Raw genomic sequence first — 56,010 nt, 5'->3', positions numbered from 1 at the left:
GGCCCGGCAAACTGTCCGTCGGCGACGATGTACGCGTCGAGGCGTGGGGCCCGTCCGAGCTCTGAGCGGCGACCGGGCCCGGTCGGTCACCCGTAACCCGGGCTAACCCCACCCTGGCGGACCCGACCCGACTAGGAACCGTCCGCCCGCACCGCGTACACGTAGCGTCGGCCGGTGTACTCGCTGACGTTCCAGATCACGGACTCGCGGTACGCCCAGCCGGACGCGTCCTTGCTGTGGAAACTGAGATCCTCGCAGCCCACGGCCAGAGCGCAGACGGTGCTCGCGGTCGAGCCGCCGGAGGTGGAAGTGCGCAGCGCGCCCTTGCCGGAAGGCCCGTCGCTCACCGAGAGGTAGTGCCTGCTCTTGCGGGAGACGACCCCCTGGATCTTCTTCTGCTTGACCGTGACGGCCTCGGTCGCGGTGAGCGAGGCCGGATGCCGGTCGCTCTGGTCGAGGGACCAGCGCACCACCTTCGGTGTCTTGACGAGACCCGCGGTCGTGCCGTTGAAGTCGCCGTCCGAGTAGTCGACGGTGCCGGCCGTCGAGTACTCGCCGATCACCAGGCTGTCGGGGTTGGTGGCGCGGTCGAGGCCGATCGTCGAGTAGCGCAGACGGGTTCCCGCGTTGTCGTAGGCGTGGCTCTGCGGGAGGACGTACTGGTACCCGTAGCCGTGGTACTTCCCGTCGCTGTGCAGACCGCACACGTCGTCCTCGGTGGTGGCGACCTTGAAGAGGGTGCGCAGGTCGAAGACCCGGATCCCCTTGTAGGTGTCGACGACATAGAGCAGATCGCCGTACCACATGATGCCGCCGGCGTGCTTGCGCACGGGCCTGAAGGAGTATGCCCCCGAGCCGGTTCTGACCGGCTCGACCAGCAGGACGTGCCGATACGTCGGCGCGGCCGCGGAGTTGTAGTTGACGAAGGTCAGCCGCATGCCCTTGTCGAGCGGGTGGTCGACGACCTTGTCGCCGTCGGGATCGGTCGAGAAGAACCAGGACACCAGGACGACCTTGTTGCGGCCGCCCGCGGGATAGAAGCCGTCGCTGTACGCGTCGGCGCTGGTGGTGACGCCCTGCGGTATCCAGAAGTCGACCTTCTGATCGGCGCCGTCCCAGGCGAAACCGGCCTGGAAGGCCTTGGCCGTACTGGGCGCGGCGGTCAGACTCTTGGCCTTCCGGTTGGTGTCGGCCACGACGGCCGCCGCGTTCACCTTCGTCAACCTGCTCGCCAGCCCGGCCGTGAGACCGGCGAACGTGCCATGGCTGTTGGAGGCCCGGCTGCTGAGTCGGAACCGGTCCGCGCCGATGGCGGCCGCGTGCGCGGTGGCCGGGACGAGCACGTCGGCGGCGACTCCGGCGAACGGGGCGGCGGCCAGGCTCTTGATGATCGATCTTCTTGCCATGGTCATGGCGCGAAAACCTAGGCGCATTCGAACGCATGACACAACTACGTATGTTCGCCTGACCTGTTCGGCAACCTGGCCGCCAGGAAGTCCCGACTAGCCTTGTCACAGCGGCGAGTTGGGGGGCGGTCGGATGGAACGGATCTTCGTCAGCTATCGCAGGGAGGACGGCCAGGCCGAGGCCTGGTTGCTGCAGGAGAGGCTCACCGCCCGGCTGGGCGGTGCGGCGGTCTTCCTGGACACGTCCGCCATCCCGCCGGGTTCCGTCTGGCCCGACCGGCTGCGCCAGGCGCTGGACAACGCGTCGGCCGTGCTCGTGCTGATCGGCCCGAACTGGATCAGGGCGGCCGACGAGTGGTCCCGGCGGCGTATCGACCAGGAAGGCGACTGGGTTCGTCTGGAGGTGGCGCAGTCGTTGGAGTCGGGCAAACTCGTGCTTCCGATCCTGGTCAGCGGCGCCGCGATGCCTCCTGCGGAATCCCTGCCGGCATCGATCGCGGCCCTCGCGCAGCGCCAGGCCTTCGAACTGCGTCACGCCACCGACATCGACCGGATCGTGAACCATCTCGTCCGGCGGCTGGCAGATCCGGCGCCGGACGGCTCGCCGGGCCTCTACCCACGCCCCGCCCCGGAGCTGCCCGACCCCCTGAACCAGGAGAAGATCGAGGTCGCGCTGCGGGGGTCCCTGCGTCACTGGCGCCTACAGCGCCGCCGGCTGGACCCCTGCCCACCCGACACCGAGGTCTCCGCACAGGAACAGACCGGCCTCTACCGCGAGTACCGCTTCCGGACCTTCCAGGACGCGGTCTCCTTCATGCACGCGACCGCGCCCGGCTGTGACATCGCCATCCACCACCCGGTCTGGGAGAACATCTGGCGCACCGTCCGCATCTTCCTCACCACCTGGGACATCGGCCACCGAATCTCCGACCGCGACGTCCAGTTGGCCAAGTACTTCGAGCGCGCCTACGCCGACTTCCCCACAGCGGACCCCGACCCGAACGACTGACCACGGGCGGTGGCAGGCAGCCCACAACGCAAGAGGCCCCGGATCTCTCCGGGGCCTCTCACCTATGTGCACTCGGCAGGATTCGAACCTGCAACCTTCTGATCCGTAGCTCTATCTGGAGCGGTCAGTGCTGGTCATTCTGGGCACTGTGCGGTCCTCCGGGGACTCTACGGTCCGCGGACAGATGGCACGGTTGCTGTACTTCCCTGCTGTACGCCGGGCGTTGACCGGTGTCGTACGCCCACTTCGCGAAGTGAGGTACGGCCCAGCGCCTAGCGGCGCCAGCGCTCGCGGTGGCTGCGGATGCATTCGAGGCTGAGGGTGTGCCGCGAGTGAGTTCTCAGGCGCCCCCAAGGAACACCGTTCTCCACGACGGTCAGGTCGTCCTCGATGACGATGGCCCCGGCGTCCAGCTTGACGTGACAGTTCGGGCAGAGGCAGAGGACGTTGTCCGTTCGATCGGGGCCGTTGTGGGGGCGCCCAAGGGCCTGGATGTGGGCACCCTCACTGTAGGTGCCGCCGGGCGTCTCGATGACGACCCCGCAGACCTGACACTGATCTTCGTGCCAGCGTTTTACGGCGTTCTTGACCTGACTGCTGCGGACGATGCGCTGAACGTTCGAGCTGACACGTTCAGGTTCGTCGTTGCCGACGGGCGCCTCCAAGTCGCCCTGCGGCGCATCGACGGGAAGTTGTTCGTTTTCGATGGCCGGCATGGGGGTGTCAAGGGCAGCCTCCATGCGGAACTGCCAGATCAGATGCCCGTCGATGCCCAGCTTGCTTCCGTAGCTCGCGACTCTGTAAAGGCCGTCATAGCGGTATCCGGACCGCGGCGCGTAGACCGACTCGCTCTTGCTTCCGCGAATGACTCGTACCGGAAGCCCCTGGAGGTGGCTGGTGACCAGCGCAGCGTTTCCCGAGTCGTCCAGCGACTGGTCACTGATCTGGTTGCCGGCTCCGTCCTGCCCTCCGTGTCCGGTGTAAATGATCACGTCGCCAAGATCTTCATCATCCTTGTACCCGCCCGACAGAACAATGGACTCAGCGCCGGTGGCCTTCGTTCCGCAGATGCCCGCGATGCGGGGACGATGGACTCCCGCCACACTGGCGAGAACTCGACTTTCGTACGCCTGGCCTACCGACACACCCGGAACTTCACCAATCATGTGCACAGCTTGGCAGGCCCCACTGACAGTCAGTGCACCCCTGAGTTACTGGCCTCATCCCCACCAGGTCGATCCTTGCAGTCCTGTGCACCTGTAAGGCCCCAGCCGGGCCGCGTCGGACTAGTTGCCGGAGCCCGCCTTGGTGCGCACCCGTCCGCCGCTGTTGGTGTCAGCCGCTGGTGTCAGACACCCTTGAGCCGCTTGACGGTTCGCGACGACTGTGTGCATCGAGCACGTCGCGTACCTCTTCGACTGGGTGCTGCACGAGATCGAGGCGATCATTGGCCGTCACATCTCCGAGTCGTGTTTCACGTGAACCGTCCGTGTGATTGCGCCTAGTCAAGACCTCCAGGTCTTCGCTGCGCGTATTGCTCGAAGGAACTGACCAATGAGGGCGACGACGACTCTGTCCTGCCGCACTGCCTGTGGGAGATCATCGACAACTCCGACGACGAGACCCTCGGGTCAAGGGTCTCGGTCATCGTCGAGCCCAATGCGAGCTCCGAGGAGTTCACCAACTCCATCCGCGACATCAAGGGCGACATCTTCCGCGAGCGTTACCGCAAGATGCGCATCCTGCTCGTCAACGACATCCAGGTCCTCGCGGACAAGGAGTCGACGGCCTGGCCTGTACTGAAGTCGCCATGGCCGGACTGCACACTAACGGCAGGTTCAAGGCAGGAGTTGCTGCGCTTCGACTAGTGCAAAGGCTCTCCCTGACGCGGTCGTATCCGTCGTGGTGGGCCTGGGAGGGAAGGCCAAGAGGATCGACGTCAAGGGCAGAGGTGCAGTGCCCGAAGTCCAAGTCGCCTGTCACGTACGGCAGTTCCTCCCGCACACGCGGCAACTGTCCCGTTGGTGCACGAACGGGTGTCGCTGCCCCTTGCTTGAAGGGGAGGCGTGACCTGGCTTGACCCCGAGAGGCACCTACTGTCAGTGCCGTGCGTCAGACTGGTCTAGCGCGGTCACAGGCCTCCGCCAGAAATGGCGGCGGCCCCCTGGTCCTACGCAGGAGGCCGCCATCACCACCTGGGACGTCAACCAAAGGAGGCCAAGATTCCCAGCTATAGGAAGTGTAGGTGCTGGGTCCGACAATGCCCCACTGCGAAGGCTCTTCAGCCTGCGCGCTCGCGGAGGCGCATACGCGCTGAACTGGAGCAACGGTCGGCACAACATCATTTCCGCCGTCTCATGAACTCCGCCACGGATGAGCTCATGCGAGTGGGTGTGAAGGCCAGTCTGAGTGGGATCGGAGCACTGGCGCTCTATTGGTGGAATCACCACCACTGAGAACCGTGGCCCTGTGCCGCGACTCCACGCCCGTTGCACAGGCCACCCAGACAAACCACCACTCACCCCAGCTCCCATCCCGTCCGCCGTCGACCCACACACCGTGGAGCGGGCGTGGTTCATGGCGTCCAGGTGGAGCGCGCCACTGTACGAACGACCTGGACGCCATGGGCCGCGTCTGCTCGGCTCTGCCTGGGTCGATGGTGGACGGGATGGGAGCCCTCTGCGCACGCCACCCATGTGCCCGCGGTCGGGAACGGCGCCCCCTCCATCCCGGTGCCGGCCGATCCCCCGCCGGAGGCTCGTTCTGACCGGGCTGACGTTCCTTCTCCGCTGCTCCTACTTGCTGGCGGGGTGGGAATCAGGATCGTTCCGGCGCATCGGCCCGTAGGCGTGGCCAAGCGTCAACGTGGATCATCCCGGGGCAACGATGGTGGCGCGGGGCCGGGGCCGGGGCGGCGCGGGCCGAAGGCAGGAGCGGAGCCCCGAGTCCCGAGCCCGCGCCGGTCCGCTGTGCGGGCCGGTGGGTGTGATCCCTCGTAGCGGCGGCCGATACATCTTGGGGACAGCGTGCCGGATGGCCGAAGGCCAAGAGCCCCCTCCCCGCCCGGAAGGGCGGGGCTTGATGAGGTAGAGAAACCTGTAACAACTGGCGCCGGGCTAGCTGAGTGCGTGGGCGATTGCTCTCATGCGTTCGATAATGGCTTCGGCGTCAGCTTCGACGAATACGCGGCGCTTACGTGCCTTGTTGGCGTAGCCGATGGCTGTTCCTCCTGCGGCATGGGCAGCCTGGATGTCCGTCCGAGAGTCGCCGATGAGGACACACTCCTTGGGCGATACGTCGAGGCGTTCGGCTGCCTGGAGCAGCGCGTGAGGATGGGGCTTCATCAGATCTGGACGGTTCAAGGTTCGTCCGACTACAGCGTCTACATGGTCAGACAGGTCATGCCGGGCAAGGAACCTGCGGACGCACTCCGTCGAATTGTTCGTGACAACCGCAATGCGTCGGCCGGACTCCCTGATCGCCGTCAATGCCTCGATCGAGCCGGCGATCGGATCCCCTGCCACCTGCACCGCCTCAACCTCCGCCGAGATCAAGGCTTCCTCGACCCTGCCGCTCACTGAGCGGTCGAAGTCGTAGGTAAGGGCCAGTACCTCTAGCGGGTTGGTGATCTCCGCTAGCTTGCCCCAAAGCTCTGGGTCGTGGTCCGCTGCGATTTGGGACAGCTTCCTGGCGACCTCTTGTGCCGGCAATCCCGCGAACACGTTGCACAACGGTCCATCAAAGTCGACCAGCACGGCTTGGGCGGCGGTGAGTGTCCTGGTCAGATTGTCACTGAGCGTCAAGATTGCAGTCCCTTGCGATGGTGTTCCACCAGCTCTCGAACCACGCCTGCGCCTGCTGAACCTGCATGGCACCGTGCGAAGATTCGCCCTCGTTCACGGAGTGGTGGAACAGGACGGTGTCCTTGCCCAACACGTCATAGATGTCGATCGGCTGCCCCTGCGCAACGACCTTGTTGGGTTGGACTTGGTAGTACCCGGTGAAGGCATCAGCGCCATTGATCACGTACAGCTTGAACGGCGGCGTGCTCCTGTAGGAGCGAACCTTGACCTCTGTTTCTGGCACAAGCCCGAGGTGTTCAAGCTCCTTGATCGAGTCTCGGATGCTTCGCGCGTAACCCAACATCATGTGGTTCACGCGATTACGAAGCCGCTCGTCGTCCGCGCCATCGGCCTGGCGAACGGGCAGAGCCTGCGGCACTGACATATCCGGGACGAGTATCCGGACCTGGATGCTTGCCGGTGTCAGGCGGCCGACTCTGATCTTGTCCAGCGGCTCCTGAAGGGCGCCGTGCAGGGTCTCGCCAGAGAAACCGGCGAAGTCGATCGTCACGTGCTGAGCGGTAAACGCCTGCTCCACGTACGGCCGCAGTCCGGCCGGCCTTTCGGTCCTGTTGCGGACATAGACCCCACTGCCCTTTCGGGACACCACCAGCCCTTGGTCCTCCAGCTCACGCAGTGCGCGCTGAATGGTCGCGCGGGCGAAGCCGTACAGCTCCGTCAGCTTCTGATGGGAGGGCAGCTTCTCGCCTGGAGGCAGCCTCCTCGTGCGAATCGCAGCTCCAAGGCTGCTCGCGACCTGCTCATAAGGCGGTCGGTCGTCGTCCGGATCGAGTGGGTCTGGGGAAAACGGGGCCATAGCGGCGATCGTACGCGGCGAAACCCAACCTTGGACAGCCATGACAGTCAGGTGTTGACATGGCTAGCCATGTTGCTTACGTTGGTCATGTAGCCAACTCGGCTAGCCATGTCAGTCACATAGCTGGAGGCAGCATGCCGACCTTCAAGATCGACCTTTCGTCCGCTGTGGTGTTCGTGGCGACCGCGCCCGAGCCGAAGATGGTCAACAAGAAGACGGGTGAGCGGGCCGTGGACCGGGAGACCAACGCGGGGCTGTCGACCGTGGGCCTGCTGGTCTCGGACGAGGGGGAGGGCAACCTCTACCAGGTGACCGTGCCGGAGACCGGTCTTCCCGAGGGGCTGATGCCGGGTATGCCGGTGCGGGTGGTCGGGCTCAAGGCGCGTGACTGGGAGAACGAGTTCAACGGCCAGAAGCGGCACGGGATCTCGTTCCGTGCGGTCGCGGTCACGGCGGCGGCCTGACCATGAACGACATCGCTACCTGGGTCGAGGTGGGCGGCGTCGCCGCTGGTGCTGGTGGGCTCGGTTACGCGAAGGTCCGCGCCCCGCGCGTGTACTGGTCGCTGGTCGGTCTGCCGGTCACCTGGGGCCGGTTCACCTGGACCTACCGGGACACGATGGAGGTGTGCGGGCTGACGGTTCAGCCGTCCGGCTTCCGCGCCTTCATGACCCGCAACCTGGCTCGCCGGGACGTGCGGCCGATAGCGCCGAAGGTCCGCCGAGTGTCCCCGACTTCAACCGGGCTGCGGGTGGTTCTGCGCCTTCCGGCCGGTCTGGAGCCTGCCGACCTCGCCGCTTCGTCCGAACGTCTTCGCCATGCCTGGGGAGTGCGCTCGGTGACGGTGGCGGAGACCAAGCCCGGTTACGTCGAGTTGCGGATGACCGGCTATGACGTCCTCCAGCGGGTCAGGATGCCGCGCACGGCGAAGCCGCGTGACCTGGTCGTCCCGGTCGCGTTGCGTGAGGACGGGTCGGTGTTCGAGCGGGACTACCGCAAGGTCCCGATGGCGCTGACGCTGGGTGCCAACCAATCGGGCAAGTCGATGTATCAGCGCAACCTGATCAAGGGGCTGGCTAGGCTGCCGGTCGGGCTGGTCGGGATCGACTGCAAGCGCGGTGTCGAGCATGGCCGCTACGCGCCCCGGCTGTCGGCGCTGGCGACCACGGCGGATATCGCCGGGCAGTTGATCGATGCGCTGGTCACGGAGATGGAGGACCGCTTCGACCTACTCTCCCTGTACGGGGTCTCGGACCTGTGGGAGCTACCTGCGGAGGTCCGGCCGGTGCCGCTGGTCGTCCTGATTGACGAGGTGGCGGAACTGTTCCTGGTGACCTCCAAGAAGGATGAGCCGGCCCGCGACCGTACCGTCATGCAACTGGTGCGCCTGGGGCAGATGGCCCGTGCGATCGGTATCTATCTGGAGGTGTGCGGCCAGCGCTTCGGCTCGGATCTCGGCAGGGGTGCCACCGCTCTGCGGGCTCAGCTCACCGGCCGTGTGGTGCACCGCGTCAACGACAAGCAGACCGCTGAAATGGGCCTGGGCGACATCGCTCCGGACGCCGTGATGGCGGTGACCGCGATCGCTCCGGACCGCCCGGGCGTCGCGGTGGCCGGTGACACCTCTGGCGGCTGGTCCCGGATCCGTACTCCTGAGACCACCCCGGACGAAGCGGCGGCCGTCTGCCGCGACTTCGCCCACCTGACCCCGGACCCGGCGTTCCTGGCCCCGTTCCGCCCGGTCGCCCGGGCCGTGCCGCCGATGCCCGCCGCACCACCTCTGATGCAGCCCCGGCCCGTCACGGACTAACACCCCCGCTTCCCGGTCGGCGTGACCGCCTCGCGCCAGGTCCCTACCCGAGCCATGCCGAAAACCAGTCAGGAGATCGCTCATGGCACGCAAGACCGCCAAGCCCACCACCGTGCAGTGCCCGCCCTGCAAAGGCACCGGTGAGGTCTCCCGCACCGTCCTCGTCGGCCGCAAACGCCGGGCTGTCGGCCAGCAGACCGGCCTGTGCCTGAACTGCCTGGGCGCCGGCGAGATCCCCGCCGACGACTGAAGCCCACCCGGGGCCGGGCGGCCGGACACCGTTCCCCGCCCCGCCCCCGATCCCCGCGAAGGAGGTGAAGACCCGTGATCCGCTCGATCCGCCTCGACGCCGTACTCGTCCAGGCCGTGATCGCCGGTGCGTTGTCCTTCGCCCACCTGCACGACCTCGCCGAAGCGGCCGGCCAATCGGGCTGGAAAGCCTGGGCCTACCCGATCTCCGTCGACCTGCTCCTGGTCGCCGTGTGGCGGAGGCTGCGCACCGACCGGTCCAAGCTGGCCTGGTTCTGGTTCCTGGTCGCCCTGGTCGCCTCGCTCGGCGCCAACATCGCCACCGCCGGACTCCTCGACCTCGACCACGTGCCCGCTTGGCTGCGGATCCTCGTGGCCGGCTGGCCCGCCCTCGCCTTCCTCGGCGGCACCCTGCTCGCCCACTCGCCCACCGACCACGCGCCGGCCGCTGATCCGGTGCCCCGTCCCGCACCCGTGGTCGACCGCCCCGAGATGCCCGAACCGGCACCGGAGATCACTACGCCGGACCCCGCCCCGGCCCTGCCCGAAGCGGCCCGTCCGCCGGTTCCTCCCGCGCTGGTCGATCACGCACGCAAGGTCGCCACCGAACACCGCGCACGCACCGGCACGGACATCGACACCGCCACCCTGCGCGCCCGCCTCGGCATCCCGGAAGACCTCGCCGGAGCGATCGTCGCCCAACTCGCCTGACAGACAAGGAGGTTCACCCATGCGCCCGAACCGCTTCTACGACGTGATCCGCATCGGCCCGGTCAAGGTCGCCACGTTCCACAACGGCCGTGGCCAGACCCGCCACACCGCCGCGTGCACCGCCCCGAACTGCGGGTTCTCCACCGAGCACCGCGACCGCTCGGCCGCCGAACTCGCCGCCCGCACCCACCGCTGCCCCTGAACCGGAGGGCTGAACCGTGCAGTTGCCCGAAGACCAGCTCCGCGCCGGTCACATCCCCGCTGAGACCTACCGACGGCTCCCGCCCGGCACCGACGTCCACAAGGTCGTGATCGTGCAGGAAGCCCCACGCTCCTACACCGGCCCGATCGTCCTCGCCCTGGTCATCGCCGCCGGATCGGTCGCGGTCCTGCTGGTGATCGCCTTCGTGGCCCAGGTCATCGCCGCCTCGGCCGTCGCGGTCCTCTCCGCCACGGGCGGGCTCGGCTACACGATCAACCGCACGTCGAAGAAGAAGCGGGAGTTATCCCGCGCGGGCACCCGCCGGCGCTCCCGCTCGCCGCGCAAGCACCACGTTCGCTCTCGGCCCGTCCGGTCCAAGAGCCGCTACCGCAAGTAGCACCCTCCGGGGCGGCCTCTCTCGCCAAAGATCCGCCGCCCCGGACGGCTCCACCACTTCCAGATCCATCGGACCCGAAAGGGAAGCCCCATCATGCCCCAGCACGCCCAGAGCACGCCCGTCTGTCGCGACTGCGACGGCTTCGCCACCGCCGCCATCACCACCGGCGCTCGCCACCAGGACGGCACCCGCGGCACCCTCCGCGTGACCTGCCCGACCTGCAAGGGCACCGGCCACGCCACGCCCGCCGCCTCCTTCATTCGAGTGGGGAGGTGACCGCCGTGGCGCTCCTGAACTGGCGTTCACCCGAGCACTACGACCACACCGGCGATCAGCCCTGCGTGATCTGCACCAAGCCCACCCCTCTGCGTTCCGACCGCGGCAAGCCCGTCCACGAGGTCTGCGCCGAGGACTGGATCGACCGTCACCCGCCGAAGGAGGACAACGCGTGACGGACACCGCCACCATGGCGGGCCTGGACCCGGCCACCCTCGCCGATGTGCTGAGGGTGGCAGGGTCCCCCGGCTTCGACCGCCTCAACGAACAACTCCGCCGCACCGGTGGCTGCACCGACCCCATCCACCTGCGCGGCGCCACCGTGACTCGCGACCGGGCCACCGGGCAGGTGCTGCACTCCTACGACACCGACCATGAGCCCGGCGGCCTGCTCCGGGTGGCTTGCGGCAACCGCCGTGCCTCGCGTTGCCCGGCCTGCGCCTGGACCTACGCGGGGGACACCTACCACCTCATCCGCGCGGGTCTGGTCGGCGATCCTGCCAAGGGGACCCCCGAGACCATCCGCGACCACCCCCGCGTGTTCGCCACCCTCACCGCCCCCTCGTTCGGCCCGGTCCACAACCGCCCCGGCAACCGGGCCTGCCGCTGCGGCACCCGCCACGGCGAAGACGCACCCGAACTCGGCACTCCCCTCGATCCCGAGTCCTACGACTACGCGGGCGCGGTGCTGTGGAACAACCACGCCTCCGAGCTGTGGCGCTACTTCACGATCTACCTCCGCCGCGAAATCGCGCGCCGCGCCGGCCTCACCCAAAAGGCTGCCCGGGAACAGTCCCGCGTCTCCTTCGGCAAGGTCGCCGAATACCAAAAGCGCGGGGCCGTGCACTTCCATGCCGTGATCCGCTTCGACGGCCCCGCGGGGCCCGACGACCCGCCCCCGGCCTGGAAAGCGCGGGGCCGTGCACTTCCATGCCGTGATCCGCTTCGACGGCCCCGCGGGGCCCGACGACCCGCCCCCGGCCTGGGCAACCCTCGACCTGCTCACCGACGCCATCGGTGCTGCCGCCGCTCGAGTCACGGTCGAAGTGGCACCGGCCGGAGACCAACCGGCCCGCACCCTTCGGTGGGGCACACAGCTCGACGTCCAGCCGATCGGCGCCTTCGGCCACGGCGAAGAGATCACCGAAGCGGCCGTGGCCTCCTACGTCGCCAAGTACGCCACCAAAGCAGCCGAGACCACCGGCACCGTCGACCGCCGCGTCGGCAACAAGGAAGCCCTCGTCCTGCTCGGCGTGCCCGACCACCCCCGCCGGCTCATCGAAGCGTGCCTGGACCTGCACCCGCTCTACCCGGAACGCAAGCTCCTGGACTGGGCCCACATGCTCGGCTTCCGAGGCCACTTCTCCACCAAGTCCCGCCGCTACTCCACCACCCTCGGCGCCCTGCGACAGGTCCGCGCCGACTACCGCGCCACCCAACAACGCCAAGCCCTCGGCCTGCCCGACCCCGACGACGAGGAGACCACCACGCTCACCCTCGCCCACTGGACCTACGCCGGCCACGGCCACACCCCCGGCGAATCCTGGCTCGCCGCCAACATCCGCCGAGACATCCAGCACAACCGCGAAACCGCACGCGAAGCCTTGCAAGACCAACTCGACTTGGAGGCAGCAGCATGACCACCACAGTGATCCAACGGAAGTGGTACACCACACGCGAGGTCGCTGAGATGCTCGGCTACGGCCTCTCCAAGACCAAGATGCTCGTTCTGACCGGTGAGATCCGGTCCATCAAGGACGGCCGTAACCGCCGCATCCTGCCTCGCTACGTGGACGAGTACGTCGAACGCCGTGCCCAGGAAGCCGAACAGGGGTGGTCGGCATGAGCGGCAAGCGCGGCAACGGCGAAGGCTCGATCTACCCGTACAAGAACGGCTACGCCGCCTATGTCTGGGTGACCAAGCCAGACGGCAAGCGGGCCCGGAAGTACGCCTACGGCAAGACGCGTGAAGAGGTCCACGAGAAGTGGCTCAACCTCCATGCCGAGGCGAAGAAGGGGCCGGTCGCCACTCGGCACCGGACGGTGGCCGCGTTCCTCACGTACTGGCTCGACTCGGTCGTGAAACCGAACCTGGCGCCTCTGACGTACGTCTCGTACGAAGGCTGCGTACGGCTCTACATCGCGCCTCACCTCGGCGCCAAGCGGCTGGATCGGCTCACGGTCCGGGACGTCCGTGAATGGCTGACCAAGCTGGCGACCATCTGCCAGTGCTGCGCTCAGGGCAAGGACGCCAAGCGGGCACCCGCTCGCCGGAAGTGCTGCGCCATCGGGGAGTGCTGCGAGACGTACCCGTCCCGCCGCGTGATCCAAGCCGCACGCGATGCTCTCCGAGCAGCTCTGACCCACGCGGTCACTGAGGAGGAGATCAGCAAGAACGTGGCCTCCCTCGTGAAGGTGCCGAAGCCTCGTCGCCGTCGGATCAAGCCGTGGTCCGTCGCCGAGGCCAGTCAGTTCCTCACCGATGCCGCCGCCAGGGATGACCACCTCGTCGCCGCCTGGGTCCTGGTGCTCTGCCTCGGCCTGCGCCGTGGTGAGGTCTTGGGCCTCACGTGGAAGTCCGTCGACTTCGAACGGGGAGAGCTGTACGTAGACCACCAGATCCAGCGCGCGGGGCGGGAGATCCTTCATCGTGAGACCAAGACCGAGGACTCCGACGACTTCCTTCCTCTGCCGGCACTCTGCCTCAAGGCGCTACGGATGCGCCGTGCTCAGCAGATCGGCGACCGGAAAGCCGCCGGGGAGCTCTGGCAGGGGAGCCATGATCTGATCTTCACGACGAAGTACGGCACGCCCATCGAACCGGGCAACATGACCCGCATGTTCGCCCTCCGGACTCGTCGCGCCGGACTCCGGGTCATCCCGCTTCGGAACACCCGGCACACATGCAGTTCGCTGTTGGTGGCGTTGAAGGTGCACCCGAAGGTGGCCCAGCGCATCCTCCGCCATTCGCAGATCGCCATGACGATGGAGGTCTACGCCGAAGCGAGCGAAGAAGAAGTGCGCGCCGCGATCGGCAAGCTGTCCGACGTCATGGGCGGTACCGGCTGACACGGTTGCTGTACTTCACTGCTGTACGGCACGACAAAGCCCCCTCCGGGATGATCCCGAGGGGGCTTTGACCTGTGTGCACTCGGCAGGATTCGAACCTGCAACCTTCTGATCCGTAGTCAGATGCTCTATCCGTTAAGCTACGAGTGCTTGTTCTGTTTTCTCGCCGCTCCCGGCCCTTTCGGCCCGCTCGCGGCGACAGGAAGAACATTACATGACTGCCGCCGCCATGTGAAATCCGTTAGCCGCACCCCTTGTGGCCTGGGAAAACGGCTCTTCGGGCCGGTTCTGCACGACTCCGAACGACTGTGCGCGGACGCTGAACGACGAAACCCCGGTCCTGGGGACCGGGGCTTCGTGATCAGGCGCGGAGGCGGAGGGATTTGAACCCTCGATGGGATGTAAGTCCCAAACCGCATTAGCAGTGCGGCGCCATAGACCGGACTAGGCGACGCCTCCAGCACAGCCGCCCGCGCGAGCGCGAGTGGTGCGTGCAGATGATGACACAGTCGAGCGCGGTGTCACCAATCGCCTCCCACGGTACTAGGCGGGCGGGCCGCAGGGCAAAGCGCATAAACGGAGGTGGCGGGGTGGCGCGCAACGTCCCGGGAGCCGGGGCGTTAGTCAGGACATGTCACAGGTCACCCGGCTCGGCCGACTCGCTCGGTTCGCCCCCCTCGTCATCGGCGTCGGCTCCGTCGTCTCCACCGTCTCCCTGTCCGCGGTGCCCGCCGCCGCCGCGCCCCTCCCCCTCCCCTCCCTCGCGCCACCACCCGTCCGTGACGAGGACCGGGTGACGGACGGCGACCACCTCACGGTCACCGTGCGGAACGCGGGCGGCGGTGCGGACGGCACGTACGAGGTGGACTGTCATCCCAGCGGGGGGAGTCATCCCGACGCCGACGGGGCGTGTGCCGTCGTCGACCGGAACACGCAGTGGGGGAAGGACGCCTTCGCTCCCGTGGCCGGGGACGGTGTCTGCACCATGCAGTACGGCGGGCCGGCCACCGCGCACGTCACCGGGACCTGGGCCGGGCGGCCCGTCGACGCACGCTTCGACCGGAGCAACGGCTGTGAGATCGGACGGTGGGACCGGCTCGTGCCGCTGCTGCCGGACGTGGGCGGAGCGCGGGCGTAGGGACTGCGGGGCCGCGCGAGCACGGGGCGGCGTCGGGCGCGGGCGGGGCTACGTCGTGCGCGGGACGGCACGATGCGTGCCGGGTGGGGCGGTCACCGTCGGTTCATGCCGGATGCCCTGACTCCGGAAACCGGGACCGCACGTCGACGCCTGGTCGCACGTGCGCTCACACGTTCTACGTCACTTCGTCGTGCGACCTCCCTCTCATCCGGCGTCGCGAGCGCAACCGCTGCCCTTAGACTCCCTCGCGTGACACGTCGCGGGGCGGTTGGCAAGATGGCCCGAGCGGTCGGCAAGGTGCGGTAACAGGGAGGAAGCGTCTCGTGAGCAGCAGGCCATCCCGAGGCGCTGCTCGCCTCGCAGCCATACTCGACGCGCTTCCCGACGCGTTGGTGCTGGTCAACGCCAATGGGACCGTCGTCAACGCCAACACGATCGCGCTCGAGGCCTTCGAGGCGCCCGGGACCGCTCTGGTGGGGCGCGGGCTGCTCGATCTGCTGCCGCAGTTCGACTCCAAACTGATCCCCGGGTCCATGCGCAGGCCCGACCACATGGACCCGCGCGGGCGGACCAAGCCGACCCGGATGGTCGCCCGGCGGACCGACGGGAGCGAGTTCCCGGTCGAGGTCAGCAGCGCGAATCTGGAGAACGGCCAGCAGGCCTACGACAGCTACAGCTACGGCGGCGACGAGCTGCTGATGCTCGTCGTACGGGACTTGACCGGGACCGTGGACACCGAGGCCGAGCTGGCCCGGTCGCAGCGGCAGACGGAGATGATCCTGCGGGCCGCGGCCGAGGGCGTCGTGGGGACGGACACCGACGGGCGGATCGTCCTCGTCAATCCGGCCGCCGCCCAGATACTGGGTTACCGGGCCAGCGACCTCGGCGGCCGCGAGCTGCACGACCTCATCCTGCACTCCCGTGCCGACGCCACGCCGTTCCCGTACGAGGAGTCCCCGCTCGCCGACACCCTGCGCTCCGGGCGCAAGCACCGGGTGCGCGGGCAGGTGCTGTGGTCGAAGAAGGGCGACAAGGTTCCGGTCGACCTGACCACCGCGCCCGTCCGGGACGGCGACCAGCTCGTCGGCGCCGTACTGACCTTCACCGACCGGCGGCCGTACGACGCGCTCGCCGAGGAGAAGGCCGCCGCCGACCAGCGGCACGAGGAGGAGCTCGAGCGGCTCGCCGAGGAGCACGCCTCGGAGCTGACCGCGCTGCGCCAGAAGCACGTGACGGAACTGGAGGAACTCCGGGAACAGCACGAGGAGGAGCTCGCCGCCGGCGAGGAGCGGTACGCCGCGCTCGGCGAGCGCGAGAAGGACCGCTACGAGGCCCTGGCCGGACGCCATGAGCAGCTCCTCACCCTCCTCGGCCGCTCGCTGCGCGGGCCCCTGGACGAACTGCGCCGCGAGCTGGCCGCGCTGGCCGCCGATGACGCCGGGCAGCTGTGGCCCGAGGCCAACCAGGTGCTGCATCACCTGTCGGCGGGCTACTCGCGGATCACGACCCTCATCGACAACGTCCTCGGGTACCAGCGGATCGACGCCGGCACCGAGGGCATCACGCGGACGAAGGTGATGCTCGACGCCGTCGTCGCGGCCGGCGTCGAAGGGGCCGTGGAGCTCATCGGGCCCGGCCGTGTGCAGTTCGCCGTGCACGCCCCGCCCATCGAGGCCGAGGTCGACCCGCAGCTGCTCGCCCGGGCTCTCGCCCACCTCGTCGCGGACGTCGCCGGCGTCGACGCCACCGGCAACTCACCCGTCTCCGCGGGCGGTTACATGGACAACACCGTCGTCGTCGCGGCGGCACAGCGCGGCGAGGGTGTACGGATCGAGGTGCGCGGGCCGTACGCCGGCGGTGATCCGGTGCACGAACCGATCGTGCGCGGGATCGTGCGCGCCCACGGTGGCGTGCTGCAGACGCACGAGGTGCCGGGCATGAGCGGCAGCGCGTACGTCCTCGAAGTGCCGCTCGGCGGTGGGGCGGGGGCCGTCGAGGCCCCGGGGCCGGCCGCGTTGGAGGCGGCTCCCCAGGAGGCCGCGCTGCCCGAGCAGTCCAACGCCGGCGGGCGTCGGCGCGCCCGGCGGGGCACCACGGACGCCTTCCTCGACGCCGAGGTGCCGGGCGACGCCGACGGCACCTCTCCCGAGGCGGAGGGGTCCGCTCCGACCGGCCGGCGCAGGCGCCGGGCCGCGGGTACTCCCGCGGCGGAGATCGCACCGGTTCCGGCCCAGGCCACGGGCGACGCCGGGAGTGTCTCCGGTGGCGGTACCGGGCGGCGGCGGGGACGGCCTGCCGAGGTCGCGGCCCCGGAGGGTGCGGCCGGCGACGGCGCGGCTGACGGGTCGGGGGCGCTCGGGAGCTCGGTCGAGGGTGTCGCCGAGGGGGCCGTCATGACGGCCGCCGAGCATGCTGCCGGGACCGCGGCCGTGGGGACCGGGCTGGGCGGGACCGTGCCGCCTCAGGGTGTTCCCGCGCCCGGTGGCCGGCGTGCCCGGCACGACGGAGGCGAACAGCACGCCTTGCCGGCGGCGCTGCCCGCGTTGGCCTCCGGCGATCCGGCTCAGGGTTCCGGGGTCGGCGCCCCGGCCTCTGGCGTCACAGATGTCACGGGCGCCGCGGGTGCGCCCGGTGTCGATGCCGGTGCCGCTGGTGCCGCTGGTGCTGCTGGTGCCGGAAACGGCGAGCAGCCGACCGGTCGGCGTCGGCGTGCGCTGGCCGCCGCGTCGGAGCGGGCCGCCGCGCAGGAGGCCGGGCCCCGTGCGGTATTCGCCCTTCCGCCCGCGGAGGCGGACCGGGCGTCCGAGGGCACTGTGGCGGCTGCGGGGGCTGCAGCGTCCCAGGGGGCTGTGGCGTCCCAGGGGGCTGTGGCGGCTGAGGGGGCTGTGGCGGCTGAGGCGTCGGGGCAGGTGCCGGGTCAGGTACCCGGGCAAGCTCCTGGTCAGGTGCCGGGGCAAGTTCCCGGTCAGGTGCCGGGGCAAGTTCCGGGGCAGGCCTCCGGTCAGGTGCCGGGTGCTCCGGTGGCCGGTGGGGTTCCCGGCCACGGTCAGGCTCCCGGGCCCGTTCAGGCTCCCGGGCACGCGCACGTTCCCGGGCAGCCCGCTCCCGGCGACGCGATCGTCGACGACGGTCGCCACGACGCCGTACCGCACAGCCAGGCCGAAGACCACACCCCGCCGCAGCCGCATCCCACCAGCGCGCCGACCGGACGTCGCCGTCGGGCCGTCGGACAGCGCGCGGAGGCGGAGCCGACGGGGGAGGCGACGGGGCAGCCCGGAGTAACCGCGGCACCCGCGGCACCCGCTCAGCAGATTCCGGCGCAGGGCGTGCCCGGGCAGCAGATCCCGGCCCAGGCGGCTCCGGTTCCGGCGGCCGCTCAGGGCGGCGCTGCCGCGCAGCCGGAGCAGCCCGGTCAGCCCGGTCAGCCGGGACACCCCGGTCAGCCCGGTCAGCAGCCCGGCGCCCCCGTCCCCCCGCAAAGCATGGCCCCGGGCATGCAACCCGCCCCCGCGCAGGTCGCCCCGACGGCGCCCACTCACCCCGCGCCGGGCACGCCCATGCCCGCCCAAGGTCAGCCCGCCCCCGGTGCGCCCGTCGCTCCCGGCCAGCCCCTGCCGGCCGAGGCACCCGCCGCTCAGGGCGTCCCTCAGCACGGAGTTCCCGCCCAGGCCGCCCCGGCCCAGGCCACCGCCCCCGGTTCTCCGGCCCAGGGCGGCCCGGCGCCCCAGCCATGGCCCGCCGCCGACGACAGCTCCGGCGCCGGCATGCCCGTACCGCCCGACGGAGCCGCCGCCCCCGCACCGGCCCCCGACCCGGCAGCCACCCAGAACCCGCAGGCCGCACCGGCGCCGCAGCCCCACCCGGGCACTCCCGCACCCGGCACCCCCCTCCCTCCCGAGGCGAACGGGGTCACGGGCGTCACGGGAGTCGCCGAGGGCACGGGTGCCGCCGGGTTCGCCGGCACCACCAGCACGACCGGCACCACCGGCGCCGGTGCGCACCCCCGTGTCGCACAGCCGTTGCCCGCCGAGTCCGCCGCCTCGGCGCCCGTGGACCCGAACTCCACGCAGGGGCGGGCGATCAGTGTCCGGACCCTGGGGCAGGGCGTGCCGTTCAGCCGGCAGGCGGCACAGGTGCAGCAGCCCGCCGCCGGGGGCGGACCGCTCCCCACGGCCACACCTCCGCCGAACCAGCCGAACGGCTCCGGCAGGCGCCGCAAGCTCGGTACGCGACCCGACCCCGGCCCCGCCTCGCCCGAGCAGACGGCACGTCCGCACCCGCAGGCCGAACAGGCCGCCGTAGCGGCCCAGCCGAACCCTCAGGCGCAGCCCCATCCGCAGCACTCGCTCGCCGGGCAGTCCCGGCTGGCGCAGATGACCGAGGGCACCGGACGGTCGTACGCCATAGGCGCGCCGGACGAGAACGCCGCCGAGGGGCCCGAGCCGCTGGACGGTCCCGGCGGGGCCGTCGAGGTCGCGGACCCGCCTCGGCCGCAGCCGATGGACGACGAACTGCCGCCGGAGCCGCTGGACAACCCGCGTCGGCTGCTGGTGTGGCCGGCGCCGGACGTGACCACGCAGCAGGCGCTCAGCGACCGCGGGTACCGGCCGGTCATCGTGCACTCGCGCGAGGAGGTCGACGCGCAGATCGCGGCCTTCCCCGCCGCGCTCTTCGTGGACCCGCTGACCGGGCCGATCACCCGGACCGCGTTGCAGTCGCTGCGGCAGGCGGCCGTCGCCGCCGAGGTTCCGGTGCTGGTGACGGCCGGGCTCGGGCAGGCGTCGCGGGAGGCGGCGTACGGCGCCGATCCCGCCGTACTGCTGAAGGCGCTCGCGCCGCGCGACACCGAGCAGCACCCGCCGCGCGTCCTGCTCATCGAGGAGCACGCGGAGATCGCGCTCGCGCTGACGGCGACGCTGGAACGGCGCGGGATGCAGGTGGCGCGGGCCGCCAGTGACGCGGACGCCGTGACGCTGGCCGGGCAGCTGCGGCCGAACCTGGTCGTGATGGACCTGATGCAGGTGCACAAGCGGCGGGCCGGCATCGTCGACTGGCTGCGCGCGAACGGCCAGCTCAACCGCACGCCGCTCGTCGTCTACACGGCCGCCGTCGACCAGGCGGACCTGCCGCGGCTGGCGTCCGGGGAGACCGTTCTCTTCCTCGCCGAGCGGTCCACCAGCGGCGAGGTGCAGAGCCGGATCGTCGACCTGCTGGCCCGGATCGGGACGAACTAGCCGACCCCTCGGGTCCGGGCCCCCTCACGAGGCTCGGACCCGCCGGGCTCTACCGGGCGATGAGCCGGCGCGCCGCTTCCTTGACGGACGCGCGCAGGCGGTCGTGGTCGGAGTCCTCGCCGCCGACCACGATGCGCCGCATCTGCGGGACCACGGTTGACCAGTTGGCCAGCGCGATGAGCAGGAAGAGGAGGTCGCGGGCGGGGATCGCGTCGGTGACGACGCCCCGGTCCTGGCCGTCCTGCAGTGCCGCGATCTTGTGCCGGTAGTGCTCCTGGCGTTCGCTCTCGTCGGGCAGCCGGGTGTCGCCGTACTCCATGCCCTCCCAGAAGAGCAGGCGCAGCACCTCGGGGTGGGGTGGTCGCGGGGTTCGCGGGCGGCGCCATCGCCTCGGCCCTGGCCGGCTCGGCGTTCACCCACTTCGGGTGGGGCGGGGTCTGCGCCGTGGCCGGGGTGTGGCTGGTGCTGGGGTGGAGCGCCACCGCGCTACGACGCTGAAGGGGGCGTACGCCGGACAGGCACCTCGGATGCCCTGTCCGGCGCCGCCGCCTGCGTCCGTCAGAGCCGGGTGACGTCCAGCTCGCCCTCCGCGTAGCGCCTGCGCAGCACCTTCTTGTCGAACTTGCCGACGCTCGTCTTCGGCACCGCCTCGACGATCGACCAGCGTTCCGGGAGCTGCCACTTGGCGATGTGGCCCTCGTCGGCGAGGAAGGTCCGCAGGGACTCGAAGTCGGCGGTGGACCCCTCCTTGAGGACGACCGTGGCCAGCGGGCGCTCCCCCCACTTCTCGTCCGGAACGGCGACGACGGCGGCCTCGGCGACGTCCGGGTGGGACATCAGCGCGTTCTCCAGCTCCACCGAGGAGATCCACTCGCCGCCGGACTTGATGACGTCCTTGGCGCGGTCGGTGAGGGTGAGGAAGCCGTCCGCGCTGATGGTGCCGACGTCACCGGTCTTCAGCCAGCCGTCCTCGCTGAACTTGTCGGCGGGGCGCAGCGGTTCGGCGCCCGGGCCGTTGTAGTAGGCGCCCGCGATCCAGGCGCCGCGCACCTCCAGCTCACCTGCCGACTCACCGTCCCAGGGCAGGCGTTCGCCACCGGGGCCGGTGAGACGGGCCTCGACGCCCGCCGGGAAACGGCCCTGGGTCAGGCGGTACGCGAACTCCTCCTCCGTGCCCACCGCGTGGGCCGGCGGCCGGGCGATGGTGCCGAGCGGAGACGTCTCCGTCATGCCCCAGGCGTGGCAGACCCGCATGCCCAGCTTGTCGAACGCCTGCATCAGGGAGGGCGGGCAGGCCGAGCCGCCGATGGTGACCTGGGTGAGGGCGGAGACGTCACGCGGCTTGGCGGTCAGCTCGGCGAGCAGGCCCTGCCAGATGGTGGGCACGGCGGCCGCGTGCGTCGGCCGGACGGTCTCGATCATCTCGGCGAGCGGGGCCGGCTGGAGGAAGCGGTCCGGCATCAGCATGTTCACGCCGGTCATGAAGGTCGCGTGCGGCAGGCCCCAGGCGTTGACGTGGAACTGCGGGACCACCACCAACGAGGTGTCCTGGTCCGTCAGGCCCATCGACTGCGCCATGTTGACCTGCATCGAGTGCAGGTAGATCGAACGGTGGCTGTACACCACGCCCTTGGGGTCGCCCGTGGTGCCGGAGGTGTAACACATCGCGGCCGCCTGGCGTTCGTCCAGCTCCGGCCAGTCGTAGGTGGTCGGCTTCCCGGCGATGAGCTCCTCGTACTCGTGCACCTGGACGCCGTCGGCGCCCGCCAGGAGCGAACGGTCCCCGGGGCCCGCCACCACCACGTGCTCGACCGTCTTCAGGTGCGGGAGCAGCGGGGCGAGCAGGGGCAGCAGCGAACCGTTGGCGATCACGACCCGGTCGGCCGCGTGGTTCACGATCCACACCAGCTGCTCGGGAGGCAGGCGGAGGTTGAGGGTGTGCAGGACCGCGCCCATGGAGGGGATCGCGAAGTACGCCTCGACATGCTCGGCGTTGTTCCAGGCAAGGGTGGCGACCCTGTCGTCACCCGTGACCCCGAGGTCCTCGCGCAGGGCGTGTGCCAGTTGTGCCGCTCGGTCCCCGATCTCGGCGAAGGAGCGCCGGTGCGGCTCGCCCTCACCGGTCCAGGTGATCACCTGCGATGTGCCGTGGATCGTCGACCCGTGGCTCAGGATCCTCGAGATCAGCAGCGGTACGTCCTGCATGGTGCTCAGCACGGCGGTCCTCCCGGGGCGACATTGCCTACGCGGTGGTAAGGGTTGCGCAAAGTCTGCTCACATACCACGTGGTATGTCACTAGGAAGGCGTGATCGATCAGGTCACGTTGCGTTCACGACGTGAAGGAGATAGGCGGTGTGTGCGGTGTGGTGTGAGGGGCGATGGGCAGGCGTAAGGCGGGGGCGGATGCGGATGCGGGGCGCGTGAGGATGCGCGAACGGACGCGTGGAAAGACGCGCGTGGGCCGCGTGAAGGGACGCGTGTGGGCCGCGTGAAGGGACGCGTGTGGGCCGCGTGAAGGGACGCGTGTGGGCCGCGTGAAGGGACGCGTGTGGGCCGCGTGGAGGGACGCGTGTGGAGCGGGTGGAGGGACGCGTGTGGGGCGGGTGAACGGAACAGCGGCAGGCCGCGTTACCTGACCAGGCCCAGCTCCGGGTCGTCCCGCAGCTTGCCGAGTGCCCGGGACACCGCCGACTTGACCGTGCCCACCGACACCCCGAGCACCTCGGCCGTCTGGACCTCGCTGAGGTCCTCGTAGTACCTGAGGACCACCATCGCCCGCTGCCGGGCCGGCAGCTTCATGATCGCCCGCCACATGGCGTCGTGCAGCGCCTGCTGCTCGGCCGGGTCGTCTCCGGCGGCCACGGGCTCCGGCTCGGGCAGCTCGTCGCACGCGAACTCGTCGACCTTGCGCTTGCGCCACTGCGAGGTCCGGGTGTTCAGCAGCGCGCGGCGCACATAGCCGTCCAGCGCGCGATGGTCCTCGATGCGCTCCCAGGCGACGTACGTCTTGGTCAGGGCGGTCTGCAGCAGGTCCTCCGCGTCGCACGGGTTCGCGGTCAGCGACCGGGCGGTACGCAGCAGCACCGGCTGGCGGGCCTTCACGTACGACGCGAACGAGGGGTACGGAAGGGTCTGCGTCGCCGGTGAGGCGGCCTTCGAAGCGCTGGTGCAGACGGGTGTGGTCATGGCTCCACGCTATGAGCGAGGGCGCGTCCGGCTCATCGGCCGCAGGTCCCGAAGGCAAGTCCCCCTCAGGTTGTAGGGGTGGGGCTGGCTGCACCTCCTGAAGGTGGACGAGCGGGCCGGAGATACTGCGGGATGACCCCTGGGGGGTGCGTGCCCGCCCTGGTGGTTCATCCGTCTCGGCGTAGATCGTCAGCGGGCGCGGCCGGCCGTGAGGAGGTCGCTCCCGCTCAACCGTCGGCCGCGAGGACCAGACCCGAGGTCGGTACCCCCGTGCCCGCCGTCACCAGGATCCGCTCGGCACCTGGTATCTGGTTCGCCGCTGTGCCGCGCAGCTGCCGTACTCCTTCCGCGATGCCGTTCATACCGTGCAGGTACGCCTCCCCCAGTTGTCCACCGTGGGTGTTGAGGGGGAGTTCGGCGCGGTGCACGAAGTCCGCCGCCTCTCCCCGTCCGCAGAACCCGAACTCCTCCAGCTGCATGAGCACGAACGGTGTGAAGTGGTCGTACAGGATGCCCACGTCGATGTCGGCGGGTGTGCATCCCGAGGTCCGCCACAGCTGCCGGGCCACCACGCCCATCTCCGGCAGGCCGGTCAGGTCGTCGCGGTAGAAGCTGGTCATCTGCTCCTGCGCCCGGCCCGCGCCCTGGGCGGCCGCCGAGACGACGGCGGACGGGTGGGGCAGGTCGCGGGCCCGCTCCACCGAGGTGACGACCAGCGCCTGACCTCCGTCGGTCTCCTGGCAGCAGTCCAGCAGCCGCAGCGGCTCGACGATCCAGCGTGAGGCCGCGTGGTCGGCGAGGGTGATGGGCCGACCGTGGAAGTACGCCGCCGGATTGGTCGCGGCGTATCCGCGGTCGACGACGGCCACGTGCCCGAAGGCCTCCGGGGTCAGGCCGTGGGTGTGCAGGTACCGCTGGGCCGCCATCGCCACCCAGGACGCCGGGGTGAGGAGTCCGAAGGGGAGGGCCCAGCCGAGCGCGACCCCCTCGGCCGACGGCTCCCGGTGCTGCACGCCCGAGCCGAATCTCCGCCCCGACCGCTCGTTGAAGGCGCGGTAGCAGACCACCACCTCGGCCACGCCCGCGGCGATGGCGAGCGCCGCCTGCTGGACGGTCGCGCAGGCCGCTCCGCCGCCGTAGTGGACGCGGGAGAAGAAGGACAGCTCCCCCATTCCGCAGGCCTGGGCCACGGTGATCTCCGGGCTGGTGTCCATGGTGAACGTGACCATGCCGTCCACGTCGGCCGGCCGCAGCCCGGCGTCGTCGAGTGCCGCCCGCACCGCCTCCGCGGCCAGCCCCAGCTCACTACGCCCCGAGTCCTTGGAGAACTCCGTCGCCCCGATGCCGACGATCGCCGCCCGGCCGCCGAGCGCGTCCCTGGTGCGTACGCTCATCCCGCCTCCCCGGCCGGGAGGGTGACCGTCACGGTTCCGGTCACGTGTCTGCCGATGGCGTTGGTGCCGACCACCCGCACGGTGGCGGTGTCGCCGGCCACCGCCTCGATCGCGCCGGTCAACACCATCGTGTCCCCGGGGTGGTTGGGGGCGCCGAGTCTGATGGCCACGCTGCGCAGTACGGCCCGCGGGCCGAAGTGGTCCGTGATGTACCTCCCCACCAGGCCGTTCGTCGTCAGGATGTTCATGAAGATGTCGGGGGAGCCCTTCTGCCGGGCGAGTTCGGCGTCGTGGTGGACGTCCTGGTAGTCACGCGAGGCGATGGCACCGGCGACGACGAGGGTGCGGGTGATCGGGATCTCCAGAGCCGGGAGCGCGTCACCGGGTTTCATACGGCCTCCCCTGCGGCACGGAAGACGGGCAGCACCAACTCGTCGCCGTACTCCTGGAACTCGAGGCGGACCGGCTGCCCGATGCGCACCTTGTCGTACGGCACGCCGACCACGTTGCTGATTATTCGGACGCCCTCCGCGAGTTCGATCAGCGCGACCGCGTACGGCGGGGAGAACGCGGGGAAGGGCGGGTGGTGCATGACGACGTACGAATAGACCGTGCCCTCACCGCTCGCCTCGACGGTGTCCCAGTCGGGGCCGCCGCAGGTGTTGCAGCCCGGCAGCCAGGGGTGGCGCGGGGTGCCGCAGCCGGTGCAACGCTGGATGAGCAGCCGGCCTTGCCGGACGCCCGCCCAGAAGCCCTCGTTGTCGCGGTTGACGACGGGACGGGGCAGCAGGGCCGTCTCGGGTGGGGCCCCCGCACGCCGGCGCGCGGGGGCGTACTTGAGGATGCGGAAGCGGTGGGTGCCGACGAGGCCGTCGCCCACACGGACTTCCATCCGGGTCGTCACGAAGTACCCCGTGCCGAGTTTGGTGGTCTTGCGCCCGGACACCGACTCGATCACCGCCTGGAAGCCGACCTCGTCGCCGGGCCGCAGCGCTCTCAGGTACTCCTGCTCGGAGTCGGTGGCGACCACCGAGGTGCAGCCCTCCTCGTCGAGCAGGGCGAGCAGTTCGTCGTATGCCTCCGCCCGCCCGGTGTGGCCCGAGAGGCCGCCCATGGTCCACACCTGGAGCATGGTGGGAGGGGCGACGGCATCCGAGCCCGCGTAGGCCGGGTTGGTGTCACCCATCGCCTCGCACCAGTGCCGGATCATGGGCGCGTTGACGGGATCCTTGCCCACACCGGCGACCGCACAGGGCCGCCCCTCGAAAGCCTTGAGCCGCTTCTCCATGCCTTCCTGGTCGTCGGGTTTCCCCGGGTTCTCCGAGGTCCCTGAGCTCTGGGGTTTCCCCTCGCCCTGAGGTTTCCCCTCGTCGTGCCGCTTCCCCGGTCCACCCGTGTCCTCCGGCTTCCCGGGTTCTCCCTGGCCGCCGTCGCTCACCTCCCGCTCAACTGCCACCATCGCCCCCTCGCTCATCCCGTGCCGCGTCGCGTTGACACTTCTGGTACACCGCTGCCGCCGGTCCGGTTCCCATCGAGCCCCGTCGTTTCCACGAAGATTTCTGACTGTCCGTCAGATGCGGCCGGGTGTCAAGGTCGGGGCCCCGCACGCGAAAACGCCTGTGCGGCGATGCCGTGGCACCGCCGCACAGGCGCGTCGCACCCCCGCACTGCACCCCCCCACACAGCCCCCCGGAGTCGAAGGCCGCAGGCCCTCAGATCACCACCACAGTGGGGTGAAGGTGACGGACGTGTTGCTGTTTCCCTGATTCACGGCGGTGAACGCGGAGCCGTTGACCTGCGCGGTGTTGCTCTGGTTCGAGGCCCCCGAGCCGACCGCCTGCTGCTGTGTGGTGGACGAGTTGCCGCTGTTGTCGCCGCCGACGCCGCTGCCGACGACGCCCGCGACGGCGTTGGTCACGGAAGCGCTCGATCCGTTGTCCGCGAACGCGCCGTTGTCCGCCGCCGCGACGCCGGTGAAGAGCGCGGCCGCGAGCGGGAGGGCGGAGACGGCGGCGATGACGCGGGCGGTACGGATGCTTGCCATGTTGTTCCTCCAGAACATGTACGCACCGGCTGCGGAGCCGGTCGTACGTGAAGTACGGCTTTCACCAGGGAAGTTGGCCGACCGCCCCGGTCTGGTGCTCGACGTCGCGAGACCAGAGTTGCCCACCGAAACCCCGGCGAACCACCCTGGAAGCCGCGATTCGCCCTCAAGCGTGGCGACTAGTCGATAAACCCTTTTCGCCACCTTCCTCACCAATCCAGGGCGGCTCCGGACATGCCCTCCCAGGCCCCGCACGAGATGAAGCGTTCCGCCACATTTCCAGCCATTCCGTCCGGCCCGGCGCGTCGCGATCGCACCCCCTTCCCTTTTTCGAACACACATACGAAAATGGACCCATGGCCACCACCGACCGGCAGGCCACGACGCTGGCCCTCGCACACGCCCTGTCAGCCGCCGAACGCGGACTGGCCGTCATCCCCCTGTCCCGGACGAAGCTCCCGGCCCTGCGCTCCCCCCACCACGACGCCCCAGCCACCCCGCCGTGCCACGGCGAGTGCGGACGCCTCGGCCACGGGGTCTACGACGCCACCACCGACCCGGCACGCATCCGCGAACTGTTCGCCGCCGCCCCCTGGGCGACCGGCTACGGCATCGCCTGCGGCCTGCCGCCCCACCACCTGATCGGCGTGGATCTCGACACCAAGTCCGGCACGGACTCCTCGGCCGCCCTGCGCGAGCTGGCCCTGCGCCACCTCTTCACGATCCCCGACACGGTCGTCGTGCTGACCCCCAGCGGCGGCCGCCACCTGTGGCTGTGCGGGCCGCCCGACGTCGTCGTGCCCAACTCGGCCGGGCGCCTCGCCCCCGGCATCGACATCCGGGGCGCCGGCGGCTACCTCGTCGGCCCCGGTTCCCGCACCGACCACGGTGCGTACGCCACCGCCCCCGGCACCGCCCACTTCGCCCCGGGAGCCTGCCCACCCGCGCTGCTGCGCCTCCTGCTCCCACCGCCCCGCACCCACCACCCCACGCCCCCGTCGACCGGTGGTCACGGCCAGGGCCTCGTCCAGTTCGTCCTCGCCGCCCACGAGGGCCAGCGCAACACCCGCCTGTTCTGGGCGGCCTGCCGCGCGTACGAGGACGGCATCGGCCCCGCCCTGGTCGACCCGCTGGTCGACGCGGCTCTCCACACCGGGCTCAGCGAACGCGAAGCCCGCGCCACGATCGCGTCGGCGGCGCGGCTGACCGGGCACCAGCCGTAACGGAAACGCCAGGACACGAGCCGAGCCACGGCGAACGACGGAGAGGGCGTCGGCCGCACCGGACGAAACGGCCTCGCCCAGGGCGCGTCGCGCAGGACCCCTCACACAGGCCCCGATGAACAGGGCAGCACCAGACAGAGCCGCACCAGACAGGGCCGCACCGATCAGGGAGCCCGAAATTCACGGGAGCACCATGCACCACCGCCCTAGAGTGCCGACCATGTCCCTGGCTCGCGTGACCCTTTCCTCCGGCCGCTCGCTCGACCTCTCCGAGCTGCGGCTGTCCTCGACGTACGGCGGGATGCTGGAGGGGTACCCGTGCAAGCCGGTCAACGAGATGAAGATCAGGAGCCTTCTGCTGGCCGCCGAGCGCACCTCCCCCGCCACCCCGGTACACCTCGTCCCGCCTCCGCGGGAGTACCCCGACCAGTACGCCGGGGGATTCGGGCCGGTGGAGGTGTTGCCGGCCGTGGCGTGCGTCGGTTCCTTCAGCTCCACGGCACTGGACCCGGCCCACGACCCGGTCCTGTACCGCTCGGCCCTTACGGTCATCTGGTTCCAGTCCACGACACAGGTGCCGTCCGGTGGTGACGCGGAGCCCGCGCTGCGGGACGTCGCGTGGGAGCAACTGGCCCGGGATCACGAGCTGTAGTCCCCGGAAATCCCGTTTCTGGGACGGTCACCGGTGTGCCAGGGTCGGCCGGTGACCGTTTCGCAATCCGACCTGCTGCGCCGTCAGTTCGACCTGACCTGGGCGCTGTTCGAATACCACCTCGACCGGCTCGAGCCCGAGGACTTCCTGTGGGAACCGGTGTCCCACTGCTGGACGGTGCGCCGCACCGCCGACGGCACCTGGGCACCGGACTGGGCGGAGACCGAGCCCGACCCGGTCCCGGTGCCGACCGTCGGCTGGCTGAGTTGGCACATCGGCTGGTGGTGGAGCGTCACCCTCGACCACGTGGAGGCCCGTACGCCCCGCGACCGTACGGACGTCACCTGGCCCGGCCCCGGAAAACCCACCGTCGACTGGCTCCGCGACCTCCGCACCGCCTGGCTGACCGCCCTCGCCCGCCTCACCGACCCCGACCTGGCCGCCCCGGCCCCCTCCCCCTGGCAGAACGACCCCGAACACACCATCGCCGACATGATCGCCTGGGCGAACGCCGAGCTGATGAAGAACGTGGCGGAGATCGGGCAGTTGCGGTTGCTGCGGGCGGCGTCCTAGCCGGAGCGTCACGTCACACGCTATGGAGGAAAGAGTGGAGCGGATCGCCGAGGACCAGGTCGCACGACTGGTGCGTTTCGTGCTCGCACGGATCCCCGACCCCGCCTCACTCCAAGGCGAGGCCCGCCGCACAGCCACAGCCCTGCAGCTGGCCGCGACCAAACAGATCGCGGCGGTGCGCTACCACCGGGCCTCACCGCCCCGGCCCGCGGCGGCGACCGAGCTGCACGCGAGCGCCTCGTGGAACCTGCTGGTCGCCTTCGCCCACGTCTGGCACGACCACCCGGAGTTCCCCGCCGACGCCGCCATCGAGACTTTCGAATTCGAATCCGAGTCGCCCCTCTCGACGACGACAGACCACGACCCGCCGCGTGAGCGATAGACGGTGAGGGCGCTCGTGGCGCCGGATATGCCTGGCAGAAAACTGCCGGTGGGGCGGCTGAGAATATTGGGACCCCAAATATCGAACACCTGTCGAAACTAACGGTAGCGTCGGTTAAAAGTAGGCTCGAACCCGGAGCGGCCCGTCTAACTTCCTGCCTAGTCAGCTGATACTAGCCGCATCGAGGTGACGCGTGACTTCAGACGAGAAAAAGGTATTCATAAGCTACAGGCATGGACATAGTGACCCCTATGCGGGATGGCTGCGCGATCGTCTGGCTGAACGTTTTGGTGCATCCAATGTATTCATGGACGCGGATTCCTTGGAACCTGGGGTCGACTTCCCCAAGGTAATAGCCCAGGCAATCACAGCGTGTGATGTCCTCATTGCCCTGATCGGCTCCGACTGGATCGGTTCTTCCGTGGGCCGCCCAAGGATCTTTGATCCGCAGGACTGGGTTCGACGAGAGGCGGAAACCGCACTGGACAGTGGGATCAGGGTGATCCCCGTCTTACTTCAAGGGGCCCAGCTCCCACCGTCGCAAGACATTCCGTCCACCTTGGGGCGGATCCGCGACAAGAACGCCCTGACACTGACAGCAGCAACCTTCAACGACGACGTACGTAAATTGATAGATGCGATCACCTTCGCCAGCGCCGGCGATTGGGGGACCGAACCCGCCAAACGCATGGAGAGAGGCCGAACCCTTCGCTTCACCGAAATCGATCGACAGTACCGGTCACTGTTCGACTTCGATAAATCCCAGTACCGCCACGACCCGTTTATCCAGCCCAGCTATCGGAGAGGACAGCTCGACCGTCTGACCGACAACCTGGATACGGACGAAGAGGTTGCCCACATGTTCCTGTGCAACTTCTGGGTCGATGGCGAGGTCAAAACGCTTCACACCGACAACGCGTCTCATCGGGGGCTGGCAGCTTTGACGCATCGTCGAGTGATCTACATTCCGAGGTCGACAAACAGGCCAGTGCAGTTCATTCCCTATTCGCATCTAATCAACGTAGATCGCCGCCTCATCACGATCGTCCTAACGCTTGCGCAAGGGAACGCTGGGCTCGTATCCATAAAGCCGCACGCAAAACTCCCCTTGGCTCAACGCTACATAAACGATCGTTTGACCAACCGCTGAAATCCCCTTTCGCTCCGTCAGAACCCGGTATACGCGCGAGTCAGGGTGCGACAGGGGCGAACGCCGGGCGACTGGGGAACGCAGAAGGGGTGCCCCTCCGGAGAGAGGCACCCCTTCTGAGCTGCAACCTTCTGACCTGCTGCGGTGGGTGTGGGATTTGAACCCACGGTGACATCGCTGCCACGACGGTTTTCAAGACCGTTCCCTTAGGCCGCTCGGGCAACCCACCCCGCGCCGCCGCAGCGGCGGCGCGGGACAAGAGTAACGGGTGGCGCGGGCGGTGCGGGTCAGCTGTCGCCTGTGCGGGAGCCCAGGGTGAGTTCGACCGTGCGGGTCTTGCCGGAGCGCTCGTAGGTGACGGTGACCTTGTCGCCGGGCTTGTGGGTCCAGATCTCGCCGATGAGGGTGGGCCCGGAGTCGATCACGGTGTCGTCGAGCTTGGTGATGACGTCGCCGGGCTTGAGGCCGGCCTTGTCGGCGGGGCCGCCCGCCTCGACCGGGTCGGAGCCGCTGGCGCCCTGCTCGGTGATCTGGGCGCCGCCGGTGCCGTCCTCGAGGGAGACGGACGCGCCGATCTTGGCGTAGACGGGCTTGCCGGTCTGGATCAGCTCCTTGGCGACGCTCTGGGCCTGGTTGATCGGGATGGCGAAGCCGAGGCCGATCGAACCGGACTGGCTGGTGCCGCCCAGGCCGCCGTTGCTGCTGGACTGGATCGCGGAGTTGATGCCGATCACGTTGCCCTGCGCGTCCAGCAGCGGGCCGCCGGAGTTGCCGGGGTTGATCGAGGCGTCGGTCTGCAGGGCGCTCATGTAGGACGCGTTGCTGCCGGTGCCGTCGCTGGAGGCCACCGGGCGGTTCTTCGCGCTGATGATGCCGGTGGTGACGGTGTTGGACAGGCCGAAGGGGGCACCGATCGCGATCGTGGAGTCGCCGACCGCAACCTTGTCGGAGTTGCCGAGGGTGAGCGGCTTGAGGTCCGAGGGCGCGTTCTTCAGCTTGATGACCGCCACGTCGTAGCCCTGGGCGTGGCCCACGACCTCGGCGTCGTACTTCTTGCCGTTCGGGAAGGTCGCGCTCACCTTGCCGCCGTCGACCGCGTCGGCCACCACGTGGTTGTTGGTGACGATGTGGCCCTCGGTGTCGAAGACGAACCCGGTGCCGGTGCCGCCCTCGCCGCTGGTGGACTCGGCCTCGATGGTGACGGTGCTGGGCAGCGCCTTGGCCGCCACACCGGCGACCGTGCCCGGGTCGCGCTTGACGGAGCCGCCGCTGTCGGAGGCGGAGACGGTCGTCGAGGAACCGTTGTCGCCGTTCTTGGCCAGGGTGTAGCCGAGGCCTCCGCCCAGGCCGCCCGCGACCAGTGCGGCCACCAGGATCGCGGCCACCAGGCCACCACGACCGCTGCGCGGCTTCGGCGCGGGCTGCTGGTAGGCGGCGCCCCAGGAGGCTCCCGCGCCACCGGCGCCGCCATCACCGTAGGGCGTGCCGCCAGAGCCGCCGTACGGCGTGCCGCCGGACGAGCCGTCCCCATAAGGCGCCGCGGGCGCCGCACCGGAGCCGGCGTCGGCGTACGACGGGGTGGCCGGAGGCGGCGGGGGCGGCCAGCCGCCCTCCGGGGCTGAGCCACCCTGCGGGGCACCGGTGCCGCTCGCGGCGTAGGCCGGGGCCTGGCCCGCGTGCACCAGCTGCTCCTGGGCGCCGGGGGCGTTCGGCGGCGTCGGCGGGAGCTGGGTCGTCGGGGCACCCGTGTCGGGAGCGGCGGGCTCCTGGGGCGCCGAAGCCGCGGGAGCATCCACCGGCACAGGGGGTGCGGACGGGGCCGGGGGTACCGCGGTGCCCTCGTTCTCGGTGCTCACAGCTTCTCTCCTCGATCCACGGCTGATGTTGTCGGTCGCACTCGGTCACACGCCTCACACTTCGCGTGGGCAGACGGTCCGGCGCGATGCAGCTGTGCATGTGTTTTGTATGCCGTCAGCTTTTCCCACGGGCCGTCAGAGCACCATAAGCGGTGCCTGTGCGTCCACGGCCATTCTTTATATAGGCCATGTAGGACAATTGGTGCGCAATCCCAAAGGCTCCGTTCGCACACGTACCCGCGTGCGGTGGCACCATGACGCGGTGACCCTCGCACGACAGCACCGGATCCAGGTCGTCGCCCACCGCGGAGCCTCCGAGGAGGCCCCCGAACACACGCTGGCGGCGTACCGGAAGGCGATCGAGGACGGTGCCGACGCCCTCGAATGTGACGTAAGACTGACCGCGGACGGCCATCTCGTCTGCGTCCACGACCGTCGCGTCAACCGTACGTCCAACGGGCGCGGAGCGGTCTCCGCGCTCGAGCTCGCCGATCTCGCGGCCCTGGACTTCGGCTCCCGGAGGAACCGGGAGTTCTGGCGCACGCGCGACGAGGAGCCCGACTGGGAGTTCCGCCCCGAGGACCGCGAGGACACCTCCGTCCTCACCCTGGAGCGCCTGCTGGAACTCGTCGCCGACGCGGGGCGCCGGGTGGAGCTGGCGATCGAGACCAAGCACCCGACCCGCTGGGCGGGGCAGGTCGAGGAGCGGCTGCTGGTCCTCCTGAAGCGCTTCGGGCTCGACGCACCGGCGGCAGCCACGGAGTCGCCGGTGCGCGTCATGAGCTTCTCGGCGCGCTCGCTGCACCGGATCCGGGCCGCCTCGCCCACGCTTCCCGGGGTCTATCTGATGCAGTTCGTCTCGCCCCGGCTGCGCGACGGACGGCTGCCGGCGGGTGTCGGGATCGCGGGCCCCTCGATCCGGATCGTGCGCAATCACCCCGCGTACATCGAGCGCCTGAAGCGAGCCGGCCACCAGGTGCACGTCTGGACGGTGAACGAGCTCGAGGACGTCGATCTCTGTGCCGACCTGGGCGTCGACGCCATCATCACCAACCGGCCGCGCGCCGTGCTGGGCCGACTGGGCCGCTGACACGCGCGCGCGTGCCGCACGACTCTTGACCCGGTGGCCCCACTGGCCCCATCCTCCGATCTCGGCCACACCAACGAAATCCAGCCAGGCAGCTACAGGGAGTGCTCCGGCGCGTTCGGTACGTGTTCGATCAGTGTGAATGCGTCGCCGGTCGCGGATTGGCCGGTTTCCGGTACAGGCCAATGGGGCATCCACACCGTGGCGTGGGGCAAAGGAGGTCTCGGGGGTGGCGTTGGTGGTGGCACAGGAGGTGCCCGCGTCGTCGAGCATGGCCGTACCCCATGGCCCTGCGGGCGTGGGCAAGGCGAGGCACCGCATGCGTACGCAGTTGCGCACGGGCGGGGTGTCGGAGACGGTCATCGACGACGCCGTACTGATCCTTTCCGAACTCTTGAGCAACGCCTGCAAACACGGCCGCCCACTGGGCGACGCCCTGGCCGGGGACGGCGACGTCCGGGCCGCGTGGCGCGTGGACACGGGCGGCAGGCTCACGGTCGAGGTCACGGACGGGGGCGGGCCCACCCGCCCGGCTCCGGCCACGCCCTCGGTCACCGCGCACGGCGGCCGCGGGCTGAACATCATCACCGCGCTGGCCGACGACTGGGGTGTACGGGACGACGCCCGCGGCGAGGTCACGGTCTGGGTCGTCGTCCACGAGGACGTCCATGATCCGGACGCCGGTCATCGTCGGGACGACTTCGCTACGCGCGTCACGGCACCCGCCGTCGCGGTCATACCCGAGATGTCCGGGCTGAGCTTCGCGGACGCCTTCGACGACCTGGACTGAACCACCTGATCCCCGGATGTTCCGACGCGTTGTCCACAGGTCGGCACGTAGGCCGCGTTGTCCACAGGCTCCGGTCGGCGGCGACGCGAAGGGCTAGGCTCGCGCCCGTACGAGACGAGCCGTAACCGGGAGACACGCACGATGGCCAAGAAGCGCCCCCAGACGAAGGCCAAGCGGCCGCAGCTCAGCGATGCCGAGATCCCGGTCGTCGGCGCCCGCGAGCCCTGCCCCTGCGGCAGCGGCCGCCGTTACAAGGCCTGTCACGGCCGGGCCGCCCAGCACGCCGCGACCGAGCTGGTACAGCGCCCCTTCGAGGGGCTGCCCGGCGAGTGCGACTGGGTCGCCCTGCGCGAGCTGGTGCCGGCCGCCACGGTCGGACTCACCCTGAAGGACGGCCTCCCCGAGGGCGTCCCGTCGGTCACGCTGGCAACGGTCCTGCCGATGGCCTGGCCCGCCCTGCGCCGCGACGACGGCTCGGTCCTGCTCGGCCTGCAGAACGACACGGCGTCGGGCGACATCAGCCGCGACCTCGCCGACACCCTCCAGCGCGCGCTCACCGCGGACCCCGGCACCCCGGTCCAGTCCCGCCGCGCCCCGGCGGACGGTCCGCGGCTGCAGGAACTGCTCGACGCCGAAGGCGCGTTCGAGCCAGTTGTGCACCCGGGCTTCGAGTTCTGGGTCCCGGACGCGGAGAACGCCACACCGGAGGTGGCCGCCTCCCTGGAGCGGGCCAACGCCGCGGCCATCCCGACCGTGCGACTGACCGGCGTGGACGCCGCGTACTGGTGCGAGACGCCGGACAAGAACCACCTGCGCTGGGTCATGCCGCACCCGGAGGAGCAACTTCTGGACGCCCTCGCGCGACTGCACGCGGCGGGCCGCTCGAACCTCGGCGAAGGCACCCGCCTGGTGGGCTCCTTCCGCGCTCACGGGCTCACCGTGCCCGTCTGGGACCTGCCGAGCGGGGTCGGCGCGGAGGACATCGAGAAGCCCGCCGCCGAGTTCGCCGAGCGTCTCTCCGGCGCGCTGGCCACGGACGCGCCGCTGACCGCGGACGAGCGCCGCGCGCGCGGCGGCCTCACCAACCGGCAGGTCACGCTGAGTTGAGCGGATCGGGTGCGGCTGACCGGTCGTTCAGCCGCACCCGCCCTGGCGGAACCAGTGACTCCGCTTACAACTCCCCTTCTCCGCAAGCGAGTCGGTGGCCAAATAGCCGAGCAACAGCCGAGCTCGAATTTGCGAACGGCGGATCTCTTGTTACCGTTCGAGTAGCCCGGTTGCTGGTGCATCCCCCGTCGCCAGCAACCGGGTCTTTGCATGTCCGCATGTTCTTTACGCAACGACGTCGTGCGTCAACTACCCGTAGCCGCCTCTGAGTTGCTGCCGGACCGCAGCAGCAGCGGCCCCGTTCCACCGCGCGCCGCGAACTCCGCCACCGCCGTGTACCCCTCCAGGTTTCCCCGGGTGGCCTCCCGGGGCGTCTCGCAGGTTCCCGGCTCGTCGTCGGCCCCGACCGCGCAGTGGATCTGCACGGTGCGCCCGCCGGGCCCCATGAGGCTCAGCACCGAATCCAGCGCGCCACCGGTCGCGTTGCGGTAGTAGGTGCGGGCCCAGCTCTCCTCACCCTGCGTGAGAACACACGTCTGTGCCTCCACCCCGTCGGGGGAGGTGAGTTCGGGGCCGCAGCGGGCGGCGGTGGCCAGGCCGAGGCCGAGCAGCAGCGGGGAGTCGGCCGGTTCGGCGGAGGGCGCCTTGGCGTCGGCGGGCGCGGAAGGCCGTACGGCATCGCGCGCGTCGGCGGGCGCGGAGGCGCGGGGGTGCGGGGCGGGCCGCACGGCGTCGCGGGCGAGCGGGTTCCCCTCGTCGCCCACCTGTCCCGCGGACGCCATGGCCAGCGGCAGCGCGACCGCGCACGCCACGACGCCCGCGAGGGCGAGCAGACGAAGGTTCATAGACCGCAAGATAGCCAGCGGGGCACGCGTCCGGTTCCGCCCGCGCCCGACACCCCCTACAACTCGGGTGCGCTCACACCCGTACGAGTGAGAGCCTCGACGACCGCGTCCACCACGGCCTCCACGTCGGGCACCCACGGGGAGGCCGAGCCGGGAAGCGGAGCGCGCTCCCAGCGGATCTCGCCCTGCCCGGTCTCCGACGGGGGCAGGGCCAGGTAGCCGCCCTCACCGTGGAAGCGGAGGGAGCCGGGGACGTGGTCCTGGGCGTACAGCAGTTCGCCGAGCTGCTCCAGGGAGTACGGCTTCACCAGCAGCGCCCAGCGGGTGGGCGAGGCGACGACCGGGCCCAGGCGCATGCCCTGGGCGTCGAGCGCGGCGAGGGCGCGGGCCGCCGGGAGCGCCGGCAGGCTGACCGCACAGGGTGCGTTGCCGCCGGTGGCCAGGACGATCGGGGCCGCGGGGCGGTTTCCCCACCACCAGCGCACCATGCGCGCGTCGGTGGTGGCCGCGAGGAGCCCCGGGTCGAAGGGATGGGCACCGGGCACCGTGCACTCGGCGTCGGGGCAGCCGCAGCGGGCCCGCCCCTGCGGGTCACCCGCCACGCCCGGGAGTACGGGCCACTGCCATTCCGTCGCGAAGGTCAGGGCCGCGCTGATCAACTCAGGCCTTCCGTCACTGCGCTGGGACAGGAGCCTGCGTCGCTTTCCGAGGATCTCGCGCATGAGCGCTCGTTCCTTTCCGTTGCACCGCTGGCAACACCGAGGACCACATCACACCATGTGTCGATCACTTCACTGTGCGTACCTGTTGGCGCATCACACCCCTGTCGGAGACAAGGGGAACCCCTATGAGCCGAGCGTGGAGCTACGTCCGCGGCAGCCTCGCCCACTCTGCGGTCTATCAAAAGCGTGGGCCTGGCGTGGGGGTGGCGAAGTCTGGCGTTTTGCGTTCCGCGTATTTCTCTTCGCCTCCGCCGCGGGAGGATGGGGCTCGGTCGTCGGTGGCTAAGACGCCCGGGTCCGTCGCCAGGTTCCGGGAGGTTCCCAACCACCCCTGGCCTTCTCCGAGTACGTACCCATCACGACCGATGTGACGCTCCGTGGAGCAGAGCCAGTCGACCGCAATAAGGCCTTACCCGAGGCAGTTTTAGGCCAACTTCGCTTTTTGGCAAGTGGTGCACTGTCAGCCCACGGACACCAGGAATCCCGGCAGGACAATGCTGGACATCCCCTCACGAGTGCGTGTACATGTGGAGACACTGCTAGCGGCGCAGAATGACATGGGGGTTTGCGATGCTTTTGAGCAATACGCACCGGTCGGAAAGCCGGACGCCATGAACGCCCCTCACCCTCCGAAAGTGGCCGGAATCGATTCAACGGTTCCCGCACCCGCACACACTGTCGCGCCCGCGCCTGCCGCCTCGGGTGCCTCTGCGGTGCTCTCACCCAACGCGCCGGGGGCACTGCTGCAGGACCGCCTCGCCGGCTGGGTCTCCGACCTCACGACCCTGCACGAACTCACCGAACGCCTGGCCCGCACCGACGCGCTGTCCGACGCGCTCCAGGAACTGCTGCGCGCCGGAGCGTCCCTGGTGGGCGCCCGCCGCGGACTGGTCGTACTGGAGCCGGGCGACGGGCTCGGCCCCGACACCACCATCGGCCTCGGCCTGGCCCGCGCCGACCTCGGCCACATCGAGACCGTGCCGCGCAGTTCCCTGTCATACGGCCGCATCCTCGACGGACTGCCCGGCGGCGACGCCGAGATCGCCGAACCGGACCTGTTCGCGGAGGACAAGCTCGACCCCCGGCACCGCGAGGTCGCCGCCCGCCTCGGTTACGCCGCGAGCTACGCGCTGCCCCTCACGGCCGACGCGTCCACGGAGACGGCCGGCCGCCTCGGCGCCGCCGTATGGCTCTACGACGAGCCCGCCGAGCCCACCGAGCGGCAGCGCCACCTGGTGGGCCTGTACGCCCGGTACGCCGGCGAGCACCTGGCGCGGCTCCTGGAGGTCGAGCGCACGCGCGCGTGCATGGCGACGATCTCCGAGGAGCTGCTGCCGTCCCGGCTCCCCCGCGTAGCGGGCGTACGGCTCGCCGCCCGGCACCGCACCGGCCCACGCGGCGGCGGCGACTGGTACGACGCGCTGCCCCTGCCGGACGCCGCGCTCGGCCTCGCCGTGGGCTCGGTGACGGGTTCCGGGCCCAGCGCGATCGCCGCGATGGGACGCCTCAGAGCGTCCCTGCGGGCGTACGCCGTGATGGAGGGCGAGGACCCGGTAGCCGTCCTGTCCGACCTGGAGCTGCTGCTCAGGCTGACCGAGCCGGCCCGCTCCGCCACCGCCCTGTTCGCCTACTGCGAGCCCGCGCTGAGCAAGATCACGCTGGCCGGTGCCGGACACTGCCCGCCGCTGCTGGTCGGCGAGCGGCGCACCGAGTTCGTGGAGACCTCCGTGTCCGCGCCGCTAGGGATGCTCGCCTGCTGGGAGGCACCGAGCGTGGAGCTCCAGGCCGAGGCCGGCGAGACCGTGCTGCTCTACACCGACGGACTGCTGCACCGCACCGGCGACCCCACCGACCGCGCCTTCGCCCGGCTGCACGCCGCCGCGGCCGGCGTTCCGAAGGCGCTGCGGCGCGACCCGGAGGCGATCGCCGACCACGTGCTGCGCACCGTGCTGCCGGACGGGCTGGACGAGGCCGACAGCGAGGAGGACGTGGTCCTGCTCGCCGCTCACTTCGAGTAGTCGCCCGCGGACGCTCGTGTAACAGGTCATTCGGCCCTGGGCCCCCTTCCGTACGACCGTACGATGGAGGGGGTCCAGTGCCGTATCAAGGAGGATGACCGTGGCCGACGAGCTCGATCCGGAGACCCCGGAGACTGAGTCTGAAGAGCCGATCAAGCAGCGCAAGAACGGCCTGTACCCGGGCGTGTCCGACGAGCTCGCCGAGAGCATGAGGTCCGGCTGGGCCGACACGGAGCTCCACGACCTGGAGCCGATCGCCCAGGCCGCCGAGACCGCCGCCCGCCGCGCCGCGCTGTCCGCACGCTTCCCGGGCGAGCGCCTGGTGATCCCCGCGGGCAACCTGAAGACCCGCTCGAACGACACCGAGTACGCCTTCCGGGCCTCCGTCGAGTACGCGTACCTCACCGGCAACCAGACCGAGGACGGCGTCCTGGTCATGGAGCCGACCTCCGACGGCCACCAGGCGACGATCTACCTCCTGCCGCGCTCCGACCGGGACAACGGCGAGTTCTGGCTCTCCGGCCAGGGCGAGCTGTGGGTGGGCCGCCGGCACTCGCTGACCGAGGCGGAGAAGCTCCACGGCATCCCGGCCTCCGACGTGCGCGAGCTGGCGGACGCGCTGCGTGAGGCCACCGGCCCGGTGCGGGTCGTGCGTGGCTTCGACGCCGCCGTCGAGGCCGCCCTGACCGACAAGGTCACCGCCGAGCGCGACGAGGAGCTGCGGGTCTTCCTCTCCGAGGCGCGACTGGTCAAGGACGAGTTCGAGATCGGCGAGCTGCAGAAGGCGGTCGACTCGACAGTGCGCGGCTTCGAGGACGTGGTCAGGGTCCTCGACAAGGCCGAGGCCACCTCCGAGCGGTACATCGAGGGCACCTTCTTCCTCCGCGCACGCGTGGAGGGCAACGACGTCGGCTACGGCACGATCGCCGCGGCCGGCCCGCACGCCTGCACGCTGCACTGGGTGCGCAACGACGGCCAGGTGCGCTCCGGCGACCTGCTGCTGCTCGACGCCGGCGTCGAGACGCACACGTACTACACCGCCGACATCACGCGCACGCTGCCGGTCAACGGTCGCTTCAGCGAGATCCAGAAGAAGATCTACGACGCCGTGTACGACGCCCAGGAGGCCGGTATCGCGGCCGTGCAGCCGGGCGGCAAGTACCGGGACTTCCACGACGCGGCGCAGCGCGTGCTGACCGAGCGGCTCGTGGAGTGGGGTCTGGTCGAGGGGCCGGTCGAGCGGGTACTGGAGCTGGGCCTGCAGCGCCGGTGGACGCTGCACGGCACGGGGCACATGCTCGGCATGGACGTCCACGACTGCGCCGCCGCGCGCGTGGAGTCGTACGTCGACGGCACGCTGGAGCCGGGCATGGTGCTGACGGTCGAGCCCGGGCTGTACTTCCAGGCCGACGATCTGACCGTGCCGGAGGAGTACCGGGGCATCGGCGTGCGGATCGAGGACGACATCCTCGTCACCGAGGACGGGAACCGGAACCTGTCGGCGGGCCTTCCCAGGCGCTCCGACGAGGTGGAGTCCTGGATGGCCGCCCTGAAGGGCTGATACGAGCGGGATGGCCGGGTACCAGTGAGGTGCCCGGCCATTTCCGTCCACGGGTCGTCCGTGACTGGCCGCGCGGTTACCCGCGCCCTTCGGGGCGCGCGCACTCACGGGGGTTCATCGGTGGACGCGTTCTGGTCCGGTGTCGATCTGCATCTGGAGCCGGACGCGGCCGACGGACGCCGGGCCGGTCTCGAACGGGCCCTGCGGGACGCCGTACGGGACGGGCGGCTCGCGCCCGGGGACCGGCTGCCGGCCACCCGGCGGCTCGCGGCCGAGCTCGGGATATCGCGGGGGACCGCGAAGGCCGCCTACGACCAGCTCGTCGCCGAGGGGTACCTGACCGCGCGGCAGGGTTCTGGCACCCGGGTCGCCTCGCTGCCCGCCGTCGACGCCCCCACGCCGGAGACCGCCGCACGCGCGCGTGTGCCGCGGTTCGATCTGCGCCCGGGGAGCCCGGACGTGGGGACGTTTCCGGCGGCGGCCTGGCTGCGGGCGCTGCGGCGCGCCATCGCGACGGCGCCCTCGCGGGCGTACGACTACGGCGATCCGCGCGGCCGGATCGAGCTGCGGACGGCGCTGTCGGGATACCTGGGGCGGGCGCGCGGGGTGATCGCGCCGCCGGAGCGGATCGTGGTCACCTCCGGCTATGTGCAGGGCCTCTCGCTGCTCACGCGGGTGCTGGAGGGCGGCACGGTAGCCATGGAGGACCCCGGGCTGCCCTTCCACCGGGAGGTGGTGCGGCGGGGCGGTGGCAGGGTGGTGCCGGCGCTGGTGGACGAACGGGGCGTTGTCGTCGAGGACTTGGCAGACGCCTCGGCCGTCGTCGTCACACCCGCGCACCAGTACCCGACCGGCGTGACCCTGCATCCGCAACGGCGGCGGGCGCTCACCGACTGGGCACGCGCGCGTGGCGGTCTGATCGTCGAGGACGACTACGACGGGGAGTTCCGCTACGACCGGCAGCCCGTCGGCGCGCTCCAGGGCATGGCACCGGGACACGTGGCCTACCTGGGCACCGCGTCCAAGACGCTCGGGCCCGCGCTGCGGCTCGGCTGGATGGTGCTGCCGCCGGACCTGGTCGGCGCGGTCGCCGACGCCAAGCTGCACAGCGACCACCACACCGAGTCCCTCGGGCAGTTGGCCCTGGCCGAACTGATCGACAGTCATGCCTACGACCGTCATGTGCGCGCCTGCCGGCTGCGCTACCGGCGGCGCCGGGACCAGTTGTTGGACCGGCTGGGGGCGCGTCGGCGGGTACGCGGGATCGCGGCCGGGCTGCACGCGCTGGTGGAGGTCCGCGACGAGGCGGAGGTGCTGGCGCGGGCGGCGGAGGAGGGCCTCGCGGTGGGGCACCTCGGGGAGCACTGGCACACCCCGGGCGTCGCGGGACGGCCGCAGGGGCTGGTCGTGGGGTACGGGACGCCTCGGGAGCGGGTGTATCCGCAGGCCCTGGACGTGCTGGGCAAGGTGCTGGAATTGGGCCACTGAAACGGGCACCTATTGGGCCTTAAGAGAGGCCCACCGCGCTTCTAGTGTCGTTCCCATGACGAACTCACTCGTCCCGCCCGCGGGCCCGCAACGCGTCCTGGCCCTGGCCCAGTTGGCCAACTCCGTCGGTGACGGCGCCTACTACGTGACGTCGGCGCTGTACTTCACCCACGTCGTCGGACTCGCCCCCGCGCGCGTGGGGCTCGGGCTGACCGTCGCCTGGGCGGTGGGCTCGCTGGTGGGGGTGCCGCTGGGACGGCTCGCCGACCGGCGTGGGGCGCGGGGCACCGCGGTGCTGCTGGCGCTGGCCACCGGGCTCGCGGTGGCGTCCTTCCTGGCCGTCCGGGACTTCGTGCCGTTCCTGGTGGCCGCCTGCGCCTACGCCTCCGCCCAGTCGGGGCTCGCCGCGGCCCGGCAGGCCCTGCTGGCGGGGCTGGTGTCCGCCGGGGAGCGCACGGGGCTGCTCGCACACCTCCAGTCGACGCTCAACGCCGGGCTCGCCGTCGGCGCGGGCCTGGGCGGGCTCGCCCTGCACGCCGGGACGCGGGCGGCGTATCTCGGGGTGTTCGCGCTGGACGCGGTGGGTTTCCTGCTCTGCGCCGGGCTGTTGGCGCGGTTGCCCTCGGTGGCGCCCGTGACCCGTACCAGGCGCCGTGACCTGGGTGTCCTGCGTGATCGCCCCTACGCCCTCCTCACGCTGCTCAACACCGTCCTCCTGCTGCGCATGCCGCTGCTCAGCCTCGGGCTGCCGCTGTGGATCGCCGAGCGCACCGACGCCCCCACCTGGCTGGTCTCCGCGCTGTTCGTGCTCAACACCGGGGCGGTGATGGTGTTCCAGGTCCGGATGGCGCGCGGGGTCACGGGACGCGCGACGGCCACGCGCGCGGTGCGGCGGTCGGGGTGGGTGATGCTCGCGGCGTGCGCGGTGTTCGCGCTGTCGGCGGGGGCGTCGCCGTGGGTGGCCGTGGGCGCGCTGGTGGTGGGGGCGGTGCTGCAGGTGGCCGCCGAGATGGGACAGTCGGCCGGGTCCTGGCAGTTGTCCTTCGACCTGGCCCCGGCCGATCGCGTCGGCGAGTACCAGGGCTTCTTCGGGACGGGCGTGACCGTGGCCCGCACCCTGGGTCCGCTGGTCCTGACCTCGCTGCTGCTCGGGTGGGGGACCGCGGGGTGGCTGCTGCTGGGCGGGGCGACGCTGGTGGCGTCGTACGCGATGGGGCCGGCGACCCGTCGGGCCGCCGGCCGCGAGGGGGATGTCAGGCGGGCCGTTCCCGTGAACTGACCGGCACCGGAAGCGAGTCCAGGAACAGTGCCCCCGCGAGCAGCCCCGCGCTGCCGCGGGGGCTCCACGCGCGCGCGTGCAGGTCGGCGTCGAGGGCGTACAGAGCCGCGCGGCCCGCCTCCGTCGCCGTACCGCCCGCGTCGAGGACCCCGCGGGCGCCCGCCTGGACGTGCCGCAGGCCGATCGGGCCCGCGGTGTGCAGGAGTTCGGTGTCCTGGAGGGTGGACATCACGGTGACCAGGGCGTCCAGCCGGGCCTCCTCCTCACCCGCGCCGGCCGAGCGGGCGGCGGCGAGGGCGTCCAACGCCCGCCGTACGTGCGGGAATCCGGCGCGGGCCTCGCCGCGCGCCCCCGCGGCGCCGTACTTCGCCGAGATGGACGAGCCGCGCGAGGGGCGCCGGGGCGCGCGCCGGTCGGGGTGGGCGGCGATCCGCTTGGCGGCCGCGGCCACCTCACGCGCCCCGGCCCGGGGTTCGAGGGCGGCCGCGGCGACCAGCAGGCCGAGCGCCCACAGGGCACCGCGGTGGCCGCCGCCGGCCAGGCCCACCGAGTGCTCGGCGCAGCGGCCGATCGCCCCCAGTTCGATGCGGAGCTGGGGCGAGGGTTCGCCCGTGCGGCGGGCCGCGGCCGCCATCGCCGCGAGGCCGGGCGTGAGTGCCTTGGCGGACCAGCGCAGAGCGCGGTGGTCCACCCGGGTCCGTGACGCGCCGAGGTCACGCGGGTCGGGCAGGCCGGGCTTGGGGGCCAGCGCCAGCTGCCCGGTCAGGGCCGCCACGGCGGCCTGGGCCAGCGCGTCGTCCTCGCGGCTGTTCACGCGCTACGAGGACGCGGAGGCCGACGGGGAGGCACTGTCGCTCGGCGGAGTGCCGGTCGGGGCGTCGCTCGGGGCGCCACTCGGGGGCGTACCGCCGCCGCCACCGCCCGCCCCGGTGTTCTCCGCGTCGGGGTCGACGCCGAGCGTCAGGGAACCCTTGTAGCCCTTGGAGGGGTCCTTCCTGTGCACGGCCTTGAGGGTGAGCAGACCGCTGGACGCGCCGCCACCGTCGTAGACCATGTCGTCGGCGAGCACGGTGTAGCTGCCGGAGTGCTGCGCGTACGGCTCCAGCGTGAAGATCTCCTCGGCGATGGCGTCGGCGAAGAACAGCTGGCCGGTGTAGTTGACCTTGCCGCCCTCGTAGGTGCCGTCCTCCTTCTGGCCGCCGGTGTGCACCTTGAGGTGGATGTGGCAGGTGCGCGGGGTGTACCAGCCCGGGAAGATCGTCTCGAACTTGACGACCCCGTTGGCGTTGGCGATCTGGTAGCCGCGCAGATAGGTGTTGTCGTTCGCGGTCGAGCCGTCCTCACTCTCCGCGGGCGCGGAGCCGCCGGGGTTGGCGGTGGTGTAGCCGGAGTAGTAGCCCCAGGCGTCGCAGTGCCAGATCTCGACGGCCGCGCCGGGCACCGGGGTGCAGCCGTCGGTGGCGTCCACGACGGTCAGGCGCAGGGTCAGCGGGACGCCGCTCTTGCCCTCGCTGATGTCCTTGCGGACCAGGGCGCCGTCCAGGTAGTACGGCCCCTCGGTGACGCTCGACATCAGTGTCATGCACGCGCCGCCGGTGGAGGTCGCCGACGCGGTGGCCCCGGCCTCGGCGGTGGTCGTCGCGTCGTCGGCGAAGGCCGACTGGTACCCCGCCACGGCGAGACCGCCGGCCGCGACCGTGCCCCCGGTCACCGCTAGGGCGCGGCGCCGGGTGAGGGAGGTGTCTTTGTGTTTTCCCGTCATGTCCATGAACATAGGAAGGACGACCGTCAGGAACCTGAGCCCTCGCTGTGCGCAGAGTATGAACGCGCACCGCGCATCCTCGGGGGGGCGGTGCGCGTTCGCGGTCGCCGCGGTCACACCGCGATCAGCGGCGCGTCCTTCCTCCACTTCAGGATCTTGTCGAAGCTCACCACCGCGCCCCGCCGGCCGGGCTTGTTGCCGATGTGGACGTGGTCGGCGAGTTCCTGGATGAGACACAGACCGCGGCCGTTCTCGTCCTCCACGGGCACCGGACAGGTGGCCGGCCGGGTCCGCACCGCGGGGAACCCGGGACCGGAGTCGGCGACCTCGATACGGCACTTCTCGCCGTCGAGGTAGGCGGTGACCCGGTACGCCTCCGAGAGTCCCTCGTGCCCGCCGTCGCCGCCGTGCTCCACGGCGTTCGCGCAGGCCTCGCTGAGGGCCAGGGAGAGGTCGTAGGAGATGTCGGGGTCGACGCCCGCCGTCTCCATGGTGCCGAGCAGCAGCCGCCGGGCGAGCGGAACGCTCGCAGCCTCGCGCCGCAGATGGAGTGACCACCAGATGCTCATGCTCCAGCCTCCCGGCCGCGGCTCGACATACCGTTACGTATTGCCGCCAGTGCCGGGGTGTAAGCACACAGTTGACGTGATGCCGCCCATATGGGGGATGTGCCCGTGACTGCCACCGGTGTATGTGGGACGCCTTGTGGCAGAACGTGACCTTCCGGCTGTACGTCGCGTACGTCATCTTGTGGACCTGCCGTATGGCGGTCATGAGGCCAGTGCGATGATGAGCCCGCCATGACTGCCCCCCACACTCGTACAGCGCGCTCCGGAGGCGATCTCCGGGTGTTGCGGGCCGCGGTGTTCGCCGCGGTCTGCGTCGTGCTGGCCGCGGCCGGTCACAGCGTGGCCTCCTGCGCCACGGTTCCGCCGTGGACGCTGGGCGCGGGTTTCCTGGGGGCCTTCCTGGTCGTGGCACCGCTCGCCGGACGCGAGCGTTCGCTGCCGGGCACAGCGGCGCTCCTCACCCTCGGACAGACCGTGCTGCACGTGCTGTTCGGACTGGGACAGCACGGCACGGCGGCGAGCGCGACCGGCGGTGCGGCGGTGCTGGCGTCCACGTCCGGCATGTCCTCCGCGGCCTCAGCGGCCTCCGCGTCCTCCGCGTCCTCGGTGTCGTCGTTGTCCGACGCCGCGCTGGTCGAGCAGGCCGCGCGCTTCGTGTGCGGGACCACGGCCGCGGCGATCAGCCCGGCCCAGGCCCACCAGATCCTCGTGAACGCCCGGATCTACCCGGGGGCGGGTACGGGCACGGCGGCGGGCGCCGCGCACCACCCCGCGGACGCCCTGTCCACCACCGCGGGCTCCTCCACGGCGCTGCTGCCCTCCCTGCCGATGCTGCTCGGCCACGTCCTGGCGGGCATCGCCGCCGGATGGCTGCTGCGTCGCGGGGACATGGCGCTGGTGCGGCTCATGGAGATGTCCACGCTGTCGGCGCACACAGTCGCCGAAGGGGCGCTCGTACGTTCCCTGCGCGGGGCGCTCGCGCTGGTGCGTGCCCTGCGAGCCGGACTGCCGGGCACACCCGGGGCCGGTCCGCGCATCCCGCGTACCGCGCTGCTCGCGCCACCACCCCTGCGCACCACCGCACTCCAGCACACGGTGACCAGGCGCGGGCCGCCGACCGCCGCCGCGCTCCTTCTCGCCGCCTGACGCGACGCGACCGTAACTCCACCTCCTTGCACAGCCGTGGAGAGGGACGCCGTCGTGCGGCACGCGCGTGTGTCCGTGTTCCCGTGTCTCCGTGTTCCGGATGATCGGTGACGCACGCGCACGCGTACCCCTCTTCATCACCGTCATCACGTCATCAGCTTCGTCACCGGGAATCCCGGTGCCTCTCGGAGTGGAGTGCTCCTCATGAAGGCCTCTCGTCTCGCCGCCGCCGGCGCCGTCGCCGCCTCGGCCGTCGTCGTCCTGTCCTCGCCCGCGTTCGCACACGTGAGCGTGCAGCCCGAGGGCACCGCCGCCAAGGGCGGTTACGCGGTCATCGACTTCAAGGTCCCCAACGAGCGCGACGACGCCTCGACCACCAAACTCGAGGTCAACTTCCCGACCGACCACCCGCTCTCCTCCGTCATGCCGGAACCGATGGCCGGCTGGGACGTCAAGGTCACCAAGTCCAAGCTCGACAAGCCCATCGAGGCGCACGGCCGGCAGCTCACCGAGGCGGTCTCCAAGATCACCTGGACGGCGACCGGCAAGGGCGTGGAGCCCGGCTACTTCGAGAAGTTCCCCGTCTCCGTCGGCGCGCTGCCCGAGGACACCGACGAACTCGTCTTCAAGGCGATCCAGACGTACTCCAACAAGGAGGTCGTCCGCTGGATCGAGGAACAGGAGGACGGCGCCGAGGAGCCCGAGAACCCGGCGCCCGTGCTGACGCTCTCCGCCGCCTCCGAGGACGGACACCACGGTTCGTCCGCCACCGCGGAGGCCACCGAGAAGGCCGACGACGACGCGGAGAAGGCCTCCGCCGAGACCGCCGCCCCCGCCGACAGCAGCGACACCACCGCCCGCGTCCTGGGCGTCGTCGGCATCGTCATCGGCGTGGTGGGCGTGGCGTACGGCGTGCTCGCCGGACGTCGGCGTACCGACGCCTGACGCTCACCCGCCCGGTGCGCACCGGGGTCTTCACGACCGCCCGCCGACCGTGAGTCGACCTGCGGAGCGACCCCGGTGCCGTCCGGTACCACCACATCTGGGAAATGTTTCTATGCGCAAGAAGACGTTCGCCGCGGCCGCGCTGCTCGCCGCCGCCACTCTGACCCTGACCGCGTGCGGCAGCGAGAACGACAGCGGCTCACCGGTCTCCGTGGTCTCCGAGGAGGCCGGCTCGGACAAGGCCGCCACCGTCCTCGACCAGCCCTTCGAAAAGCCGGACCTGGTCCTGACCGACACCCAGGGCAAGAAGTACGACCTCCGCAAGGAGACCGCGGGCAAGCCGACGCTGCTGTACTTCGGCTACACGCACTGCCCCGACATCTGCCCCCTGACGATGAACAACATCGCCGTCGCCAAGAAGTCGCTGCCCAAGTCCGAACAGGACGAGCTGCGCGTGATCTTCGTGACCACCGACCCGGACCGCGACACCCCCTCCGAGCTCGGCAAGTGGCTCAAGGGCATCGACAGCCGGTTCGTCGGCCTGACCGGCGACTTCGCCACCATCCAGGCGAGCGCCCGCACCCTCGGCATCTCCATCGAGCCGACGCACAAGGACAAGAAGACCGGCAAGGCCGTCTCCGTGCACGGCACCCAGGTCGTCGCGTTCTCCCCGAAGACCGACGCGGGTTACGTCCTCTACGGCGAGGACGCCACCGTCGACGACTACACCAAGGACCTTCCCAAGCTCGTCAAGGGTGAGAAGCCGTGAGGCCGCTCGCGGTGCCCGCCGCGGTGCTCACCGCGGCCCTGGTGCTGACCGGCTGCGGTTCGGACTCCGGCTCCGGCTCCGACAGCACAGGCGGCGACATCTCCGTCTCCGGCGCCTACATGCCGCAGCCGGTGTCCGACGACATGGCGGCCGGCTACCTGACGATCGTCAACGACACCGGCAAGAAGGCCGAACTGGTCTCGGTCACCAGCGACATCGGCGAGGTCACCATGCACGAGACGGTCGGGGGCGCGATGGAGGAGCTCACCCGCTTCTCCATCCCCGCCCACGGACGCCTCGCGTTCAAGAGCGGCGCCAACCACCTGATGTTCGACAAGCTGAAACACAAGCCCGAACAGGGCCAGACCGTCTCCGTCGAGCTGCACTTCGCCGGGGCCGACCCGGTCGTCGTGAAGATGCCGGTGAAGTCGGCGACGTACGTCCCGAAGACCGGACACTGACGGAGGGATCACCTTGACCCAGACCATCACCCCCCGCGTCCGGACCCTGGTGCTGCTGCTCCTGGCCGCGGCCGGCCTGCTGCTGGCCGGGGCCGCGCCGGCCTCCGCGCACGCCGCGCTGACCGGCAGCGACCCCCAGCAGGGGGTGGTGGTCGACAAGGCACCCACCCAGGTCTCGCTGACCTTCTCCGAACAGGTCTTGCTGTCCGCCGACTCGCTGCGCGTGCTCGACCCCAAGGGCAAGCCCGTCCAGAACGGCAAGCCGTCCAACGTGAGCGGGACGACGTACTCCGTCCGGCTCCACAGCGGCCTGCCCGACGGCACCTACACCGTCGCCTACCAGGTCGTGTCCGCGGACAGTCACCCCGTCGCCGGCGCCTACACCTTCTCCGTCGGCGCGCCCTCGTCCACCTCCGTCTCGGTCTCCGGCGACACGGCGGGCGGCGGGGTCGTCGGCTGGCTGTACGGGCTCGGTCGGTACTTGTCGTACGCCGGGTTCGTCGTCCTGGCCGGCGGGGCGGCCTTCGTCCTCGCCTGCTGGCAGCGCGGCTCCGGCGTACGGGCCATGCAGCGGCTGGTCGTCTCCGGCTGGCTCACGCTCACCTCCGCCACGCTCCTGCTGCTGCTCCTGCGCGGCTCCTACACCGGCTCCGGCAAGGTCGGCGACATCTTCGACCTGGACCTGCTCGGACAGGTGCTGCAGACCAAGACGGGCGCGGCGCTGGTCTCCCGGCTGATGCTGCTCGCCGCGGCCGCGCTGTTCATCGCGGTCCTCTTCGGCGCGTACGACAAGCGCGAGGACCAGGAGAAGCGGGACCTCACCTTCGGGCTCGCCGTCGGCGGGACCGTCGTGGCCGCCGGGCTCGCCGCGAGCTGGGCGATGTCCGAGCACGCCTCGGTCGGCCTCCAGGCGGGCATCGCCATGCCGGTCGACATCGTCCACCTGCTGGCCGTCGCGGCCTGGCTCGGCGGGCTCACGGCCCTGCTCGTCGCGCTGTACCGGGCACCCGCGGACACCCCCGTCGACGCGACCGCAGTACGCCGCTTCTCCGCCGTCGCCTTCGGCAGCGTGGTCGCGCTGGTGCTGACCGGGACCTACCAGTCGTGGCGCCAGCTGGGCTCCTGGTCGGCCTTCACCGACACGCGGTACGGCCAGCTGCTGCTCGTCAAGATCGGACTCGTGGCGCTGCTCGTGGGCGTCGCGTACATCTCACGCCGGTGGACGGCACGGCTGGCGGACACGGCGGTCCAGCGGGCCGAGAGCGCACCGCACAAGGAGCGGGTCGCGGCGCGTACCGGGGCCGCGGGCGCCAAGGACGGCCCGGGGGCGTCACCGGACTCGGGAGACGCGGAGGGCGGCGCCAGGGAGGCCACCGGGGACGCAGCGGGTACCGAGGACGGTGCCCAGGACTCCGAGAGCGGTGCCGGAGCATCCGACGACGTGCGGGACGCCGAGGGGGCCGGCGCGTCCGACGGCGTCGGCTCCGAGCGAGCCGCGCAACTCGCCCGGCAGCGGGCGGCGATGGACGCGGCACGGGACAAGCGGGAGCGGGACGCCGACCCCAACCGGTTCGGGCTGCGCCGCTCGGTGCTCGCCGAGGCGGGCGTCGCGGTCGTGCTGCTCGCCGTGACCACCGTGCTGACACAGACCGAACCCGGCCGCACCGAGGAAGCGGCCAAGGCGGCGACCTCTGCTTCGTCCTCCTCCACCGCCCCGTCCTCCGGGGCGGTGACCCTGGACATGACGTTCGACACCGGCGGCGAGGACGGCAAGGGCGTCGTCACCGTCGACCTGGATCCCGCGCGCGTGGGCGCCAACGAGATGCACGTCTACGTACAGCGGCCCAACGGCCGTGCCTTCGACGTCCCCGAAGTGAAGATCGCCTTCACCCTGGAGGCCAAGGACATCGGGCCGCTGCCCGTCGTCCCCGACCACATCACCACCGGGCACTGGGCGGCGAGCGGAGTGCAGATCCCCGTGGCCGGCGACTGGAAGGTCGCCGTGACCGTGCGGACCTCCGACATCGACCAGACGACCGTCTCCAAGAACGCGCAGATCGGCTGAACCATCACCATGCCTGACCAGTCCATTCCGGAGGCCCGTACTCCCGACGCGGCTCCAGAGGCGGCCACCTCCGACCAGGCCGCTCCTCGTGCGGAGAACCTCTCGCGGCGGAAGCTGCTCAGCACCGCCGGCGCCACCGGGCTCGTCCTCGGTGCGGCCGGCGGGGCCGTGGGCTACGCCGCCCGCCCGGCCGAGGCCACCCCGCTCACCTCCGTGGGCGACGGCCAGGTGATGTTTCACGGGAAACATCAGCCCGGCATCACCCAGGGCCTCCAGGCCCGCGGCCATCTCGTCGCGTTCGACCTGAGGGCGGGGGCCGGCCGCAAGGAGGCCGCCGCGCTGCTGCGCCGGTGGTCACAGACCGCCGGCCGGCTGATGGCGGGCGAGGCGGCGACGCCGGACGACACGGACGTCGCCCGGGACGCCGGTCCGTCCTCCCTCACCGTCACCTTCGGCTTCGGCCACAGCTTCTTCGCCAGGACCGGGCTGGAGAAACAGCGCCCTGCCTCCTTGGACCCGCTGCCCGACTTCTCCTCCGACCACCTCGACAAGAGGCGCAGCGACGGCGACCTGTGGGTACAGATCGGCGCCGATGACGCGCTGGTCGCCTTCCACGCGCTGCGGGCGATCCAGAAGGACGCGGGCAGCGCGGCCCGCGTCCGCTGGCAGATGAACGGCTTCAACCGCACGCCCGGCGCCACCGCGCACCCCATGACGGCCCGCAACCTGATGGGCCAGCTCGACGGCACCCGCAACCCCAAGCCCGCCGAGTCCGACTTCGACCGGCGGATCTTCGTACCCTCCTCCGGCTCGGGCGACCCGTCGTGGATGGCCGACGGCTCCTATGCCGTCGTACGCCGTATCCGCATGCTCCTCGACGACTGGGAGCAGCTCTCGATCAAGGCCCAGGAGGACGTCATCGGGCGCCGCAAGTCCGACGGGGCGGCGCTGTCCGGGGGCACCGAGACGACCGCGATGGACCTGGAGAAGACCGACGCCCAGGGCAATCTGGTCGTTCCCCTCAACGCGCACGCCCGGATCACGCGGCCGGACCAGAACGGGGGCGCGGCGATGCTCCGGCGCCCGTTCTCCTACCACGACGGCATCGACGGCGACGGGGTCCCCGACGCCGGTCTCCTCTTCGTCTGCTGGCAGGCCGACCCGTTGCGCGGCTTCGTCCCCGTGCAGCGCAAGCTCGACCGGGGCGACGCCCTGTCCCGGTTCATCCGCCACGAGGCGAGCGGCCTGTTCGCGGTGCCGGGCGGAGCGGCCGAGGGGGAGTACGTGGGGCAGCCGCTGCTGGAAGGCTGAGGTCACGCGGGTTCACTCACCCGAGGGGCTGTGGTGAGACGCGCACGCCGGGTTCCGCAAGGCCCATTAGGGTGAGGTCATGCCAGCGAGCTATGCGTATCTCGGCCCTGAGGGCACCTTCACCGAAGTCGCTCTGCGCACGCTTCCCGAGGCGGCCACCCGGGAGCTGATCCCTTACGTGTCCGTGCAGTCCGCCCTCGACGCGGTGCGGGCGGGTGAGGCCGAGGCCGCTTTCGTGCCGATCGAGAACTCCGTCGAGGGCGGGATCACCACCACGCTCGACGAGCTGGTCGCGGGCGCCCCGCTGACCATCTACCGCGAGGTGCTGCTGTCGATCACCTTCGCGCTGCTGGTCCGGCCCGGCACCAAGCTGTCCGACATCAAGACGGTCTCCGCACATCCGGCCGCCCAGCCGCAGGTGCGCAACTGGCTCAGGAACAACCTCCCCGACGCCGCCTGGGAGTCGGCCGCCTCCAACGCGGACGCGGCCCGTCTGGTCCAGGAGGGCCGCTACGACGCCGCCTTCGCGGGCGAGTTCGCGGCCGCCCGGTACGGCCTGGAGGCCCTGGAGACGGGGATCCACGACGCGGAGAACGCCCAGACGCGGTTCGTTCTGGTGGGCCGGCCCGCCCGTCCGGCGGCGCCGACCGGCGCGGACAAGACGTCCGTCGTGCTGTGGCAGCGCGACGACCACCCGGGCGGACTGCGCGACCTCCTCGGTGAGTTCGCCACCCGGGGCATCAACCTGATGCTGCTGCAGTCCAGGCCCACCGGTGAGGGCATCGGCAACTACTGCTTCTGCATCGACGCCGAGGGCCACATCTCCGACCGCCGGGTCGCCGAAGCCCTGATGGGACTCAAGCGGATCTGCCTCCAGGTGCGCTTCCTCGGCTCGTACCCCCGTGCGGACGCGGACGTGGCGGACGTACGCCCTCTGTTCCCGGGGACCTCGGATGACGAGTTCGTGTCGGCGGCGGACTGGGTGGCGCGATGCCAGGACGGGCGTTTCTAGAACGTTTCCAGCCGCTCCTACCTGCATATTTTAGTTATCCACAGGAGTTATCCACAGGCGCGCTTCTCGACCTGGGGACAAGTCGACAACGAAGCGCCACTCAGTCGACAAATCGCCCTACAGGCCCCGGATTCGTCCACAGTCGCGTAGGTCACTCTTCGTCCACCCGTTTCCCTTCCGCCATCCTTTGGAGCGACTCATTTCCACCCGAAAGTGGGCGTGACTCTGGTTTGGGGCGGGAATTCCCCCTTGGGCGCACCCGACTCGGAATGATCGATTCCGATGTCCACAGATCTTTCGCACACCCTGTGGATAACTTTTCGGGGCTGTGGATTTCTGTGGACGAGACCCGGCCCAAGTCCCGCTCCGGACAAGGGAATCCAGTCAACCCGACGCTTGCCGCATGCCCCGTCCCGGGGAGTGAGACGCTTTTCCTTGACACGATCGGCAATTGCCTCATAACGGAACGTAAGACGCGAATCGACGCAGCACGGAATAGTGAGTCGTGAGCCGTGACCCCGCACCGGTAGCCTGGGTCACGTGATTGACCTTCGCCTGCTCCGTGAGGACCCCGACCGTGTGCGTGCGTCGCAGCGCGCCCGTGGAGAGGACGTCGCGCTCGTCGACTCTCTCCTGTCTGCCGACGAGCGGCGCAGGTCGTCCGGCGTCCGCTTCGACGAGCTGCGTGCCGAGCAGAAGGCGCTCGGAAAGCTCATCCCCAAGGCCTCCTCGGACGAGAAGGCCGAGCTGCTGAAGAGGGCGAGCACCCTCGCCGCCGACGTCAAGGCCGCCGACGCCGAGCGCGACACGGCCGACGCCGAGGCCAAGGAGCTCCTCCTCCAGCTCAGCAACCTGGTGCACCCCGAGGTGCCCGTGGGCGGCGAGGAGGACTTCGTCACGCTGGAGACGCACGGCACCATGCGTGACTTCGGCGCCGAGGGCTTCGAGCCCAAGGACCACCTGGAGCTCGGCCACATCCTCGGCGCGATCGACGTCGAGCGGGGCGCCAAGGTCTCCGGCTCGCGCTTCTACTTCCTGACCGGCGTGGGCGCCCTGCTGGAGCTCGCCCTGGTGAACGCGGCGATCGCACAGGCCACGGCGGCCGGCTTCACCCCGATGCTGACGCCCGCCCTGGTCCGCCCCCAGTCGATGGCCGGCACCGGCTTCCTCGGCCAGGCGGCCCAGGACGTCTACCACCTCGCCGACGACGACCTCTACCTCGTCGGCACCTCCGAGGTCCCGCTCGCCGCGTACCACATGGACGAGATCATCGACGCGGACCGCCTGCCGCTGCGCTACGCGGGCTTCTCGCCCTGCTTCCGCCGCGAGGCCGGCTCGCACGGCAAGGACACCCGGGGCATCTTCCGCGTCCACCAGTTCGACAAGGTCGAGATGTTCTCGTACGTCGACCCGGCGGACTCGCAGGCCGAGCACCAGCGCCTGCTGGAGTGGGAGAAGCAGTGGCTGACGTCGCTGGAACTGCCGTTCCGGGTCATCGACGTGGCCTCCGCCGACCTCGGCTCCTCGGCCGCCCGCAAGTTCGACTGCGAGGCGTGGATCCCCACGCAGGGCAAGTACCGCGAACTGACCTCCACCTCGGACTGCACCGAGTTCCAGTCCCGCCGCCTGTCGATCCGCGTCCGTGACGGCAAGCAGGTCAAGCCGCTGGCGACGCTGAACGGCACGCTGTGCGCCGTACCGCGCACCATCGTGGCGATCCTGGAGAACCACCAGCAGGCCGACGGATCCGTGCGGGTCCCCGAGGTGCTCCGCCCGTACCTGGGCGGCCGCGAGGTCCTGGAGCCGGTCGCCAAGTGAGTACGTCCGCCGCACCGGGCTTCCCCTACCGCCTGATCGCGACCGACCTCGACGGAACGCTGCTGCGCTCCGACGAGTCGGTCTCGCGGCGCACTCGTGAGACGCTCGCCGCGGCCACCGCGGCGGGCGCCGCTCACATCGTCGTGACCGGCCGCGCGGTCCCCTGGACCCGGCACATCCTCGACGACCTCGGCTACGACGGGCTCGCGGTCTGCGGCCAGGGCGCGCAGGTCTACCACGCCGGTGAGCACCGCCTGTTGACCTCGGTGACGCTGGACCGGCAGCTGGCCGGCGTGGCACTGGCGAAGATCGAGGCGGAGGTCGGCCCGCTGTACCTCGCGGCGAGCCGGGACGGCCTGGACGGCGAGGTGCTGGTGGGCCCCGGTTACGCGGTCACCGGCACGCTTCCCGCGACGCCCTTCACGGACGCGTCCGATCTCTGGACCGCCCCGCTGAACAAGATCTACATACAGCACCCCACGCTGACGGACGACGAGCTCGCCGAGGCCGCGCGCAAGGCCGCGGGCGGTTTCGTCACCGTCGCGATGGCCGGCGAGGGCATCGTCGAACTCCTCCCCCTCGGCCTCTCCAAGGCCACGGGGCTCTCCCTCGCGGCCCGCCGCCTGGGCATGAA

General features: G+C 70.6%; 52 protein-coding genes, 3 tRNA genes and 3 pseudogenes (1 of these 58 only partly in view). 38 read left to right on the top strand and 20 right to left on the bottom strand.

Annotated elements, in window-relative coordinates; all coding sequences use genetic code 11:
* Positions 1-65: the final stretch of an MOSC domain-containing protein gene (locus tag AQJ84_RS17470; RefSeq protein WP_053192787.1), read on the top strand. Its footprint begins 763 nt before the window's first position; the window shows 65 of its 828 coding nt (coding positions 764-828); the start codon falls outside the window, past its left edge; its stop codon occupies positions 63-65.
* A gap of 66 nt (positions 66-131) precedes the next feature.
* Here AQJ84_RS17470 and AQJ84_RS17465 read toward each other — a convergent pair whose 3' ends face one another.
* Positions 132-1,412, bottom strand: a complete 1,281-nt coding sequence (locus AQJ84_RS17465; RefSeq protein WP_053192785.1) for a hypothetical protein — start codon at positions 1,410-1,412, stop codon at positions 132-134.
* A 127-nt stretch (positions 1,413-1,539) separates the two neighbouring features.
* On the opposite strand from AQJ84_RS17465, the gene AQJ84_RS17460 reads away from it, so the two are divergent.
* Positions 1,540-2,415 (top strand): 4a-hydroxytetrahydrobiopterin dehydratase, encoded by an 876-nt coding sequence (locus tag AQJ84_RS17460; protein WP_030041852.1) that lies wholly within the window; start codon positions 1,540-1,542, stop codon positions 2,413-2,415.
* 272 nt (positions 2,416-2,687) lie between these two features.
* Here the strand turns inward: AQJ84_RS17460 and AQJ84_RS17455 are convergent, their stop codons facing one another.
* Entirely contained in the window at positions 2,688-3,581 is an 894-nt protein-coding gene (locus tag AQJ84_RS17455) for a YDG/SRA domain-containing protein (protein ID WP_030041851.1), read from the bottom strand.
* A 381-nt stretch (positions 3,582-3,962) separates the two neighbouring features.
* On the opposite strand from AQJ84_RS17455, the pseudogene AQJ84_RS44185 reads away from it, so the two are divergent.
* Positions 3,963-4,202: pseudogene (locus tag AQJ84_RS44185) on the top strand (DnaA ATPase domain-containing protein); the annotation flags it as partial.
* 1,329 nt (positions 4,203-5,531) lie between these two features.
* Here AQJ84_RS44185 and AQJ84_RS17445 read toward each other — a convergent pair.
* Both AQJ84_RS17445 and AQJ84_RS17440 read right to left on the bottom strand, forming a co-directional pair.
* Positions 5,532-6,218, bottom strand: a complete 687-nt coding sequence (locus AQJ84_RS17445) for an HAD family hydrolase (RefSeq protein WP_051870041.1) — start codon at positions 6,216-6,218, stop codon at positions 5,532-5,534.
* Positions 6,205-7,074 (bottom strand): GntR family transcriptional regulator, encoded by an 870-nt coding sequence (locus AQJ84_RS17440; protein WP_030041848.1) that lies wholly within the window; start codon positions 7,072-7,074, stop codon positions 6,205-6,207. Before AQJ84_RS17440 ends, AQJ84_RS17445 begins: the two co-directional genes overlap by 14 nt.
* Before the next feature lie 134 nt (positions 7,075-7,208).
* On the opposite strand from AQJ84_RS17440, the gene AQJ84_RS17435 reads away from it, so the two are divergent.
* From AQJ84_RS17435 to AQJ84_RS17390, 11 genes and pseudogenes are all read left to right on the top strand, one after another.
* Entirely contained in the window at positions 7,209-7,538 is a 330-nt protein-coding gene (locus tag AQJ84_RS17435; protein ID WP_030041847.1) for an SCO3933 family regulatory protein, read from the top strand.
* Positions 7,539-7,540: 2 nt separating this feature from the next.
* Positions 7,541-8,884 (top strand): FtsK/SpoIIIE domain-containing protein, encoded by a 1,344-nt coding sequence (locus AQJ84_RS17430; protein WP_030041846.1) that lies wholly within the window; start codon positions 7,541-7,543, stop codon positions 8,882-8,884.
* Between the two features lie 82 nt (positions 8,885-8,966).
* Positions 8,967-9,134: a hypothetical protein gene (locus AQJ84_RS43500; RefSeq protein WP_164873106.1), complete on the top strand. Its 168-nt coding sequence runs from the start codon at positions 8,967-8,969 to the stop codon at positions 9,132-9,134.
* A 74-nt stretch (positions 9,135-9,208) separates the two neighbouring features.
* Complete coding sequence (locus tag AQJ84_RS17425; RefSeq protein ID WP_030041845.1) at positions 9,209-9,844, top strand: DUF2637 domain-containing protein; 636 nt, start codon at positions 9,209-9,211, stop codon at positions 9,842-9,844.
* A 19-nt stretch (positions 9,845-9,863) separates the two neighbouring features.
* On the top strand, positions 9,864-10,046 hold the full coding sequence (locus AQJ84_RS17420; protein ID WP_030041844.1) for a mobile element transfer protein: 183 nt from the start codon (positions 9,864-9,866) through the stop codon (positions 10,044-10,046).
* Positions 10,047-10,062: 16 nt separating this feature from the next.
* A complete protein-coding gene (locus tag AQJ84_RS17415) occupies positions 10,063-10,443 on the top strand; it encodes a hypothetical protein (RefSeq protein WP_225877303.1) in 381 nt (126 codons plus the stop codon).
* Positions 10,444-10,536: 93 nt separating this feature from the next.
* Complete coding sequence (locus AQJ84_RS17410) at positions 10,537-10,719, top strand: hypothetical protein (protein ID WP_030041842.1); 183 nt, start codon at positions 10,537-10,539, stop codon at positions 10,717-10,719.
* 5 nt (positions 10,720-10,724) lie between these two features.
* Positions 10,725-10,895 carry a hypothetical protein gene (locus tag AQJ84_RS43495; RefSeq protein ID WP_164873105.1) on the top strand — a complete coding sequence of 57 codons (171 nt, stop codon included), beginning with the start codon at positions 10,725-10,727 and terminating at the stop codon, positions 10,893-10,895.
* Positions 10,892-12,359, top strand: a pseudogene (locus tag AQJ84_RS17400) (replication initiator). Before AQJ84_RS43495 ends, AQJ84_RS17400 begins: the two are co-directional and overlap by 4 nt.
* Positions 12,356-12,565, top strand: a complete 210-nt coding sequence (locus tag AQJ84_RS17395) for a helix-turn-helix domain-containing protein (RefSeq protein ID WP_030041839.1) — start codon at positions 12,356-12,358, stop codon at positions 12,563-12,565. Before AQJ84_RS17400 ends, AQJ84_RS17395 begins: the two are co-directional and overlap by 4 nt.
* Entirely contained in the window at positions 12,553-13,788 is a 1,236-nt protein-coding gene (locus AQJ84_RS17390) for a site-specific integrase (RefSeq protein WP_030041838.1), read from the top strand. Before AQJ84_RS17395 ends, AQJ84_RS17390 begins: the two co-directional genes overlap by 13 nt.
* Before the next feature lie 77 nt (positions 13,789-13,865).
* Here AQJ84_RS17390 and AQJ84_RS17385 read toward each other — a convergent pair.
* Positions 13,866-13,938 (bottom strand) — tRNA-Arg (locus AQJ84_RS17385).
* Between the two features lie 218 nt (positions 13,939-14,156).
* A tRNA-Ser gene (locus AQJ84_RS17380) sits at positions 14,157-14,247 on the bottom strand.
* Positions 14,248-14,419: 172 nt separating this feature from the next.
* On the opposite strand from AQJ84_RS17380, the gene AQJ84_RS17375 reads away from it, so the two are divergent.
* Both AQJ84_RS17375 and AQJ84_RS17370 read left to right on the top strand, forming a co-directional pair.
* On the top strand, positions 14,420-14,926 hold the full coding sequence (locus AQJ84_RS17375) for an SSI family serine proteinase inhibitor (protein WP_037803329.1): 507 nt from the start codon (positions 14,420-14,422) through the stop codon (positions 14,924-14,926).
* 323 nt (positions 14,927-15,249) lie between these two features.
* Positions 15,250-20,160, top strand: a complete 4,911-nt coding sequence (locus AQJ84_RS17370; RefSeq protein ID WP_079076136.1) for a hybrid sensor histidine kinase/response regulator — start codon at positions 15,250-15,252, stop codon at positions 20,158-20,160.
* A 49-nt stretch (positions 20,161-20,209) separates the two neighbouring features.
* Here the strand turns inward: AQJ84_RS17370 and AQJ84_RS17365 are convergent.
* Positions 20,210-20,515: pseudogene (locus tag AQJ84_RS17365) on the bottom strand (TetR/AcrR family transcriptional regulator); the annotation flags it as partial.
* A gap of 2 nt (positions 20,516-20,517) precedes the next feature.
* Between AQJ84_RS17365 and AQJ84_RS43490 the strand changes: the two are divergent.
* Entirely contained in the window at positions 20,518-20,658 is a 141-nt protein-coding gene (locus tag AQJ84_RS43490; RefSeq protein WP_263972040.1) for a hypothetical protein, read from the top strand.
* 60 nt (positions 20,659-20,718) lie between these two features.
* Here the strand turns inward: AQJ84_RS43490 and AQJ84_RS17360 are convergent, their stop codons facing one another.
* The 6 genes from AQJ84_RS17360 to AQJ84_RS17335 form a co-directional block, all read right to left on the bottom strand.
* A complete protein-coding gene (locus AQJ84_RS17360) occupies positions 20,719-22,377 on the bottom strand; it encodes a long-chain fatty acid--CoA ligase (RefSeq protein WP_030041832.1) in 1,659 nt (552 codons plus the stop codon).
* 412 nt (positions 22,378-22,789) lie between these two features.
* A complete protein-coding gene (locus AQJ84_RS17355) occupies positions 22,790-23,347 on the bottom strand; it encodes a SigE family RNA polymerase sigma factor (protein ID WP_030041831.1) in 558 nt (185 codons plus the stop codon).
* Positions 23,348-23,574: 227 nt separating this feature from the next.
* On the bottom strand, positions 23,575-24,741 hold the full coding sequence (locus AQJ84_RS17350) for a lipid-transfer protein (protein ID WP_053193046.1): 1,167 nt from the start codon (positions 24,739-24,741) through the stop codon (positions 23,575-23,577).
* Entirely contained in the window at positions 24,738-25,133 is a 396-nt protein-coding gene (locus AQJ84_RS17345) for a MaoC family dehydratase (RefSeq protein WP_030041830.1), read from the bottom strand. Before AQJ84_RS17345 ends, AQJ84_RS17350 begins: the two co-directional genes overlap by 4 nt.
* Entirely contained in the window at positions 25,130-26,029 is a 900-nt protein-coding gene (locus AQJ84_RS17340; protein ID WP_037803327.1) for a bifunctional MaoC family dehydratase N-terminal/OB-fold nucleic acid binding domain-containing protein, read from the bottom strand. The genes AQJ84_RS17345 and AQJ84_RS17340 overlap by 4 nt, the downstream gene beginning before the upstream one ends.
* Before the next feature lie 429 nt (positions 26,030-26,458).
* Positions 26,459-26,785, bottom strand: coding sequence for a hypothetical protein (locus tag AQJ84_RS17335; RefSeq protein WP_030041828.1), 327 nt, complete (start codon positions 26,783-26,785; stop codon positions 26,459-26,461).
* A 356-nt stretch (positions 26,786-27,141) separates the two neighbouring features.
* Between AQJ84_RS17335 and AQJ84_RS17330 the strand changes: the two genes are divergently transcribed.
* From AQJ84_RS17330 to AQJ84_RS17310, 5 genes are all read left to right on the top strand, one after another.
* Positions 27,142-28,008: a bifunctional DNA primase/polymerase gene (locus AQJ84_RS17330; protein ID WP_030041827.1), complete on the top strand. Its 867-nt coding sequence runs from the start codon at positions 27,142-27,144 to the stop codon at positions 28,006-28,008.
* 193 nt (positions 28,009-28,201) lie between these two features.
* Positions 28,202-28,660, top strand: a complete 459-nt coding sequence (locus AQJ84_RS17325; protein ID WP_030041826.1) for a hypothetical protein — start codon at positions 28,202-28,204, stop codon at positions 28,658-28,660.
* Between the two features lie 51 nt (positions 28,661-28,711).
* On the top strand, positions 28,712-29,233 hold the full coding sequence (locus AQJ84_RS17320; protein ID WP_030041825.1) for a DinB family protein: 522 nt from the start codon (positions 28,712-28,714) through the stop codon (positions 29,231-29,233).
* Between the two features lie 22 nt (positions 29,234-29,255).
* Complete coding sequence (locus AQJ84_RS17315; protein WP_128092303.1) at positions 29,256-29,615, top strand: hypothetical protein; 360 nt, start codon at positions 29,256-29,258, stop codon at positions 29,613-29,615.
* A 193-nt stretch (positions 29,616-29,808) separates the two neighbouring features.
* On the top strand, positions 29,809-30,765 hold the full coding sequence (locus AQJ84_RS17310) for a toll/interleukin-1 receptor domain-containing protein (RefSeq protein ID WP_078632052.1): 957 nt from the start codon (positions 29,809-29,811) through the stop codon (positions 30,763-30,765).
* Positions 30,766-30,907: 142 nt separating this feature from the next.
* Here AQJ84_RS17310 and AQJ84_RS17305 read toward each other — a convergent pair.
* Together AQJ84_RS17305 and AQJ84_RS17300 are read right to left on the bottom strand one after the other, a co-directional pair.
* Positions 30,908-30,994: transfer RNA gene (locus AQJ84_RS17305), tRNA-Ser, on the bottom strand.
* A gap of 58 nt (positions 30,995-31,052) precedes the next feature.
* Positions 31,053-32,621, bottom strand: a complete 1,569-nt coding sequence (locus AQJ84_RS17300; RefSeq protein WP_053193048.1) for a S1C family serine protease — start codon at positions 32,619-32,621, stop codon at positions 31,053-31,055.
* A gap of 262 nt (positions 32,622-32,883) precedes the next feature.
* Between AQJ84_RS17300 and AQJ84_RS17295 the strand changes: the two genes are divergently transcribed.
* The 3 genes from AQJ84_RS17295 to AQJ84_RS17285 all read left to right on the top strand — a co-directional run bounded on the left by AQJ84_RS17295 (position 32,884) and on the right by AQJ84_RS17285 (position 35,605).
* Positions 32,884-33,711: a glycerophosphodiester phosphodiesterase gene (locus AQJ84_RS17295; RefSeq protein ID WP_030041820.1), complete on the top strand. Its 828-nt coding sequence runs from the start codon at positions 32,884-32,886 to the stop codon at positions 33,709-33,711.
* Positions 33,712-33,850: 139 nt separating this feature from the next.
* Positions 33,851-34,498, top strand: a complete 648-nt coding sequence (locus AQJ84_RS17290; RefSeq protein ID WP_030041819.1) for an ATP-binding protein — start codon at positions 33,851-33,853, stop codon at positions 34,496-34,498.
* A gap of 141 nt (positions 34,499-34,639) precedes the next feature.
* On the top strand, positions 34,640-35,605 hold the full coding sequence (locus tag AQJ84_RS17285; RefSeq protein WP_053193049.1) for a DUF5926 family protein: 966 nt from the start codon (positions 34,640-34,642) through the stop codon (positions 35,603-35,605).
* 245 nt (positions 35,606-35,850) lie between these two features.
* Here AQJ84_RS17285 and AQJ84_RS17280 read toward each other — a convergent pair whose 3' ends face one another.
* Positions 35,851-36,450: a hypothetical protein gene (locus AQJ84_RS17280; RefSeq protein WP_030041817.1), complete on the bottom strand. Its 600-nt coding sequence runs from the start codon at positions 36,448-36,450 to the stop codon at positions 35,851-35,853.
* Positions 36,451-36,506: 56 nt separating this feature from the next.
* Positions 36,507-37,172 carry a bifunctional DNA primase/polymerase gene (locus tag AQJ84_RS17275; RefSeq protein ID WP_030041816.1) on the bottom strand — a complete coding sequence of 222 codons (666 nt, stop codon included), beginning with the start codon at positions 37,170-37,172 and terminating at the stop codon, positions 36,507-36,509.
* Positions 37,173-37,666: 494 nt separating this feature from the next.
* Between AQJ84_RS17275 and AQJ84_RS17270 the strand changes: the two genes are divergently transcribed.
* The 4 genes from AQJ84_RS17270 to AQJ84_RS17255 all read left to right on the top strand — a co-directional run bounded on the left by AQJ84_RS17270 (position 37,667) and on the right by AQJ84_RS17255 (position 43,518).
* Positions 37,667-39,190, top strand: a complete 1,524-nt coding sequence (locus AQJ84_RS17270; protein WP_198536400.1) for a PP2C family protein-serine/threonine phosphatase — start codon at positions 37,667-37,669, stop codon at positions 39,188-39,190.
* A 94-nt stretch (positions 39,191-39,284) separates the two neighbouring features.
* Entirely contained in the window at positions 39,285-40,751 is a 1,467-nt protein-coding gene (locus AQJ84_RS17265; RefSeq protein ID WP_030041814.1) for an aminopeptidase P family protein, read from the top strand.
* Between the two features lie 120 nt (positions 40,752-40,871).
* Positions 40,872-42,239 (top strand): MocR-like pyridoxine biosynthesis transcription factor PdxR, encoded by a 1,368-nt coding sequence (gene pdxR, locus AQJ84_RS17260; RefSeq protein WP_030041813.1) that lies wholly within the window; start codon positions 40,872-40,874, stop codon positions 42,237-42,239.
* A gap of 55 nt (positions 42,240-42,294) precedes the next feature.
* Positions 42,295-43,518, top strand: a complete 1,224-nt coding sequence (locus AQJ84_RS17255) for an MFS transporter (protein ID WP_030041812.1) — start codon at positions 42,295-42,297, stop codon at positions 43,516-43,518.
* Here AQJ84_RS17255 and AQJ84_RS17250 read toward each other — a convergent pair.
* The 3 genes from AQJ84_RS17250 to AQJ84_RS17240 all read right to left on the bottom strand — a co-directional run bounded on the left by AQJ84_RS17250 (position 43,493) and on the right by AQJ84_RS17240 (position 45,849).
* Positions 43,493-44,332, bottom strand: a complete 840-nt coding sequence (locus AQJ84_RS17250; RefSeq protein WP_030041811.1) for a triphosphoribosyl-dephospho-CoA synthase — start codon at positions 44,330-44,332, stop codon at positions 43,493-43,495. The two genes, AQJ84_RS17255 and AQJ84_RS17250, sit on opposite strands and share 26 nt — an antisense overlap.
* A 3-nt stretch (positions 44,333-44,335) precedes the next feature.
* Positions 44,336-45,280: an intradiol ring-cleavage dioxygenase gene (locus AQJ84_RS17245; protein WP_225877302.1), complete on the bottom strand. Its 945-nt coding sequence runs from the start codon at positions 45,278-45,280 to the stop codon at positions 44,336-44,338.
* 113 nt (positions 45,281-45,393) lie between these two features.
* Positions 45,394-45,849 (bottom strand): ATP-binding protein, encoded by a 456-nt coding sequence (locus AQJ84_RS17240; protein ID WP_030041809.1) that lies wholly within the window; start codon positions 45,847-45,849, stop codon positions 45,394-45,396.
* A gap of 231 nt (positions 45,850-46,080) precedes the next feature.
* On the opposite strand from AQJ84_RS17240, the gene AQJ84_RS17235 reads away from it, so the two are divergent.
* The 9 genes from AQJ84_RS17235 to AQJ84_RS17195 form a co-directional block, all read left to right on the top strand.
* Complete coding sequence (locus tag AQJ84_RS17235; RefSeq protein ID WP_030041808.1) at positions 46,081-46,995, top strand: hypothetical protein; 915 nt, start codon at positions 46,081-46,083, stop codon at positions 46,993-46,995.
* A 204-nt stretch (positions 46,996-47,199) separates the two neighbouring features.
* Positions 47,200-47,940, top strand: a complete 741-nt coding sequence (locus AQJ84_RS17230) for a YcnI family copper-binding membrane protein (RefSeq protein WP_030041807.1) — start codon at positions 47,200-47,202, stop codon at positions 47,938-47,940.
* Between the two features lie 112 nt (positions 47,941-48,052).
* Positions 48,053-48,709 carry an SCO family protein gene (locus AQJ84_RS17225; RefSeq protein WP_030041806.1) on the top strand — a complete coding sequence of 219 codons (657 nt, stop codon included), beginning with the start codon at positions 48,053-48,055 and terminating at the stop codon, positions 48,707-48,709.
* Positions 48,706-49,170, top strand: a complete 465-nt coding sequence (locus AQJ84_RS17220; protein ID WP_030041805.1) for a copper chaperone PCu(A)C — start codon at positions 48,706-48,708, stop codon at positions 49,168-49,170. Before AQJ84_RS17225 ends, AQJ84_RS17220 begins: the two co-directional genes overlap by 4 nt.
* Positions 49,171-49,183: 13 nt before the next feature.
* A complete protein-coding gene (locus tag AQJ84_RS17215; protein ID WP_030041804.1) occupies positions 49,184-51,235 on the top strand; it encodes a copper resistance CopC/CopD family protein in 2,052 nt (683 codons plus the stop codon).
* Between the two features lie 9 nt (positions 51,236-51,244).
* Positions 51,245-52,546: an iron uptake transporter deferrochelatase/peroxidase subunit gene (gene efeB, locus AQJ84_RS17210; RefSeq protein WP_030041803.1), complete on the top strand. Its 1,302-nt coding sequence runs from the start codon at positions 51,245-51,247 to the stop codon at positions 52,544-52,546.
* A gap of 79 nt (positions 52,547-52,625) precedes the next feature.
* Positions 52,626-53,558, top strand: a complete 933-nt coding sequence (gene pheA / locus AQJ84_RS17205) for a prephenate dehydratase (protein WP_030041802.1) — start codon at positions 52,626-52,628, stop codon at positions 53,556-53,558.
* Positions 53,559-54,098: 540 nt separating this feature from the next.
* Positions 54,099-55,376, top strand: coding sequence for a serine--tRNA ligase (gene serS / locus AQJ84_RS17200; protein ID WP_037803321.1), 1,278 nt, complete (start codon positions 54,099-54,101; stop codon positions 55,374-55,376).
* Positions 55,373-56,010, top strand: a 638-nt coding sequence (locus AQJ84_RS17195; RefSeq protein ID WP_059198835.1) for an HAD family hydrolase, incomplete at its 3' end; no start/stop codon positions are given. The genes serS and AQJ84_RS17195, both read left to right, overlap by 4 nt.

This window comes from Streptomyces resistomycificus (genome assembly GCF_001514265.1).
GTDB classification, from domain to species: Bacteria; Actinomycetota; Actinomycetes; order Streptomycetales; family Streptomycetaceae; genus Streptomyces; species Streptomyces resistomycificus.
This window is presented reverse-complemented; position numbering and strand designations above follow the sequence as displayed.

Excerpts from the sequence above, each read along its gene's own strand:
- AQJ84_RS17245 (WP_225877302.1), bottom strand. The coding sequence starts at position 45,280 with ATGACGGGAAAACACAAAGACACCTCCCTCACCCGGCGCCGCGCCCTA.
- AQJ84_RS17395 (WP_030041839.1), top strand. The coding sequence starts at position 12,356 with ATGACCACCACAGTGATCCAACGGAAGTGGTACACCACACGCGAGGTC.
- AQJ84_RS17430 (WP_030041846.1), top strand. The coding sequence starts at position 7,541 with ATGAACGACATCGCTACCTGGGTCGAGGTGGGCGGCGTCGCCGCTGGT.
- AQJ84_RS17285 (WP_053193049.1), top strand. The coding sequence starts at position 34,640 with ATGGCCAAGAAGCGCCCCCAGACGAAGGCCAAGCGGCCGCAGCTCAGC.
- AQJ84_RS17280 (WP_030041817.1), bottom strand. The coding sequence starts at position 36,450 with ATGAACCTTCGTCTGCTCGCCCTCGCGGGCGTCGTGGCGTGCGCGGTC.
- AQJ84_RS17330 (WP_030041827.1), top strand. The coding sequence starts at position 27,142 with ATGGCCACCACCGACCGGCAGGCCACGACGCTGGCCCTCGCACACGCC.
- AQJ84_RS17315 (WP_128092303.1), top strand. The coding sequence starts at position 29,256 with ATGGAGGAAAGAGTGGAGCGGATCGCCGAGGACCAGGTCGCACGACTG.
- AQJ84_RS17235 (WP_030041808.1), top strand. The coding sequence starts at position 46,081 with ATGACTGCCCCCCACACTCGTACAGCGCGCTCCGGAGGCGATCTCCGG.
- AQJ84_RS17230 (WP_030041807.1), top strand. The coding sequence starts at position 47,200 with ATGAAGGCCTCTCGTCTCGCCGCCGCCGGCGCCGTCGCCGCCTCGGCC.
- AQJ84_RS17350 (WP_053193046.1), bottom strand. The coding sequence starts at position 24,741 with ATGAGCGTACGCACCAGGGACGCGCTCGGCGGCCGGGCGGCGATCGTC.
- AQJ84_RS17440 (WP_030041848.1), bottom strand. The coding sequence starts at position 7,074 with ATGGCCCCGTTTTCCCCAGACCCACTCGATCCGGACGACGACCGACCG.
- AQJ84_RS17275 (WP_030041816.1), bottom strand. The coding sequence starts at position 37,172 with ATGCGCGAGATCCTCGGAAAGCGACGCAGGCTCCTGTCCCAGCGCAGT.
- AQJ84_RS17355 (WP_030041831.1), bottom strand. The coding sequence starts at position 23,347 with ATGACCACACCCGTCTGCACCAGCGCTTCGAAGGCCGCCTCACCGGCG.
- AQJ84_RS17325 (WP_030041826.1), top strand. The coding sequence starts at position 28,202 with ATGCACCACCGCCCTAGAGTGCCGACCATGTCCCTGGCTCGCGTGACC.
- AQJ84_RS17410 (WP_030041842.1), top strand. The coding sequence starts at position 10,537 with ATGCCCCAGCACGCCCAGAGCACGCCCGTCTGTCGCGACTGCGACGGC.
- AQJ84_RS17335 (WP_030041828.1), bottom strand. The coding sequence starts at position 26,785 with ATGGCAAGCATCCGTACCGCCCGCGTCATCGCCGCCGTCTCCGCCCTC.
- AQJ84_RS17240 (WP_030041809.1), bottom strand. The coding sequence starts at position 45,849 with ATGAGCATCTGGTGGTCACTCCATCTGCGGCGCGAGGCTGCGAGCGTT.
- AQJ84_RS17460 (WP_030041852.1), top strand. The coding sequence starts at position 1,540 with ATGGAACGGATCTTCGTCAGCTATCGCAGGGAGGACGGCCAGGCCGAG.
- AQJ84_RS43500 (WP_164873106.1), top strand. The coding sequence starts at position 8,967 with ATGGCACGCAAGACCGCCAAGCCCACCACCGTGCAGTGCCCGCCCTGC.
- efeB (WP_030041803.1), top strand. The coding sequence starts at position 51,245 with ATGCCTGACCAGTCCATTCCGGAGGCCCGTACTCCCGACGCGGCTCCA.
- AQJ84_RS17255 (WP_030041812.1), top strand. The coding sequence starts at position 42,295 with ATGACGAACTCACTCGTCCCGCCCGCGGGCCCGCAACGCGTCCTGGCC.
- AQJ84_RS17340 (WP_037803327.1), bottom strand. The coding sequence starts at position 26,029 with ATGGAGAAGCGGCTCAAGGCTTTCGAGGGGCGGCCCTGTGCGGTCGCC.
- AQJ84_RS17345 (WP_030041830.1), bottom strand. The coding sequence starts at position 25,133 with ATGAAACCCGGTGACGCGCTCCCGGCTCTGGAGATCCCGATCACCCGC.
- AQJ84_RS17435 (WP_030041847.1), top strand. The coding sequence starts at position 7,209 with ATGCCGACCTTCAAGATCGACCTTTCGTCCGCTGTGGTGTTCGTGGCG.
- AQJ84_RS17465 (WP_053192785.1), bottom strand. The coding sequence starts at position 1,412 with ATGACCATGGCAAGAAGATCGATCATCAAGAGCCTGGCCGCCGCCCCG.
- pheA (WP_030041802.1), top strand. The coding sequence starts at position 52,626 with ATGCCAGCGAGCTATGCGTATCTCGGCCCTGAGGGCACCTTCACCGAA.
- AQJ84_RS17420 (WP_030041844.1), top strand. The coding sequence starts at position 9,864 with ATGCGCCCGAACCGCTTCTACGACGTGATCCGCATCGGCCCGGTCAAG.
- AQJ84_RS17375 (WP_037803329.1), top strand. The coding sequence starts at position 14,420 with ATGTCACAGGTCACCCGGCTCGGCCGACTCGCTCGGTTCGCCCCCCTC.
- AQJ84_RS17225 (WP_030041806.1), top strand. The coding sequence starts at position 48,053 with ATGCGCAAGAAGACGTTCGCCGCGGCCGCGCTGCTCGCCGCCGCCACT.
- AQJ84_RS17270 (WP_198536400.1), top strand. The coding sequence starts at position 37,667 with ATGCTGGACATCCCCTCACGAGTGCGTGTACATGTGGAGACACTGCTA.
- AQJ84_RS17265 (WP_030041814.1), top strand. The coding sequence starts at position 39,285 with ATGACCGTGGCCGACGAGCTCGATCCGGAGACCCCGGAGACTGAGTCT.
- AQJ84_RS17455 (WP_030041851.1), bottom strand. The coding sequence starts at position 3,581 with ATGATTGGTGAAGTTCCGGGTGTGTCGGTAGGCCAGGCGTACGAAAGT.
- AQJ84_RS17290 (WP_030041819.1), top strand. The coding sequence starts at position 33,851 with ATGCGTCGCCGGTCGCGGATTGGCCGGTTTCCGGTACAGGCCAATGGG.